The organism is Pseudomonas sp. 2FE (genome assembly GCF_005503735.1).
Classification (GTDB): Bacteria; Pseudomonadota; Gammaproteobacteria; order Pseudomonadales; family Pseudomonadaceae; genus Aquipseudomonas.
This window is the reverse complement of record NZ_SCMO01000001.1, coordinates 853097-910767: the sequence shown is the minus strand read 5'-3', so window position 1 is coordinate 910767 and position 57671 is coordinate 853097. Positions and strand designations below refer to the sequence as shown.

General features: G+C 57.6%; 40 protein-coding genes and 1 pseudogene (2 of these 41 running past the window's edge). 19 read left to right on the top strand and 22 right to left on the bottom strand.

Annotation, left to right across the window (positions count from 1 at the left end; genetic code table 11):
* The 13 genes and pseudogenes from FFS12_RS04255 to FFS12_RS04195 all read right to left on the bottom strand — a co-directional run.
* On the bottom strand, positions 1-961 hold the 5' portion of the coding sequence (locus FFS12_RS04255; protein WP_137885665.1) for a glycosyltransferase family 4 protein. 170 nt of this gene lie to the left of the window's left edge; 961 of the gene's 1131 nt are visible here — the first part of the coding sequence; the start codon lies at positions 959-961; its stop codon lies off the left edge, out of view.
* A 140-nt stretch (positions 962-1101) separates the two neighbouring features.
* Complete coding sequence (locus FFS12_RS04250; protein ID WP_137885664.1) at positions 1102-2250, bottom strand: acyltransferase; 1149 nt, start codon at positions 2248-2250, stop codon at positions 1102-1104.
* A 224-nt stretch (positions 2251-2474) separates the two neighbouring features.
* On the bottom strand, positions 2475-3602 hold the full coding sequence (gene wecB, locus FFS12_RS04245) for a non-hydrolyzing UDP-N-acetylglucosamine 2-epimerase (protein WP_137885663.1): 1128 nt from the start codon (positions 3600-3602) through the stop codon (positions 2475-2477).
* A complete protein-coding gene (locus FFS12_RS04240) occupies positions 3595-4605 on the bottom strand; it encodes a polysaccharide biosynthesis protein (RefSeq protein WP_137885662.1) in 1011 nt (336 codons plus the stop codon). Before FFS12_RS04240 ends, wecB begins: the two co-directional genes overlap by 8 nt.
* Before the next feature lie 29 nt (positions 4606-4634).
* On the bottom strand, positions 4635-5492 hold the full coding sequence (locus FFS12_RS04235) for an SDR family oxidoreductase (RefSeq protein ID WP_137885661.1): 858 nt from the start codon (positions 5490-5492) through the stop codon (positions 4635-4637).
* Between the two features lie 250 nt (positions 5493-5742).
* Positions 5743-7248 carry a murein biosynthesis integral membrane protein MurJ gene (gene murJ / locus FFS12_RS04230; protein ID WP_137885660.1) on the bottom strand — a complete coding sequence of 502 codons (1506 nt, stop codon included), beginning with the start codon at positions 7246-7248 and terminating at the stop codon, positions 5743-5745.
* 85 nt (positions 7249-7333) lie between these two features.
* A complete protein-coding gene (locus tag FFS12_RS04225) occupies positions 7334-8647 on the bottom strand; it encodes a hypothetical protein (RefSeq protein WP_137885659.1) in 1314 nt (437 codons plus the stop codon).
* Complete coding sequence (locus FFS12_RS04220) at positions 8644-9180, bottom strand: DapH/DapD/GlmU-related protein (protein WP_137885658.1); 537 nt, start codon at positions 9178-9180, stop codon at positions 8644-8646. Before FFS12_RS04220 ends, FFS12_RS04225 begins: the two co-directional genes overlap by 4 nt.
* Position 9181: 1 nt before the next feature.
* Complete coding sequence (locus FFS12_RS04215; protein WP_137885657.1) at positions 9182-10381, bottom strand: glycosyltransferase family 4 protein; 1200 nt, start codon at positions 10379-10381, stop codon at positions 9182-9184.
* Between the two features lie 362 nt (positions 10382-10743).
* Positions 10744-11766: an NAD-dependent epimerase/dehydratase family protein gene (locus FFS12_RS04210; protein ID WP_137885656.1), complete on the bottom strand. Its 1023-nt coding sequence runs from the start codon at positions 11764-11766 to the stop codon at positions 10744-10746.
* A 111-nt stretch (positions 11767-11877) separates the two neighbouring features.
* Positions 11878-13155 (bottom strand): Vi polysaccharide biosynthesis UDP-N-acetylglucosamine C-6 dehydrogenase TviB, encoded by a 1278-nt coding sequence (gene tviB, locus FFS12_RS04205; RefSeq protein ID WP_137885655.1) that lies wholly within the window; start codon positions 13153-13155, stop codon positions 11878-11880.
* Positions 13156-13360: 205 nt separating this feature from the next.
* A pseudogene (locus tag FFS12_RS20430) lies at positions 13361-13632 on the bottom strand (MBL fold metallo-hydrolase RNA specificity domain-containing protein); the annotation flags it as partial.
* Between the two features lie 157 nt (positions 13633-13789).
* Positions 13790-14239: a hypothetical protein gene (locus FFS12_RS04195; protein WP_137885654.1), complete on the bottom strand. Its 450-nt coding sequence runs from the start codon at positions 14237-14239 to the stop codon at positions 13790-13792.
* An 82-nt stretch (positions 14240-14321) separates the two neighbouring features.
* Here FFS12_RS04195 and FFS12_RS20355 point away from each other — a divergent pair, with 82 nt between their 5' ends.
* Complete coding sequence (locus FFS12_RS20355) at positions 14322-14795, top strand: hypothetical protein (RefSeq protein ID WP_137885653.1); 474 nt, start codon at positions 14322-14324, stop codon at positions 14793-14795.
* 172 nt (positions 14796-14967) lie between these two features.
* Here FFS12_RS20355 and FFS12_RS04185 read toward each other — a convergent pair whose 3' ends face one another.
* From FFS12_RS04185 to FFS12_RS04175, 3 genes are all read right to left on the bottom strand, one after another.
* Positions 14968-16254, bottom strand: coding sequence for a Wzz/FepE/Etk N-terminal domain-containing protein (locus FFS12_RS04185; protein WP_137885652.1), 1287 nt, complete (start codon positions 16252-16254; stop codon positions 14968-14970).
* A gap of 481 nt (positions 16255-16735) precedes the next feature.
* The gene (locus tag FFS12_RS04180) at positions 16736-18016 is read right to left on the bottom strand and encodes a Wzz/FepE/Etk N-terminal domain-containing protein (RefSeq protein ID WP_137885838.1); all 1281 of its coding nucleotides are present in this window, start codon (positions 18014-18016) and stop codon (positions 16736-16738) included.
* Between the two features lie 375 nt (positions 18017-18391).
* On the bottom strand, positions 18392-29248 hold the full coding sequence (locus FFS12_RS04175) for a peroxidase family protein (RefSeq protein ID WP_137885651.1): 10857 nt from the start codon (positions 29246-29248) through the stop codon (positions 18392-18394).
* 704 nt (positions 29249-29952) lie between these two features.
* Between FFS12_RS04175 and FFS12_RS04170 the strand changes: the two genes are divergently transcribed.
* From FFS12_RS04170 to FFS12_RS04160, 3 genes are read left to right on the top strand one after another with little or no spacing between them, the layout of a single operon-like run.
* A complete protein-coding gene (locus FFS12_RS04170; protein WP_137885837.1) occupies positions 29953-31689 on the top strand; it encodes a type I secretion system permease/ATPase in 1737 nt (578 codons plus the stop codon).
* A complete protein-coding gene (locus tag FFS12_RS04165) occupies positions 31690-33036 on the top strand; it encodes an HlyD family type I secretion periplasmic adaptor subunit (protein ID WP_137885650.1) in 1347 nt (448 codons plus the stop codon).
* Position 33037: 1 nt separating this feature from the next.
* Positions 33038-34372 carry a TolC family outer membrane protein gene (locus FFS12_RS04160; protein ID WP_137885649.1) on the top strand — a complete coding sequence of 445 codons (1335 nt, stop codon included), beginning with the start codon at positions 33038-33040 and terminating at the stop codon, positions 34370-34372.
* Positions 34373-34492: 120 nt separating this feature from the next.
* Here the strand turns inward: FFS12_RS04160 and FFS12_RS04155 are convergent, their stop codons facing one another.
* The gene (locus tag FFS12_RS04155; RefSeq protein ID WP_137885648.1) at positions 34493-35818 is read right to left on the bottom strand and encodes a sigma-54 dependent transcriptional regulator; all 1326 of its coding nucleotides are present in this window, start codon (positions 35816-35818) and stop codon (positions 34493-34495) included.
* 313 nt (positions 35819-36131) lie between these two features.
* On the opposite strand from FFS12_RS04155, the gene FFS12_RS04150 reads away from it, so the two are divergent.
* Positions 36132-38006 carry a di-heme-cytochrome C peroxidase gene (locus FFS12_RS04150; protein WP_137885647.1) on the top strand — a complete coding sequence of 625 codons (1875 nt, stop codon included), beginning with the start codon at positions 36132-36134 and terminating at the stop codon, positions 38004-38006.
* Between the two features lie 94 nt (positions 38007-38100).
* The gene (locus tag FFS12_RS04145; RefSeq protein ID WP_137885646.1) at positions 38101-39237 is read left to right on the top strand and encodes a catalase family protein; all 1137 of its coding nucleotides are present in this window, start codon (positions 38101-38103) and stop codon (positions 39235-39237) included.
* Positions 39238-39403: 166 nt separating this feature from the next.
* Here the strand turns inward: FFS12_RS04145 and FFS12_RS04140 are convergent, their stop codons facing one another.
* A complete protein-coding gene (locus FFS12_RS04140; RefSeq protein WP_137885645.1) occupies positions 39404-40072 on the bottom strand; it encodes a hypothetical protein in 669 nt (222 codons plus the stop codon).
* A gap of 338 nt (positions 40073-40410) precedes the next feature.
* Between FFS12_RS04140 and FFS12_RS19835 the strand changes: the two genes are divergently transcribed.
* From FFS12_RS19835 to FFS12_RS04115, 6 genes are all read left to right on the top strand, one after another.
* On the top strand, positions 40411-40578 hold the full coding sequence (locus FFS12_RS19835; protein ID WP_171011806.1) for a hypothetical protein: 168 nt from the start codon (positions 40411-40413) through the stop codon (positions 40576-40578).
* 300 nt (positions 40579-40878) lie between these two features.
* Positions 40879-41148: a hypothetical protein gene (locus tag FFS12_RS04135; RefSeq protein ID WP_137885644.1), complete on the top strand. Its 270-nt coding sequence runs from the start codon at positions 40879-40881 to the stop codon at positions 41146-41148.
* 257 nt (positions 41149-41405) lie between these two features.
* On the top strand, positions 41406-42401 hold the full coding sequence (locus FFS12_RS04130) for a GlxA family transcriptional regulator (protein ID WP_137885643.1): 996 nt from the start codon (positions 41406-41408) through the stop codon (positions 42399-42401).
* A gap of 21 nt (positions 42402-42422) precedes the next feature.
* On the top strand, positions 42423-42671 hold the full coding sequence (locus FFS12_RS04125; RefSeq protein ID WP_137885642.1) for a DUF1272 domain-containing protein: 249 nt from the start codon (positions 42423-42425) through the stop codon (positions 42669-42671).
* Between the two features lie 17 nt (positions 42672-42688).
* The gene (locus tag FFS12_RS04120; RefSeq protein WP_137885641.1) at positions 42689-43195 is read left to right on the top strand and encodes an HPP family protein; all 507 of its coding nucleotides are present in this window, start codon (positions 42689-42691) and stop codon (positions 43193-43195) included.
* Positions 43196-43225: 30 nt separating this feature from the next.
* Positions 43226-44389, top strand: a complete 1164-nt coding sequence (locus tag FFS12_RS04115; protein WP_256657277.1) for an MFS transporter — start codon at positions 43226-43228, stop codon at positions 44387-44389.
* Positions 44390-44455: 66 nt separating this feature from the next.
* Here the strand turns inward: FFS12_RS04115 and nfuA are convergent, their stop codons facing one another.
* Positions 44456-45040 (bottom strand): Fe-S biogenesis protein NfuA, encoded by a 585-nt coding sequence (gene nfuA / locus FFS12_RS04110; protein WP_137885639.1) that lies wholly within the window; start codon positions 45038-45040, stop codon positions 44456-44458.
* A 297-nt stretch (positions 45041-45337) separates the two neighbouring features.
* Between nfuA and metH the strand changes: the two genes are divergently transcribed.
* Positions 45338-49030 (top strand): methionine synthase, encoded by a 3693-nt coding sequence (gene metH / locus FFS12_RS04105; RefSeq protein WP_137885638.1) that lies wholly within the window; start codon positions 45338-45340, stop codon positions 49028-49030.
* A gap of 137 nt (positions 49031-49167) precedes the next feature.
* Here metH and FFS12_RS04100 read toward each other — a convergent pair whose 3' ends face one another.
* Positions 49168-49470: a DUF1883 domain-containing protein gene (locus tag FFS12_RS04100; protein WP_137885637.1), complete on the bottom strand. Its 303-nt coding sequence runs from the start codon at positions 49468-49470 to the stop codon at positions 49168-49170.
* 157 nt (positions 49471-49627) lie between these two features.
* Here FFS12_RS04100 and FFS12_RS04095 point away from each other — a divergent pair, with 157 nt between their 5' ends.
* Positions 49628-50668 carry an RNA methyltransferase gene (locus tag FFS12_RS04095; protein ID WP_137885636.1) on the top strand — a complete coding sequence of 347 codons (1041 nt, stop codon included), beginning with the start codon at positions 49628-49630 and terminating at the stop codon, positions 50666-50668.
* A 60-nt stretch (positions 50669-50728) separates the two neighbouring features.
* Here FFS12_RS04095 and FFS12_RS04090 read toward each other — a convergent pair whose 3' ends face one another.
* The gene (locus FFS12_RS04090) at positions 50729-51508 is read right to left on the bottom strand and encodes a helix-turn-helix domain-containing protein (protein ID WP_137885635.1); all 780 of its coding nucleotides are present in this window, start codon (positions 51506-51508) and stop codon (positions 50729-50731) included.
* A gap of 256 nt (positions 51509-51764) precedes the next feature.
* Between FFS12_RS04090 and FFS12_RS04085 the strand changes: the two genes are divergently transcribed.
* The 5 genes from FFS12_RS04085 (at position 51765) to FFS12_RS04065 (ending at position 57035) form a co-directional block, all read left to right on the top strand.
* Complete coding sequence (locus FFS12_RS04085) at positions 51765-52721, top strand: triacylglycerol lipase (protein WP_137885634.1); 957 nt, start codon at positions 51765-51767, stop codon at positions 52719-52721.
* A gap of 62 nt (positions 52722-52783) precedes the next feature.
* A complete protein-coding gene (locus tag FFS12_RS04080; protein ID WP_137885633.1) occupies positions 52784-53812 on the top strand; it encodes a lipase secretion chaperone in 1029 nt (342 codons plus the stop codon).
* 218 nt (positions 53813-54030) lie between these two features.
* Positions 54031-54249, top strand: coding sequence for a DUF2970 domain-containing protein (locus FFS12_RS04075; RefSeq protein WP_137885632.1), 219 nt, complete (start codon positions 54031-54033; stop codon positions 54247-54249).
* A 643-nt stretch (positions 54250-54892) separates the two neighbouring features.
* Positions 54893-56551, top strand: a complete 1659-nt coding sequence (locus tag FFS12_RS04070) for a nitrite/sulfite reductase (protein ID WP_137885631.1) — start codon at positions 54893-54895, stop codon at positions 56549-56551.
* The gene (locus FFS12_RS04065) at positions 56535-57035 is read left to right on the top strand and encodes a DUF934 domain-containing protein (protein WP_137885630.1); all 501 of its coding nucleotides are present in this window, start codon (positions 56535-56537) and stop codon (positions 57033-57035) included. Before FFS12_RS04070 ends, FFS12_RS04065 begins: the two co-directional genes overlap by 17 nt.
* 66 nt (positions 57036-57101) lie before the next feature.
* On the opposite strand, the gene FFS12_RS04060 is transcribed toward FFS12_RS04065, so the two are convergent.
* Positions 57102-57671: the 3' portion of a YhdH/YhfP family quinone oxidoreductase gene (locus FFS12_RS04060; RefSeq protein WP_137885629.1), read on the bottom strand. It continues 423 nt past the right edge of the window; 570 of the gene's 993 nt are visible here — the last part of the coding sequence; the start codon falls outside the window, past its right edge; the stop codon is at positions 57102-57104.

Sequence of the window (57671 nt, the reverse complement as noted above, 5' to 3'; positions counted from 1 at the left end):
CGGGTACAAGCAGCCCGGTAACGTCTGGCTCAATCGCATCACGACAACCGGGTACGTCTGTAGTGACCACCGCCCGGCCACAGGCCGCGGCCTCAACCAGCACCTTCGGCAACCCTTCCCGGTAGGAAGGCAGCACCACAACGTGAGCAGCCGCAAACAACTTGGCGATGTCTTTGCGATACCCTAGCAACTCAACCACGGCCTCCTGACTCCAACCTTTCAGCTCATCAGCCGTAACCGTCGCCGGATTACCTGGGTCGGCATCGCCAATCAAACGAAAGGTTGCCCTAACGCCGCGCTGACGCAGCAGACGTGCCGCCTCCACAAACTCCCGCACACCTTTGTCACGTAACAAACGCGCCGCTAGGCAGATCACCGGCAGTCCCTCAGGTTCCGGCAAAGCCGGGTAGTGTGCGAGGTCGACACCAGAACCACGGATCATTTCCACCTTGCCCGCATCGAGGGCGCCCATATTCAGCAAAACATCCCTGTCATCCGGATTCTGAAAAATCACGCGCAGATTTTGTTTACCAAGCGCAAAACGGTAAAGCAACTTGATAGGAAAGCGCATCAAGGTCGCCTTGAGCCCACTGGCCAAAAAAACAAACCCAAGCCCGGAAACAGCAGCCACAACACCTCGCACACCGACCAGGCGCGCGGCAATGCCGCCATACAAGACCGGCTTAATGGTAACTAAATGCACAAGGTCAGGCTGCAGAGCTCTGAAAAGTTGATAAATCGAAGCAATCGCGCGAAGTTCGGCTAACGGATTTTTACCGCTACGACTCAACGGTAACGCATGATGAAAAAAGCCATGCCTTTCAATCTCATCGACTACTGGACCTGGCATGGTCGCGATATGCACTTCATAACCAGAGCACTGCGCCCCAATGGCTAAAGGCAACCGGTGCGAAACGAAAAAAACCGGATCATTCACTACAAACAGCAAGCGTTTTTTCATTCTTACTCTTCCAGCTAAACCTGAAACATCAAGGTCCCCCCCCCAGCGCACCCATGCTGAGCATGCAGCAGGACGGCACTATCGAGGTCATATTGGCACGCTACCGCTAGGCGAAAGCCCCTCCTCTAAAAACAGGCAACTCAACCAGAAACAACAGACCTTCTCTCTTTCAACTCACGGGAAAGCAACTCTTGACCTTTAGCCATCGCAAGCCGCCGACCTTTATTCCGCAGCGGACACTCAATAAATCGATATGAAAATTCGCTAACAATGAGGATCAACACAAAAGCAAAAATCCCCAAATATATTGGCCACACTCCTGCCCCAGGCAATGCGCCATAAAATCTTACATATAGCTCCCTAGTCATAACCAAGCAAACCATATGGGTAAGGTACATTGAATAGGAGCGCTCACCAATATAAGCAATTCCTTTCAGAAGCCATCCTCTACCCATAAAATATCCATTATCAAAAGATGCCACATATACTAAAGCTCCCGCGACCAAAACAACCAACCCGTTAAAAAACCACACCACCTCAATTTTAGCCACCATAAAAATAAGCGCACACAGAACCACCGAAGAAAATCGGCGATAAATAGATGACTTTAAAAACAAGGGATCTATATATTCAACGTAGCCCTTAAAGTGCAACCAGGCAATCAACACCCCAATACAGATAGCATCCGTTCTGAAAAACCACAGAGGTGACGGCCAAGGTCTGTAGAGAAAAATCTGCACAACGGCCAGCAACACCGCCAAAATGGCCACCTTCTTATTCCCTAAAAAAAACAAGAAAATCGGAAACACAAAATAGAACTGTTCCTCAAGGGACAAGCTCCAGTAGATCCTGAGCGGGGACGCCACAGAGCACTCCGCGAACTCATAATGCAAGCACGATACCATTTTAAAATTAACAACCTGAACCCAAGACGCCACGGCCGTTATGAGGTTGCTTTCGAAGGACCCAAAAGACCCTGACTTATTAAAAAATATAGAAAGAATCAGAACAACCACAGACCAGAAAACTGCAGCAGGCCACAACCTAAAAAGACGCCTAATCAAAAAAGGCAAATAGAACGCCAAAAAACCATGTTCTCGCCTTTTAAAAAGACCTCTTGCGATAACAAATCCGGAAATACAAAAAAACAGATCAACCCCACCCCCAAGCCAGAAATACTCCAGATACGGCGCAAGAGGGAGAACCAAAAACCCAAAATGGGCGGCAACAGTTATCAATATCGCATAGCCACGCAACCCCTGAATTTCAATATTCTTACTCTTATTCATCACTCACCCTGCACCAACATCCAGACTTCGAAAAATCAAAAATTCACCTTCAAAATTTTCTGCATCTTCAGCGCGAAGTGCTACTCTAGTGCAGCCAAGCGCTAAACATCTCTTCCCTCTATTTTTTTTGCTGAACAATTTATAAAGTCAAACAACTACGGATTGGAGAGGGTCGCCACCAGCCCCCGGTACTCCAGAGCAGATAACCCTAATCACGCTATTTCTCAGGCTTTTGACCAAACAGTGCGGTTGATGTAGTCGGTGTAACTGAGCACCACCCTGACGACCTGCTTCGAAACAGGCCCCGCCTGATAGTCCTTCACCACGGGAATCACGCGTAGGGCACGATCATGCTGGCTGGTCACCACGCGCACCGCATCCAGTACACCCTCTACCTTCAAACCGCTCATGATCAGGGTGCCCTCATCCATCCCTTCCGGACGCTCGTGGGCATTCCGAATAGTGATCGCCGGCAGGTTCAGCAGCGATGCTTCCTCGGTGATGGTGCCGCTGTCAGAGAGCACACAGAACGCCGACATTTGCAGCTTGATGTAATCCAACAAACCGAACGGTTTGACGAAGCGAATCAACGGATGCTCAAGCGACTCGCCCAAGGCTTCAAGACGCTTACGAGTGCGCGGGTGAGTAGAAACGATGATCGGATACTGATAGGTCTCGGCCAGCGCTCGCAGGGTTTCCAACAAATCCCGCAGGTTATCCGGCGTATCGACGTTCTCTTCTCGATGAGCGCTGACGATGAAGAACTTATCCTCCTCTAGCCCTTCCCGCACCAGCACATCAGACGCCTGGATTCGTGGCATGTAGTAGTTCAGCACCTCCTCCATATGCGAGCCCGTCTTGATGATGGTTTCCGGACGGATACCCTCGGCGATCAGATAGCGGCGCGCATGCTCGGTCAGTACCATATTGATATCGCTCAAATGGTCGAGCACCTTCCGGTTCAGCTCTTCCGGCACGCGCTGATCGAAACACCGGTTACCGGCCTCCATGTGGAAAACAGGGATTTTTCGTCGTTTGGCCGCAATCACCGCTAAACAAGTGTTGGTGTCGCCATACAGTAACAGTGCATCGGGCTTTTCCAGCTCGAACACCTCGTCCGCCTTGGAAATCACCTCGGCAATGGTCTTCGCCGCGGTTTCGCCAGCCGCCCCCAGAAAATGATCTGGCTTGCGAATTTCCAGGTCATCGAAAAACACCTGATTCAGCTCGTAATCGTAGTTCTGGCCGGAATGCACCAGTACATGCTGCACCTGTTTGTCCAGCTCTGCGATTACGCGGCTCATCTTGATCAGTTCCGGGCGGGTGCCGACCAGTGTCATTACCTTAAGCATTGAGCTCCTCCCGGATGTAATCCAACTTCAACAGAACATCCTTGACGCCCTGAATATCCAGGCGTTCGGTATTGTGCGAGGTATAGTCATCCAGCTCGGAAATATGCTGTTCTCCCTCAACGAAGAACTTTTTGTAGTTGAGGTCCCGGTTATCCGCCGGAATCCGGTAATAACGCCCCATGTCTTCAGCCTTGGCCATTTCCTCGCGGGAAATCAGCGACTCATACAGTTTCTCGCCATGCCGAGTCCCAATAACTTTCACCGGGCTTTCGCTGGAAAACAACTCTCTAAGTGCTTGGGCCAAGTCTGCCACCGTTGAGGCGGGAGCCTTCTGTACAAAGATGTCGCCCTGCTCTGCATGCTCGAACGCATGCAGCACCAGATCGACCGAGTCTTCCAAGGACATTAGGAAGCGCGTCATATTCGGATCAGTGACGGTAAGGGGTTCACCACCTTTAAGTTGGCCGATAAACAGCGGAATCACCGAGCCACGCGAAGCCATAACGTTGCCGTAACGGGTCGCGCAAATAACCGGGCCCGACTCCGGAATCATCCGCGATTTAGCCACCATGAGCTTTTCCGCCATCGCCTTGGAAATACCCATGGCATTGATCGGATACACAGCTTTGTCCGTGCTGAGCACCACCACACGCTTGACGCCTGTGGCAATCGCCGCATTCAAAACATTGTCTGTACCGTTGACGTTGGTTTTCACTGCCTCCATCGGATAAAACTCGCAGGAAGGCACCTGCTTCAATGCCGCAGCGTGGAAGATATAATCGACACCGACCATGGCCTGCGACACGCTGTCATAGTCACGAACATCGCCGATGTAGAACTTGACCTTATCGTTCGCCAGGGCGATGCGCATATCTTCTTGTTTCTTCTCGTCCCGGCTGAACACCCGGATTTCCTTGACGTTGGTATCGAGGAAGCGCTTCAGCACCGTGTTACCGAATGAACCGGTACCACCAGTAATCATCAAGATTTTTTCATCAAACATAAGTAGTCACCGGACTCGAAAATAAGAAATTAGCGCTGGTCGTGCATCATCTTGACCAGTTCAGGCCAGGTTGGCGGCACATAACCGGTTACCTGGCGGAAGCACGACGAATCCAGTGAACGGTCGATATAGACTTGCTCATCAGGAATGATCTGGATCTTTTTCCCATAGACCTCCGCCACCAGCCTGAGCAGTGACAGCTTGTCGATAGGTTCAACCGACACATGATAAAGCCCATGCAATTCGGGAGTGGGGATAACATAGTCTCGCATTACCCGAGCCAGCTCGACGGTAGGTAGCCCTGAAAAAACGGCTTTGGCATAGCCCTTGACCGGGCCGCTCTGCGAAAGGAACCAGTCAATTAAGGCATAGTTGCTACCGAGCTCATGACCGATGATGGAAGTCCGTAGGGTAATGGCATGCGGCATCTCGTGAAGCTCACCAATAAACTTTGACTTCCCATAGAGATCTTCGGCATCGGAGAGGTCGGCCTCTGCATACATTCCCTTACGGCCAGAGAACACGCAGTCGGTGCTGACATGGATCAGTCGCGCACCCGCCAAGCCACACAATCGAGCCAGTCGATGCGGTAGCATCGCATTGATCGGCAAGGCAGTAAGCGGATCCTTGGCATCAGCCAGTTGCTTGATCAAACCAATGCAGTTGACCACTACATCAGGACGTACCCGCTCCAACGCGCGGATCAGAGCATCCTGATCGAGTGCGTCAACCCCCACCAAAAGACGCGAGTGCTGCTTATCCGCAAAATAGCGCAGCGATGCAGGACTGCGTAGCGTACCCCATACCTCATGCGCTGCATCTTGGTCAAACACCTTAAATACGGCGCCCCCCAACATACCGGTAACACCTAGTACCAATACCCGCATTATTTAAATCCTCTCAACATACTCAATGTGCGAATCAAGAAATACCACCAAGCCTCTCACCCGAAAGTCGGCACCGGAGTGCTCATTCATCTGGTCAGCGCACACACCTCGTCCTTGAACAGGAAAATCAGCACCTTCAAACCGACGAACCTCTCGCTATCCAAGGCACTTATCAATCGCCCGCCCTTGAACACCGTAGCCCTGACACGCAAGAACCCACAAGCTGGACATACTAGCTCTTTACGGCCAGTCAGGCTTTTCTAAAAAAACTCTTAGCAACACTCGTAATCAGCACTGCCTCCCTTACCCTAAAGAAATACAAAATAAGGAAGTACGCCAGAGAGAACGGACAGAACAAAATCAACCAGTACCTCGACAAATGCCCGTCAAGCCAGGTCAACAAGAAGTACGAGCAGCCTGCCGCAACGCCACACAGAGCAATTACCTTGAGCATGGGGAGAATCAGATTAAAGTTGATCTTACGCTGAACCAGAAAAACGATGAAAACACTATTGAACACTATGGAAGCTACCGTCGCGGCAGCCAGACCAGTTAGTGCATACTCACGATAGAGCGCATAGCTAAGTGAAACGTTTATCAGCAAAGCCGTTACCGACAGTAGCACGGGAATCAATGTATTATTATGAGAAAAATACACGCGATTCATGATATCGCGTACAAGACTGAACGGAAGCGCGAGCAGAACCACTGCAAAAACAGATGAAACCCGCAAGACATCTTCGTCCAGAAAGTTTCCTCTCTTAAAAAGTAAGCTCACAATTTCCCTCGAATAGAAAATCATGAACAAGACAACAGGAATCCCCAATATTATTACAGCCCTGACACAATCCAACACAAAACCAGCAAGCTCCTCCTTGTCCCCCTGCGATGCAATAGCAGCTATTTTTGGAAATAAAGATGCGGTCAAAAAAACCAAGAAGACCGAGAGAAAAATCATACTCAGCTTGTTTGAATAGCCAAAAACCGAGATAGCCCCAGCCCCAAGCTCAGTCGCAAAATAAACACCCACAAAACCGTTAGCCTGCTCTATATAAAAAGATATTGCAGCGGGCAGCAACAGCAAGAGAAAAGACTTATCCTTAAAGAAAGCAAAAAACGACTTAGGATAAAGCGAAAACCATGGCCTAACAGTGCGATAATTCATAAAAAGCAAGGCAAGCCATGCAAATATACCAAGCACCAAAATCTTATAAAAATCATTACCCGCACTAAACAGTACCAAGCCGATGCAGAAAAACGAATTATTGACAACCGGCACAACGTACGACGGCACAGCCGAATTATTAACCGTTTGTACCGAATTATAGAATGCCACCACAGTGGACAGGGCAAAGGTGACCGACATGATCGACAGATAGTCGATTGCCAGACCTCTAACGCCCCCCTCAACGGACCCTGCGAACAGATCCACCAAGTAAGGTGCGGCGCACAGCACGAACGCAGCGAGTGCCAGGGAGAACGCGAGGAAAAAAGACAAGGCTGCCGTCAAATTCTTATCGACAGCCACCCTCAACTCGGAAGTGCGAAGACGCGAATAAAGAGGGACGACCAGTACAGGGATTGATGAATAAACTGCCATATACAACAAAGAGGCAATTGATCCAGATAGAAAGTAAGCATCCGTTATCGGTGAGACTCCATGATAAAATGTGATCATCACATCTTTCAGAAACCCAGACAGCTTGCCTAGCACGATGAGGCCGACTATAAGAAACCACTTCCAATACTTACTCATCGCACTCTCACCATCGCATGATGCCTCATCAAGCACAGCGCTGAGAACACCAACATCCCTCGCCTAGCCGACAACAGATCAAAGTTCATCTTGGCTTATGCCACTTCATATGCAGGAGCCAGCCCAGCACAAGCACAAAAAGGACAAATACTCCAGCTAGTCCATGCATGATCTGATTATTCGCAAAGCTGAAAACCAAGCCCAGCGACAGGAATATAAAAAGCGGCCCAGAAAAAGCATTGTCAGCGCTAACTGCCCCCACCCAGAGGCGCCCATAAAAAAAGGAAAACAAGGGCGCGAGCAACAGCACTCCGACAAAGGTTATATCTGACGCCAGCCAGGCAAACAGGGAGTGCCACTTGTCAAACCCCCAGCCATACTCCTCACCGACTCTATATGGATAGGTTCGCTCAAGTACAAATCCATTCTCACCAATGACAATCTCGACAATCCGCCCCAAAGAGTAAGAATTACCGACCAAAAAACTCCACTCGAACGGCAAGGTCAGGCTTAGATAAAGGCCATACAAACCGTTTGTAAAATATCCAAGAAAAATGCCGAGCGCAAAACCATACTCGCCACCGAATATATCGAAGACGACAGAGCTTTCGTCCCACGAAATCAGCGGATGTGACTTCTCGTAAATATTGTCCAGACCAATACCTGCAGCGACGTAGCGCTGCCTGAGTATTTCAATAAACATGAAGAAGACCAGGAAGGCCACCCCCATTGAAACGAACACACTCGACAGGCGAAACCTGACCCCCCTTGCCGCGACATTGATCATCGCGCAATAAGCAAGAAATATAACAATATCACCGAGATACTTCTGCTTCCCAGTCCCAATCACATTAATCAGCAAGTAAGAAGAAATAATAAAAACAAGAGCTATGCGTGAGAACCGCCCCATGAACCTGTAGTAATAAATGGCAAACAGGAGCGTCAGGACCGAGAGCGCCTGGTCAAAAATCCCGAGAATATAGGTCAAGTCAACCTTAGCCTGTCCGCGCTCGTACCCTTCATAGCCCTTGACATAATTTCCACCAATCGACGACAGGCTAAGCTCACCGCCAGATGAAATAAAAAAATACCATTGCAAAACAGCGCTCACCAGACCGAACGCCAGCAAGAAAAACAATAGCCGACGAACTTTTAGATAGGAAAAATATCTAGCCGAGGCACCACCAGGTAAATCAGGATACGAATTACGAAGAGAGCCTCTTGCTCCAAAAATATACCCAATCGAAAATAAAATAACCAAACCCACCAAATAAGAGACGAGGATAGAGTAGTCAATATCCTTATACTCTATCGGCGCCAGAAGCAAACTCATCAAAACAAATAACGAGTAAGCAAAATACACATTCAGTGGAAGGTAACGATAGGAAAATATTTTCATTTTTTATTGAAAATTTTCTTGTAGGCCAGAACCTTTTCCCTTCCAGTCAAGTGCCCTATATTCAACGATTTCCGCTTGGCTTTTTCTAAAAAATCTGATGTATTACCTATAACTCTTGCCGGATTCCCCGCCACGATAGAGCCCTCCAGTACATCCTTAGTCACAACCGCATTGGCACCGACAATACAATTGCTTCCGATATTGACATTGGCAAGAACCAGGGCACCCATGCCAATGAACACATTGTCACCTACAGTAATTTCTCCTGCCAGTTCAAGGTCCGGAATGTCTTTTCTAAATGGCAAAGTCGAACCATCATGACAAACAAAGCTGGCACCAATACTGATATAGACATTTTGCCCCAGCGTCACCAGGTAGGGCTCCGAACTAAACATCGAGTAACTTGAGCCATAGATGGTCAAATCACTTTTACAATTAACCCCAATCTTCCGGGCGTAAGAGGCAGGATAAAGAGATGCGTGCAGCATATTAACAGGGGCAGTGAACAGTTTTAGCAAGCGGCGCAGTTTCATTTCAGATTCCAACTTGTTTAAAAAAAGACTCAAACCGCGCTTGAAACCTTCGATAGTCAAAAAACCTGGACTCAAAGGACATGGCTTTCAATTCATTGATTTCCTGCATTGACATACGCATCAATCCCTTGATCACTGAAAGTTCTTCGCCCTTTTCAGCCAGGAATAAGCTACCAAGACCTGCATAGTCTTCGATGCTTACCATTTTATTTGATAACACCGGCGTTCCACAGCTTATCGACTCAGCCAGCTTTGAAGGAAACCCTGCAAGCGTCACTCTTGTTTCGTCTCTGAAAAAAATGCTTACGTCACTATCAGCAATGCTGTCTAGCACAACCTTATTAGGTTGCCGGCCATTAAAATGCACGCAATCAGCCATTTTAATTAGCAGATCATGGTGTTCTGGAAATACAGTTAGGTACTCGTCTTTACTGACCCCGTAAATAACAAAATCAAACAGCTCTCCCTCCTCGTAAAGCTTGGAGAAAAGAAGAATGGAGAGATCAAGCCGCTCCTTCAAGTTTGTTCTATTCTTATTAATTCTACCAATATCAAAGGGAATACCAACATATATGAACTTCCTCCGCAACCTGTCCTTGATAATAGGTGGGGCCTGAAATTTATCCGCATCGAATAGTGTAGGAAGTTCAACAGTGCGCTTATTCCGCTTCGCGTAAAACGAGGTCATAAATTTACTAGTAGTAATTACCCCATCAGACCTAGCGTTAACAACATGTATCCGCAACGATGTATCAAGCCATTTAACTACTCGATACATAAGATTGCCGCCGCTGGCATCGTACCACTCAGTAGCATCGGCAAAATGCTTTATTCCCCTTTTCCTGCATAGCGAGTTTATGCGAAGCTGTGCAACTGCCGGATAGTTGTAGCAAATAACGCCCACGACCTTATTGGGGCGCTCTGCTGCGACAAAGTCCAGGATCTCGGGCAGCCCAAGAATATATTTTATCCAGGAAATAAAACCTGCTGGATACGGAATACTCCAGCACTCAAAGCCAAAAAAATCCTGATCGCAACGCACGAAATTTTCGCTCAGGCCGTTACTTTTGTTCATGCCAACAAAAACAACCTCGTAGCCGAGGTTTCGCATTATCTTTCCGTTTGCAACAACTCTGTGAGCGGCTGCGTTCTTATCCGGCAGCTCGAAGCCACCCATATAAATGATTGTGCCCTTGCTCATACGAGCTCCAGAAACATAATAAAATTAACTCTCTCGACCTGCAGCACAATTCAAAACTAATCTCGAACCGGTCACGCCAACCTAGCCATCACCTGGAATACTGTTTGCCATATGCGCGGAGTCATGACCGCCCCTGCCCACTTAACCAAGTATCGCGAGTATTTATTCGAATCGATCATTGCAGCGCTCTCTTCAAGATCACTCTCGCTGCCTTACATCTAACCAAAGTTTCCTATGCGCCGCCAGGATAAAAGCTTACTCACAAAGCCATTTGCCTACTCCGAATTTTCACGTCTATCCAGGCAGAACAAAAAGTAGGCGCATCCGCTGGCGGGCACCTACATCGAAAGCTTCACTGATTCTTATTTCAAGAACTGAAAATACCACGGCATAGCCTTTCTCAAGCCCGCCTCGATATCGAACGCCGGATTGTAACCCAACTTCTCTCTTGCTTTACTGATGTCGGCTTGAGAGTGGCGCACATCGCCCTCGCGAAAGTCACGGTAGATCGCATCCTTGTTGTAGCGCAGGCCATTGGCAGCCAGGGTTTCTTTCAAGGAAGCAAACAACATATTAAGGCTAGTCCGACCGCTGACTGCGACGTTATAGACCTGGTTACGCGCTTCGTCAGCCGCAGTGGCCGCAAGCAGGTTGGCTTGTACAGCGTTCTCAATGAAACAGAAATCGCGACTGGTTTCACCATCGCCGTTGATGAACAAGTCTTCGTCTTTGATCATCGCTGCAGTCCATTTGGGGATGACTGCAGCATAGGCGCCGTCCGGATCTTGACGTTTGCCGAAAACGTTGAAGTAGCGCAGGCCTATGGTTTTGAAGTCATAGCAGCGGGCGAATACGTCGGCATACAACTCGTTCACGTATTTGGTCACCGCATAGGGAGAAAGCGGTTTGCCGATGATGTCTTCGACTTTTGGTAGGCCAGGATGGTCGCCATAGGTTGAACTGGAGGCGGCGTAGGTAAAGCTTTTGACTTGCGCATTGCGGGCCGCAACGAGCATGTTGAGAAAGCCGTCGATATTCGTGCCGTTGGTGGTGATGGGGTCATTGATCGAGCGCGGCACGGAGCCAAGAGCCGCTTGATGAAGGACGTAGTCAACCTCACTGCATGCGCGGTGGCAGTCGTCGAGGTCGCGGATGTCACCCTTTATAAAGTTGAAACGCGCCCATCGCTCAGCGCTGACGAGGGATTGCACTTCATCGAGGTTGCGCTGGTGGCCGGTGGCAAAGTTGTCGAGGCCAACAACCTGCTGACCGAGCTTTAGCAGGGTCTCCAGCAGGTTGGAGCCGATGAAGCCGGCAACGCCGGTTATCAGCCATGTTTTAGGGTTCTGCTGCAGTTCGTTCTGGATTTGTTCGTAGCGGGTCATGGCAATTCCGTAGCAAGCGTCTAGCGAAGGGGGTAAAGGGGTTAATGCATCGAATAGAGCAATCCCTACCCCCTACCCCTCTTCCCGGTGGGAGAGGGGTAATAAGTTAGATCAGAGCCTTAAGTCCGCTTCATCTGCGGTTAGCACGTACTTGAGGTCATATAACACGTGTTCCGCTTTGCCCAGAGCACGAATGTCCTTTGCACCCATGGCTGCGAACTCCTTGTGGGCCACCGCGAGGATGATGCCGTCATAGGTATTTACTTTTGGCTCTGCCACCGGGGTGATGCCGTATTCGTGCAGCGCCTCCTCGGCTGACACCCAAGGGTCATAGACATCCACTGCAACGTTGTATTCAGCCAGCTCCTGAACGATGTCGATCACACGGGTATTGCGCAGGTCAGGGCAGTTTTCCTTGAAGGTCAACCCCATCACCAGCACGCGGGCACCATCCACATGAATGCGGCGCTTGAGCATGGCTTTCACAAGCTGAGAAACGACATAAGCACCCATGCTGTCATTCAGACGGCGGCCGGCAAGGATAATTTCCGGGTGGTAGCCAATGGCTTCAGCCTTGTGAGTGAGATAGTAGGGGTCAACACCAATACAATGCCCCCCCACTAAGCCAGGGCGAAACGGCAGGAAGTTCCACTTGGTGCCAGCTGCCTCTAGTACGGCTTGGGTGTCGATACCCATCTTGTTAAAAATCAGCGCCAGCTCATTGATCAAGGCGATGTTCAGATCCCGTTGGGTGTTTTCGATGACCTTGGCTGCTTCTGCCACCTTGATGCTGCTGGCTTTATGGGTGCCGGCAGTAATAATCTGCTTGTATAGCGCATCCACCAAATCGGCTACTTCTGGAGTAGAGCCCGAGGTGACTTTCTTGATGGTAGTAACGCGGTGTTCCTTGTCACCAGGGTTGATGCGCTCAGGGCTATAGCCTGCGAAGAATTCCTGGTTGAACTTCAGGCCTGACACACGCTCCAGCACCGGCACACAGTCTTCTTCGGTGGCGCCGGGGTAGACGGTAGATTCGAAGATGACTATATCGTCACGTTTGAGCACTTTGCCGATGGTTTCGCTAGCTTTAACCAACGGGGTCAGGTCGGGGCGCTTGTGCTCGTCAATCGGGGTGGGCACGGTGACGATGAACACATTGCAATCAGCCAGGCTGGTGGCATTGGAGTCATAGCGAAGCTGATTGGCACTGGCTAACTCTTCGTCACTGACTTCAAGCGTCGCGTCATGACCGGATTTAAGCGCCTGGATTCGTTGATCATTGATATCGAAACCCACAACAACGCGTTTCTTTCCGAACTCAACAGCAAGTGGTAGGCCTACATAACCAAGGCCGATGATGGCCAGTTTCACGTCTTCGAGCTTAAGCATCTTTATTCCTAATCATGCGAATCAGAATCATAACCAAATCCAGGCAGTAAAACTCCCAGAGCACTTACCTAGAGATCTCAGCTGGCAACGATTTGCTTCATACTAAAGTTGCTGAGTCGCTGGTTACCTAGGTCATATCAATCGAGCGCCAGAATCTGCACTATTTTCTGGGGCTGCCTGTATGCCGCTTACGAGACTCACCTCATCTTTGCTTGGCATGTCCCTCACCATAAACCAAACGCACCTCTGACGGCCACTCGCTCGTTCACGTAACAAAATTCACCAACCCCTTCTGATCTGCATGGGCCGAATAGCCGCCGATGCTGCTGATGCCAGCCCGGATATCGTGACGCGCGTTATCCAGATCGCGACATAGCCACCCTTCGGCTGGCGTGCCCGGGAGTGCCTTTGGCTTGATGGCCGCTGTGCCTTCATATCCCCGAGCATGACCTTGAGGTGGTTGACCATTCGACCGCCAACTGAATCATGATGAGCGGCGAGTCACTGCAGCGAAAAACCGGGGGAAGCCGAATCGTGACCGATGCGACTAAAATACCCCCACAACCGGGTGGAAACACCAATCAAGAGTTAGCGAAATGAGCTGTAAAAATTACTGAAATTCGCATGGGTGAACTTAAAATCGCCAAGAAACAGTAACGAAAGTCTTACTCTCAACCCCTTTCGGAGTGCTTGAGGAATACCGAAAAAGTACAGGAGTAGCGCCTTTTTTAAGATAACTAGCACTTAGCTGATTACGCCCAGGGGCATTGACTTTTCGAGCATATTCCTTAGCCTCCAAAACAGAGGCAACGGATTTATCCACTACATCGTAAAGCTCCTTAAACTCATACACTACAATTCTAATTTTACTGCTCTTGTCCTCTAAAATTTTATCGCTTACCGGCAGCCGCCCAAAATCAATACCAGCTCCGCCTGGCAGATAAAGAGCAGTGCTTTCAGCCTGCCGCTGCGCATTTTGCTGTGGTCCTTTATCAGTAGGTTCTCCCACCTGAATTTTGCTCGCGTCATCACAGCCCGCCAACAGCATTAAACAAAACCCACCAATAGCCACTCTCTTGAACATTAGACGCTCCTTAAGTCTTTTTAATTTATTGAAGCAAGCAATCTTCCGCTGACGTAGCATATCGGCCACTACACAGAGAAACATGCTTGCGAAGGTTGTCAGCACTAGAAGAAATACCAAAATTTTGAATCGCCCCCTTGAAACCGGTGACAAACAGGTAGGGTATGCCTCCGACGTGGTCTATGAGCAAGTGGATTACGATCAGTGCCTTGACCATATCCTGGGAAAATTCGATGAGCAGACGATCGGAGTCAACTTTGTCTTCAGCGGAGGTTTCCGCCCCCTGGAACAGGCCGCAGTCAATCAGCAGCCTGTGCTGGGCATCCATCAGGAGTTGACGGCAGGAGCCGGTCACGCCGTCCTTGACTCCACGGTGCAGGATGCCGGGATAGTGCATGGTGTTGGTCCGTTGACGATGGCCACCTTGGTGGAATACTGCCGGCCGCAGTCCATTGATTGCGGCCGAGGCTGTTTCTATTTTTTGATGCTGGCCAAGAACTCGTCCAACTTCCAGTCCGCAGGGTGCGCCTGTCATATCACCATACAAAAACGTTGAGCGGTCGGGCAATTACAGCGCTCAGGCACGTTACTGCCCCAGCATGCAATGCTCTTTGTAGGCGCGAAGCTCTTGTACCACCTTCATTCGCGAGTAAGCTCGCTCCTACAGGGCGTGCGGCCTGTTTACCAAGAAACCGCCGCCAACCAAGGGGCCGGAAACTCATATTTTTTCAGGCCGGAGCAATAGCGCTGGATTTACGGCGCAGAAGGTTGCGCAGCAGGGCGATGAACAAGCCCAGCATGCCGCCAAGCACCAGGCCCAATGCCAGGATCAGCGCCTTCTTAGGCTTGACTGGCTGCGATGGCTCCACGGCAGTCTGATCGATGGAAACCAGCTTGAGATCGGAAACGTCAACCTGGATGTTACGCAAGCGTGTGGCCTCCTCACGCCAGATAGCCTGGCCCTTGAGGAACAGGTCTTCATTTTCGCGCTGATTGAGCACTTCAATCTGCCGATTGTGCTCCAGCAACTGCAGTTCCTTGGCTATCTGCGCGATACGCGGCTCGGTGAAATCGTCGGAGCGGCGTTGCAACAAGGCATTACGCTCGGCTTCCAGCGCTTCGCTGCCCATGAAGTAGAGCGGTATCTGCTGATTATTGACCTCGGTGCGGATCACACTGCCTTGTGCCATCCGCTCCCCCTCCCCTAATGCGGAAGGGGTGGTGGGTTTGTTGATACCCAGCGCCTTGGCGATGCGGATCGCTTCATCCAGCTGGGTAATACGGTTGTCTCGGTGAGTCTTCAACTGCTGGCGCAAGGCCTTGAGTTCATCACGCAGCTTGGCACGCTTGAGACTGTCCGCCTCTATCAAGGTAGCAATCCTGGCTTCCTTGCTCGCCTCGTAGTTGGCGCGGGCCGCGGCTATTTTCAATTCGATTTGATTCAGGCGGTTCTGGATCACGGTTTCCAGGTCTGAAGAGATTCGCTTGCGCTCTGACTGAACCGCATGTTCAACCAAACCATTGACGAGCGCGACGCCATTGACATCCTTGGGGTAAGTCAACTGGATGCCCACATAGCCGCTCAGCTTTTCGGTCTTCTTCGGGTCGGGCTGGAGCATTTTGAACGCTTCCTGATTGAAACTTTCAAAGGTTTGCTCAAGGCTTCGACCGGGCTGGCGCAAGGCCTCGAACAGGCCTTGGTTGGCACGAAAGAACTCCTGTCGGCTGTCATATGACTCCATCGCAGCTCCTACGCGCTTTAGGGCTTGAGCCGGAGAAAGCTTATAAACATCGGTGCGATTCAAGGCATCGAGATCCTTGATCGCCGCCGGACGCAGAACGCTTTGTACCTGGTATTCGGGGGTGACCAGGAAGGCATACGCCGCCGCCGCCATGCCAACCAGCACGGTCACCAGGGCAATCAGTAGCTTCTGTTCCCAGAGCGAATGAAATAGTGCAGCCAGATCGATTTCATCGTTAAAGGTCTGCTGTACAGCCGGGGAGATTGCATTCACGACTAAGGTCCATCTTCAAAAAGGGGGGCACTGGCTCGCTAACAGGGGGACAACGATCCTTGAAATCTTGCTGTTGTCCTGTCGCTCACTCTGGAGCTACGTGGCGTTAAGGGCTATGCACCCTTCCCGCTAGCGGAGATTTCGCGGCATTGTGCCAGCGGCACATAACATTACAAGTCTTGACAAAGACTTGGCGTTCGCAGGCTGACGGACGGGAATCTTGTGGCATCCATCACGGCCTGCGGGCGATGCTTGCGAGCAGCTATTGATCTGAGCGCAATCGTTTCGGCCCGAGAATAATATGAACTTCCGTTATTCCCTCGAGGGCAGTTGTCTCGCTGCAAACAGAGTGCATGACCTGTAGCGAATGGCGGCGGCACAAGAGCTTCACGAGCAAGCTCGCTCCTACCAAAAGCCATGTAGGGTGCCAGTGCGCGCCCATCTGTGCAGGCCCACGGTGCGCATAGCGCACCTTACAGGTCTATTTATCGTCTGAGTCAATGGCTTCCACCCTAGGCCGCAGCAGATTGCGCAACAAAGCCACAAGAACACCGAGCATCAGGCCGGCAACCCCAGCCAAGCTAATGATCAGCGCCTTCTTCGGTTTAACTGCCGAGAGCGGCTCAAGCGCCAACTGATCCACTCTGACCAGCTGCAACCCGGCCGTATCGAACTTGATCCCTTTGAGTTGAGCCGCCTCCTGACGCCACTCCGCCAGATCTTTGAGGTACAGCTCCTCGTTCTGCCGCTGCTCGAGAATTTCCACCTGCCGATTACGCACCAGCAACGCCAGTTCCTTCTCAATCTCGGCAATCCGCGGCTCACTGAAGTCGTCCGAGCGGCGCTCACTCAAGGCCTGTCGCTCGGCTCCCAAGGCTTCGACGCCCATGAAATAGAGCGGAATTTCACGGCTGTTGACTTCGGTACGAACGACCTGCCCCTGGCGCTGTGCATCAGCCATGGCCGAGGGGGTGGTAGGTTTATGAATACCCAGCGACTCGGCTATCTGAATCGCTTCATCGAGCCGTTTAATGCGGTTCTCTCGACGCGTTTTCAATTCGGCGCGCAGGGCCTGCAACTCGTCCTGCAGCTGGGCACGCCGTAAGGCATCCTGCTCGAGCAGGTTGGCGATTTGTGCCTGTTTGCTCGCCTCGTAGTTGGCCCGTGCCGCCGCGATCTTTTGCTCCAGACTGAACAAACGGTTAGCTATCAACACCTTCAGGTCTGTGGCAATTCGATCCCGCTCAGCCTTCAGTACATAGGTGACCAAGCCATTGACCACCGCCACTCCATCCACTTCTTTGGGGTACGTCAACGAAACACCGACAAACTCACTCAGGTTATTGGGCTTTTTGGGGTCTGCCTGCAACATAGTGAAAGCCGACCGGTTGAACTCTTCGAATACTTGCTCCAGGGAGCGCCCAGGCTGGATCAGCCCGGTGAATAGCTCTTGGTGGTCACGAAAAAAAGCGAGGCGGTTTTCGTAGGATGAGAGCCCCGCCGCAACGCGGCTCAGCGCCTCGGTCGGGGTTAGTGCATAGACCCCCGTGCCATTCAACTCATCGAGGCTACCCAGATCCACCGGGCGAAGCACGCTCTGAGCCTGGTAGTAGGGGGTGGCCAGGAAGGCATAAGCAACAGCCATCAAGGTGACCAGGCCGGCCACCGCTAAAATCAGATATTTATGCCTGAGCAGTGATCGAAGCAGTTCGACCAGATCAATCTCATCGTCATAAGGGTGTTGCTGAGGTCGATCAGGCATACGTCGGGTAGGTTCCATCTGAACAATGGCATATCGCATGTCATGCGATCACGTCTCAATACCCCCTCCATGAGCGCGCTACCAGTCTTGTGACGGGGTAGCAGAAGGTACATCCCATGTGCCCAAAGAGTTGAGACAATAAGTCTCGCTGATTTGTTCACCCCAGACTGAGAATCAAGTCCTCCGGTTCCCGTAGTTTGAATCGCCCCTACATACTTTGCGGCCAGAACCAATGACCTATTTAGGCTGGTTCAACGGTACTCCCAGGCTCATCACCCTCCTCCGCTAGCCATTGGCGGATTAAAAATGCGGTGTAGAGCGACTAGTCGCCCCACACCGCAAAAGTTTATGCCTTGCTCCGCTTTGAAGGCCTCCTCATGCCAGGTTGAAGTCGGTTTGGGTCACGGTGGTCGCGTCGGCGATACCAACCAGGCGGATTGAGCCCACGCCGATCGTCACCAAGGTGTCCGCGCCGACATCGGCGATGGTTACGTTAGCGGCAAAGTTCGCCGCGGTGACTCCGAGCGCTGCGATGTTGAGCAAGTCCTGCCCTCCGGCAGGATCGACGTCAAAGCCCTGGATCGAGTCGTTGCCGAAACCCGCGGCAAAGACGAAAGCATCGTTGCCGAGGCCGCCGATAAGCAGGTCATTGCCAGCCGCGCCGGTGAGGGTGTCGTTGCCGGTACTCCCTGTGATCGTGTTATCCAGCGCGTTGCCGGTGCCAGTGAATGCGACAGAGCCGAAAAACCTGAGGTTCTCGACGTTGGCTCCCAGCGTGTAGCTCGCCATGGTGGTTTGCACCTCATCGGTTCCTTCGTTGAGTTGCTCGGTCACAGTGTCCAGGAGACTGCTGGCAACATAAATATCGTTACCGGTACCGCCAGCCATAGCATCGTTTCCGGCATCACCAAGGAGTGTGTCGTTGCCGTCACCACCGTTGAGCGTGTCGTTGCCAGCACCACCGTTGAGCATGTCGTTGCCGGCAACGCCGTTGAGCGTGTCGCTGCCGACATTCCCTGTGATCACGTTATTCAGCGCATTGCCGGTACCAGTGAACGCGACGGCGCCGAAGAACCTGAGGTTCTCAACGTTGGCTCCCAGCGTGTAGCTCGCCATGGTGGTTTGAACCTCATCGGTTCCTGCATTGAGCCCCTCGGTCACACTGTCCAGGGGACTGCTGGCAACATAGATATCGTTACCGGTACCGCCAGTCATTGCATCATTCCCCGCGCCACCATCGAGGATATCGTTGCCGGCACCACCGTTCAGAGCATCGTTGCCGGCAACGCCTCTGAGGATGTCATTGCCGACACTCCCGGTGATCGTGTTATCCAGCGCGTTGCCGGTGCCAGTGAATGCGACAGAGCCGAAAAACCTGAGGTTCTCGACGTTGGCTCCCAGCGTGTAGCTCGCCATGGTGGTTTGCACCTCATCGGTTCCTTCGTTGAGTTGCTCGGTCACAGTGTCCAGGGGACTGCTGGCAACATAGATATCGTTACCGGTACCTCCAGCCATCGCATCGTTCCCGGCATCACCAAAGAGCGTATCGTTGCCGGCACCACCGTTGAGCGTGTCGTTACCGACGCCGCCCCTGAGGCTGTCATTGCCGATCCCACCGGTTATCACGTTAGCCAGCACATTGCCGGTGCCAGCGAATGCCCCGACACCGACATATGTGAGGTTCTCGACGTTGGCACCCAGCGTGTAGCTTGCCAGCGTGGTCCGTACCAGGTCGGTACCCTCATCAACTAGCTCGGTTACAACGTCTCCAAGCTCGCTGACTTCATAGGTATCGTTGCCCGCCCCACCGGCCATAGTGTCGCTCCCTGCACCACCATTGAGCACGTCATCGCCCGCGCCACCACTCAGGATGTCATTGCCGGCCAAGCCGTTCAGGGTGTCATTACCGCCCAAGCCCTGGATCTCGTCGTCGAACGCTGTGCCGTTAAGCACATCGTCTCCTGCAGTGCCGATGATGAGAGCTCCCACCAGCTCAGTTGGCGCCGAGGTCACTGTCTCCAGCGTGCCGAGGTCGTCGGTGTAGGTGACGACGACGCGCAGCTGCTGGCCGATCTGCGCCAGGGTCGGCGTGAAGGTCGCGGTGGTAGCGCCGGCGATATTGGCGAAGGTGACGCCGTCGGCGCTTGCTTGCCACCGATACGCGAGTACCGGGTTGGCCGGGCCGTCGGGATCGGTGAACGCGCGGATGGCGGTCAACTGCCGACCGGTAAGGGGCGTCGTGTCGCTGATCAGCATGGTGCCAACCGGTGCGTCTTGGACCGAGACGGCCGCAGTCGCAGCGGTCGGTGCCGAGAACACGGTCTCCAGCACGCCGTGGGCGTCCTGGTAGATGGCTTTGACGCGCAGCACTAAATTGACGAGATCCGCCGTCACCCTGAAGGTTGGGCCGTTTGCGCGTTCATCGCCTAGCCCCGTCGCCACGATTATGTCTTCAAAGACGCCGTCGCCGCGCACATCGGCCTGCCACTGATAGCTCACAGCCCCAGTGATAATGCCGATACCCGGGTTGTCCGCATCGCTCACCCCGGCCACCGACGCCGCCAGTAGCGAGCCGACTTCCGGTGTAGCATCGTTGATCGTCACCAAGCCCAGCGGCTCGGCGTTCAAGCCGGCGACGAGAACCATCGACTGATCGTTGAACTGCAGCCGCTCGATATTGATGAGACGGTCGGTGCCGTCAATGCCGGTGGCAACACCGGTGACTGGGTCTGGCAGGTGTACGACTGTAATGCTGCCGTCGAGGTTTTCAATGACGGTGTAGTCCGCTAACAGACCGGCGTACCCGGCGGTGTCGAAGTTAAAGCCGACACTCCCAGGCAGGATCTCACGGACGATGACGAGCTGGCCGGGGTTGATGGTCCCCGCGAAGATGTCCGCCTGGAGTTCGGTCATGCTGTTGGCACTGCGGAACTCCGTGAGAGGATCGTCCGGGTTGGTGCGTACGCTGATGCGCACATTCAGCCAGCTGTCGCCGTCGATCAGGTCGTCACCGCCATTGCCTTGGATGATGTCGCTGCCGTTGCCGCCCAGGATGATATTGCCCGCGCTGAACGAGGTCACAGGGGTAACGCCATCCCCAATGGCGCCGTCGAGGAACGCCTGCAGACCATTGATCAGGCCCATATTGGTCAGCACGCTCCCCGTGAAGCCGGAGGCGGCGATCGCGGCCGCATCGGCATCATCGCCCTGCAGGATATCGCTGAACGCCGATCCCGACAGACCTTCCACCGACTCGTACCGAGCAAGGATCGATGCGGGTGACAGCGGCACCGGCGTTTCATCGAAGGCGCGCAGGCGCAGGTCGACGCTCGCGCCGGCTGGCGCGTCCTTAAAGACGGCCCAGTCGAAACCGGAGCTGCCCATGTAACGATCCACCTGACCACCGTTGCCGACCATGATGTCGTCGCCGCCTTCACCCAGCATCCTGTCGGCCACAGTGTCGCCGATGAAGACGTCGTTACCGATAATCGAGTCCAGCCCGCGGGTGTCGAAGTTCTCGCCGGCACTGCCATCGGCCATGCCGTGCTCGATCCAGTCGTCGCCTTCGTTGCCGAACAGCATTTCGACCGGTTTAACGCCGAAGATGAAGTCGTTGCCGGTGCCGCCGAAGGCCTCCGACTCGTCCTCGCCGGTGACGATGAAATCGTTGCCGAAGCCACCGAGGATCAGGTTGACGCCGTTGCCGCCTTGGATGGCGTCGTTGCCGTCGCCGCCCTGCAGGTTATCGTCGCCGCCCAGGTCGGTGATGATGTCGTCGCCGGCACCGCCGAGGATCATATCGTTGCCGTAGCCGCCCTCGAGCCTGTCGTTGCCAGCGTCGCCATAGAGCGTGTCATCGCCCTCGCTGGAGATGATGGTGTCATTCCCCGCAGTGCCGCCGAGGACGACATGTTGGTCGCCGGTGTATTGGAGGAAGCCCGGGGCGCGGCTCACCAGCGGCGTCAGAGCGCCGAGGGCGACGGGATCGGCACGGCCGTCAAGGCCCAGTCCGGTGAACTGCGACGCCTGATCGACCTCGAGGGTAAAGCCTGGCGTCGAGAACACGTCGCCCGGCAGGTGCGTCGTGTTGGTGTTGGCCATGATCAGCTTGGCGAACGAGTTGTTCTCCAGCTCGGTGAGGAAGTTCAGCCCCGCGGTGCGCTCCAGGTAGTAGAAGCGGTCGCCGTTCTGCAGCTTCTCCATCTGGTTTTCGAACACGTAATTGAAGGTCGAGCCGAGCAGGCCGCCGAACGGCATCTGCTTCTCGGCGAGGCCGCCGATCCAGAGGTCGACGTTGTTGAGGCCGCCACGGCTGTCTTCGTTCGGGCCTACGCCATCCGGCGCGAAGGCACCGGTCGCGTTCAGGAAGTCGAGACGGTCGGCCGGCACAGGCACGGTCGGATTGTCTGCGAGCGTGAGCACGTCTCCATCCATACCACCGTCCCCGTAAACCAGGGCGTAGGCGGCCGCGCGCTTGGCAAGAGTCGTCGTCGCAAGCGTGACCGAATCATGCGTGCCGTAGGCGGCGATGAAGTTGACGAGCGAGGCTTCGTGCTTCAGGTGGCCGGCAAAATCGGCCCAGCTCTCGTACGGCTTGAGCTGGCTGTCGCCGGTCCAGGTGTAGAACTGGGCCCGCGCCTGGTTGAGTGCCGGCACCCCGGTATCGCGGCCGCGCGCCAGGTTGATCGCCGGCAGATCGAGCGGCAGGCCGAGCAAGTTGTTGCGCACCGCATCGGTGACGAACTCGTCGATCTCGTTGCCGATCTGGCGGGTGACGCCACGAATGATGGCGCCGGCTGCGTCCCCGGGCGTCGCGCCGCTGGCGGTGAACTCGAGCGGATTGAGGAAGGCCTCGATCAGACCGATCTGCGCGGTATCCGCGCCGACCAGGCTGAAGTCCGCGTCGAAGCGATCGATGGTGTCAGGCAGCAACGAGTGGCCGAAGCGATACACGACGTGCGCGAACTCGGCGACGATCGCCGGATTGATCGTCGAATCGTAGCCCTGGCCTTCAGCCAGGAATACGTCGACCTGCGGCTGGACCTTGCGCGCGAACTCCTCGAACACCAGGTGCTGATACTGCATCTCGGTGCCGAAGCGGGCGGCCTGGAACAGGCGCTCGCCGTTCCACACTCCGGGGGAGATCTGCCACTGCGCGATAAACGCCGGATCATTGCTGGCGAGGACCACGTCCTGGATGTGTTGGACCAGGCGGTTGTGCTCGGCGTGGAACACGAAGTGGACCGCGGTCAGGCCGATGTTCTCGTTGCCGCGGCCGTCGCCGGTGATTAAGTGCGCATCGAGCAGCTCGTCGTCATACGCGACCTTGCGGCCGGCAAAGTCGATCGCGATCGTGTTGCCCGCGATGCTATCGGCGTCCGCTTGAACGACGCTGGTGCCCGGCGTGGCCGGATCGCCATCTGTATCGAAAACTGTTCCTGGCACGGCGTTGTGCGCGATGTCATTGAGGAAGGCGTGGCCAGAGCGGAGCGCGTTGGCAGGCACCAGGGTGCCCAAGCCGCCGTTGTCCGCCGGGTTAGCCTCGACGAGACCTCCTGGCGCTCCAGGCACCACGAACTGGGCAAAGCCGTTCGGGCCGGGGATGAATCTGCCGTAGGCGTCGGTGGCCAGCAGCGGCACGTCGTGGATGTCGAAATCGCTCAGCTGGATGCCGAGCAGATCCGCGGCCTGGGCCTTGACCTCGGCCCAGTTGCCGATGCCACCGTTGACGCCATCGATCAGCCGGCCGGTGGCGACTGTGCGACCGAGCGCATCGGTCGCGTACTCGCGCAGGAACACCTGGTGCGAGGCATGCGAGGTGTAGGTCTGGTTCTGGTCGACGAACGGAGTCGTCTCGTTGTTGTGGAAGTGGACGTCGTCGGCCGTGCCGAGGACGCCATCGACGCCGGGGCTCACGGCGCTGTTGGTGGCGCGTGTCAGCACCATGAAGTTGGTCGGACTGCCCGCAACGAACAGCGGATCATCCGGCTGCAGCGGCATGAAGACCGTGCCGCTGCCGCCCTTGTCGACCAGATCGAGGCCGTGGTCGAAGAACTGGCCGAAGAACGTGAACCAGGTGTTGAAGCTCGCGGACAGGCCCTCGTCCGGCGCCGTGTTGGGGAGGGTCAGGGTCACGCCTGCTGGTACGGCAGCCCCGGTGGTCCCGTCGGCGTTCAGGTCATGCAGAACCCCGGCGACCAGGATGCCAAAGCCTGCATCGACGTAAGCCTGCACGGCGACCGGATTGGTGATGGTCTGGTCGACTATCAGGTTGGAGATGATGCGCGGATCGGCATCGGCGACGCTGATGGTGCTGGCGTAGTTGGTGTTGATCACCGGCCCGAACGTGTCGCCGTCCAGGTCATTGCGGAACTGCTGATCCAACAGCAGCGGGAAGTTCTGGTCCGAGGCGCCGAAGTCGGTCTGGCCCCGGACCAGGTTGTTGAACGTGCCGTCGACCGTGCGCAGGCCGAAAGGCAGGCGTGAGTTCGAGATAACGTCGAGGACATTACCGTCCGGACGGCTTTCCGCGAACAATATCTGGTCGAGAATGAATTGCAGGTCTGCTCGGATCAGATGGATGCCGTTGCCAGGGCTGGTGGTTGGACTCTCGGCCGGAATGGGGGGTGCGACCGGAGGGGCGACGAAGATCGCCGCGGTGGACGCAGAGAACACGTTCTCCAGCACGCCATGGGCGTCCTCGTAGACGATTCTGGCGCGCACCAACAGGCCATCGAGGTCGGACGTGACGCGGAAGGTATTGCCGTGCGCGGTCGCGGGGTTGCCGCCGCCGAGGGCCACTATGTCCGTGAAGACGCCCGAGGTGGGGACCAACTCGACCTGCCAGACGAAGCCGACCGGTCTCCCGGTGATCGTTCCTGTTGGATTGCTCAGGGGAACAATATTGTCCGCGTCCGTGACGCCATCCGCCGACGCGGTCAACACGCCTGCGGCCTGGCTGATGGTCAGCGCGCCCACAGGCTCGTTGTTGCCGGCTGCCAGGACGAACGCCTGATCAGCGAACTGCAGCCGCTCGACATTGGTGAGGCGGTCTATGCCGTCGATGCCGGCGCCGACTGCCGCGATGGTTCCATTTGCGTTGAGGACGTTGTGCGTGACGGTGACGATGTCAGTGGCGCCGATAGTGATCGGCCCAGTGAGAACTTCGATCCCGTTGACGGCGATGGTGTAGGCCGCCCGGTTGCCGGAGAACATCGCCGTATCGAAGGAGGAGTCATCTGGGACAAGGGGGTCAGGAATCGCCGTCAGAATCTCACGGACGATGCGGAGCTGACTGGGTTTGATGGTGCCCGCGAGCATGTCTGGCACGAGTTCGGTCAGGCTATTGACGCTGCGGATCTCCAAATTGGGGTCGTTCGCGTCGCGCACGCTAACACGCACGTTCAACCAGCGGTCGCCGTCGATCAGGTCGTTGCCGCCGCGGCCCTCGATGATGTCGCTGCCGCCGCCACCGAGGATGATGTTGCCGGCGCCGAACTGGTTGTCGGCGGACTCATCAACGGCCGTCGCAGGGTTGTCAAGCAGTATGCCGTCCGGGCCCGCAAAAGCGGTGCCGAGGAACTCCCGCAGGCCGCTAATGACGTCGATGTCGGCATTGCTGATTGCGCTGTTCTGCGGGCCGACGACGCTGATCTCGGCCGCGTCGGCATCATCGCCGCGCAGCACGTCGCCGAATGCCGATCCCGTCAGGCCTTCCACCTGGGCGAAGCGATCGAGGATGCCCTGGTTCGACGCCGCCACCGGCGGTTCGACGAAGTCGTTGACCAGCAGGTCTGCAGTTACGCCGAGCCGATCGGCGGCATAGCTGGCCCAGTCGAAACCGCCGCCGCCGCCGAAATGGTCCTCGCCGTCGGAGAAGACCGTGATGTCGACGCCGCCCTCGCCGTCGACTTCGTCGAAGCCGCCGCCGGTGATGAAGACGTCGTGGCCGATCACCGTGCCCGCCTCTTGCGGGTCGAAATTGTCACCGCCGGCGCCGTCCGAGGTGCCGATCTCGATCCAGTCGTCGCCTTCGTTGCCGAAGGTTGGCAAGTTCATTTGCGCGCCGAGGATGAAGTCGTTGCCCTGGCCGCCGAAGGTCTCGGAAACGTCCTCGCCGGTGATGATGAAGTCGCTGCCGTCGCCGCCGAGGATCAGGTTGAAGCCATTGCCGCCGTGGATGACGTCGTCGCCGGCGTTGCCCTTGAGGATGTCGTCGCCACCCCAGTCCGTGATGATGTCGTCGCCGTCGCCGCCTTCGATGTTGTCGTTGCCGTCGCCACCTTCGAGCCTGTCGTTGCCGGCGTCGCCCCAAAGCGTGTCGTCACCGATGCTGGCGATGATTATGTCATCACCGGCGGTACCCCCGAGGACCACATGGTCTACGCCGGTGTAGCGCAGGTAGTTGGTGTCGAGGCCCGCGGTGGCGGGGTTGTCGCGAATCACCAACGGAATGAGGGCGCTGCCGCCGAGCGGGTCGGAATTGCCGGCAATGCCGTCCGCGCCGACAACATCGTCGAGGGTGCCCTGAGTTAGGTCCACACCGGGTTCATTCAGACCGGTGAACTGCTTGGTCGGGTCGACCTCGAGGATAAAGCCCGGCGTCGAGAAGATATCGGCCGGCAGGTGCGTCGCGTCGGTGTTGAGCATCACCAGCTTGGCGAACGAGTTGTTCTCCATCTCGTTAAGGAAGTTCAGCCCCGCCAGACGAGACAGATAGTAGAAGCGGTCGCCGTTTTGCAGCGACTCCATCTGCGTCTCGAACACAAAGTTGAAGGTCGAACCGAGCATGCCACCGAAGGGCATCTGTTCCTCGGCCAGGCCGCCAACCCAGAAGTCGATGGTGCCGAGACCGGTGGTCGTGACACCGTCCAAGTCCTTGGGACGAAGCGGATCGGCAGGCAGATTGCTCGCCCAGGCACCGGTGCTGTTGAGGAAGTCGAGACGATCCGCCGCTACGATTCCATCTCCGTTCTCATCGATGCCGAAGACGAGTTCCATGGCCGCCGCGCGCTTGGCCGCCAGCGTCGTCGCGCCGGTGATGGTCCCGTGCGTGCCATAGGCGGCGATGAAGTTGACGACCGACAGCTCGTGCTTCAGGTGTTGCGTGAGGTCGAGCCAGCTGGTGTAAGGTTTGAGCTGGCTGTCGCTGGTCATTTCATAGAATTCACGGCGCGCCGCGTTCAAGGACGGAATGCCGGTATCGCGGCCACGCGTGATATTGATGGTGGGAAGGTCGAGCGGCAGACCCAGGAGGTTGTTGCGCAGCGCCTCGGTGACGAACTCATCGATCTCGTTGCCGGCCTGGCGGGTCATGCCGCGCACGATGGCGCCGGCTGCCGCTTCAGCACTGACGGTTACGCCGCCGAGCTGATTGAACGCGAGTGGGTTGAGGAAGGCCTCGATCAGGCCCATCTCGCTCGAGGCGAAGTTGGGGTCGAGGCGGTCGACCGTCTCGGTCAGCATCGTGTGGCCGAAACGATAGACCGTATGCGCGAACTCGGCGACGATCGATGGATCGATCGTCGCATCGAACCCTTCTGGGGCCAGGAAGGCATCGACCATCGGCTGGACTTTGCGGGCGAATTCTTCGAACACCAGGTGCTGGTACTGCATCTCGGTGCCGAATTTCGCTGCCTGGAACAGGCGCTCGCCATCCCATACGAGGGCGGCGATGTCTGCGGGCAAGACCGGGAAGGTCAGCGGCGCGGTGCCGGGAACGAGCCAATTGCTCAGGAACGCGAGGTCGCCCGACTGCAGGATTACATCCTTCGTATGATCGACCAGCCGGTTGTGCTCGGAGTGGAACACGTGGTGGACGGCGGTCAGGCCGATGTTCTCATTGACGCGGCCGTCGCCGGCGATGAAGTGCGCGTCGAGCAGCTCGTTGTCGTAGGTGCCAGCCTGGGACAAGCCGACCGCGGTGTCGCCGTCCGGCGCCAAAACACCGTTGACGAAGACAGGTACCGCCGCATGCGCGATGTCATTGAGGAAGGCATGACCTGTGCGCACGGCGTTGGTCAGATCGACCGGCGCCAGCGGATTGCCCTCGACGCAGATAGTTGTGTCGTCCGCGGTTCCCGCGATCCCGTCAACGCCGTTACCGGTGCGTATCACCACCTGCACGAAGCCATTCGCGCCGGGAATGAAGTTGCCATAGGCGTCGGTCGCGAGCAGCGGCACGTTGTTGAAATCGGCATCGGTCAGGTTGATGCCAAGGATGTCGCGCGCCTGCGCTTTCACAACGGCCCAGGTGGCCATGCCGCCCGTACCCGGACCCGTGACAACGTCGTCCGCGTTACCGAAGATGCCATCGCCGAGGATACGATTGACGATCAGCTTGCCGGTCGCAACCGGGTCACCGGCGGCGTTAAACTCGTAGGCACGCAGGAACACCTGGTGCGAGGGATGCGAGCTGTAGGTCTGGTTCTGATCGACGAACGGCGTGGTGGTATTGGTGTGCTCGTGGATGTCGTCGGCGGTGCCCAGAACGCCGTCCGGACCGGGTTGATTGGTGGCCCGCGTCAGCACCATGAAGTTGGTCGGGCTGCCTGCAACGAAGAGCGGATCATCCGGCTGCAGCGGGATGAATATCGTGCCGCTGCCGCCCTTGGTCACCAGATCGAGGCCGTGGTCGAAGAACTGGCCGAAGAAGGTGAACCAGCCGTTGAACGGCGCCGACAGGCCCGCGTCCGGCGCAGTGTTGGGGATGAACAGAGTCTGGCCGGCAGGGATGGCGGCACCGCTGAGGTCGAGAAGAGTGCCGACAGCGAAAGCAAGTCCAGTAGCAGGGTTCACTTGAGTGCCATCAGCCAGGATGCCTTGCCCCGCATCGACGAAAGCCTGCACCGCCGACGGGTTAGTGATGGTCTGATCGACGACCAGGTTGCTGATCGTGCGCGGCTGCGAGTCGAACACGAAGCCGCTGGTCTGTGTGTAGGAGGTTGAGTCCCCCACTGCCTGCCCCCCAGGCCCGTCCAAATCAATCGACACATTCTCCGCCGAGCGGAACACCGGGGTGGTCAGGCGCGGAAACAGCGTGTCGGCTGCACCGAACAAGCTCTGCCCCGGAAATATGTTGTTAAACGATCCGTCAACCGTGCGCAGGCCGAAAGGCACGAATGAGTTCGGCAGCAGATCAGAAAGGCTTGGGCCGTCCGGGTCAGCGTCGGCTTCGGCGATGAAGATTTGCTGAAGAATGAACTCGAGATCGGACTTGATGAAGTTGGCCATGACTGTTTCCTCGATGCTTAATAAGTCAGGAATCCACATGCATAAAACACGGCTACAAACACGTGGTTTAGCGTTGGACTCAATGAACAAAAACGACAGGACCTGGTATCACGGCCACGCCGAGTCCGTGCTGAATCGCATGCGCTCAGCAGTGCTCGACTACGGGGAATTCAGTCCCATAACAACTCCGCACCGACTGGGTCGGTGGTGTTGCTCAGGTCATAGGTGGCCCATGAAACTCGGGGGCTAAGACGGGTTTCGGGAAAAGTACCTTCACTCTTTGCAAGTGCAAGGCAGTACTCATGATGCTCTCCCTCACGTGGGACGCTGACATCAGCTCCAGCACCCCTAGTCAGTGCCGCTCACTATGTCAACCGTTGCCCTGAGTTAGACTTAAGTTGCATCGATGATGAGTGTCAAGCAACCGTCAATCTCCACGACAAGCGGCAAAGATAATCATAACTAGCTGTTTATAAACATAAATATATTTATCTAAAGAACAGAGAACTCCGAAAAGCAGACAAGGTGTTTCGCCAAAGAGACAAACCTCACCTACTCTGGATTTGGAAACAGCTAGGGCGGTTGTGATCGGAACAAGATCCTTGAGGATCGGACGGTAAGCAGAATGGAACAGCTCTGTACTCCGTCAGCTGGTTCTTGCCGCACGGGATTTCCCAGAAAGTCTGCAGCAAGGGATGACCACGATGGATAAGCAGTCGAACCCACGTTCTGAGCTGGCGGATGCCTTGTTTCGTGTGCGCCGCACCTTTTACTCATTGGCCGCTTTCAGTGGCGTAATTAATCTATTAATGCTTACGCCTGCGGTTTATATGCTGCAGATCTACGACCGTGCATTGGTCAGCAGCAATGTCACCACCTTGCTGATGCTGACGGTTCTGGTATTGGGGCTGTATATGTTGATGGCGCTGCTGGAGGTGGTGCGCTCGAAGGTACTGATCCGCGTCGGCAATCGGCTCGATATGACGCTCAATCGCCGGATCTTTACCGCCGCCTTTGAGCGCAACTTAGGCCGAGCGGGCGGCAACCCCGCACAGGCATTGCAGGATCTGGCCCAGGTGCGCCAGTTTCTCACCGGCAACGGTCTGTTCGCCTTCTTCGACGCCCCCTGGACGCCGATCTATCTATTGGTCGCCTACCTGATTCACCCCTTGCTCGGGCTGCTGACACTGATCGGCTCGCTGATTCTCATAACGCTGACCTATCTGACGGAGATCGCCACCAAAAAGCCGCTGGCTGAAGCGAATCAGGCCGCGCAAATTTCTGGCACGTTCGCCAATAACAATCTGCGCAACGCTGAAGTCATTGAGGCCATGGGGATGCTCCCGGCCATCAGCAAGCGCTGGTTTACCAGTCACCTGCGCATTCTGGAAATGCAGACCTTGGCCTCTGATCGGGCGGCCTATATCAGTGGTATCGGCCGCTTCGTGCGGATAACTTTGCAGTCACTGATTCTCGGGGTTGGGGCACTGCTGGCGATCGAAGGCAAGATCACCCCTGGGATGATGATCGCCTGCTCGATCCTAACTGGGCGCGCACTGGGTCCGGTCGAACAGGCGATCGGTTCCTGGAAGCAGTTGCTCGCCTCCCGCGGGGCATGGGCGCGGTTGAATCAACTGCTGAATGACTTCCCTGCCCGCCCGCCCGCGATGCCATTGCAGCGACCACTGGGAATGCTGGCCGTGGAGAATGTCTACGCCGGCGCACCCGGTACCTCTCAGACAATCATTCGTGGAGCGAACTTCAACCTCGCACCCGGTGAGGCACTTGGCATCATTGGCCCCTCCGCCGCAGGTAAATCAACCCTCGCCCGCCTGCTGGTGGGTGTGTGGCCAACCCAAGGAGGCAAGGTGCGGCTCGACGGCGTCGATGTATTTATCTGGAACAAGGAAGAGCTCGGCCCTTGGCTAGGCTACCTGCCACAGGACGTCGAACTGTTTGAGGGAAGCATCGCCGAAAACATCGCGCGCTTCGGCGAGATCGACAGCGAAGCGGCGATCCTCGCGGCGAAGCGCGCGGGCGTCCATGACATGATCCTGCACTTTGCCCAGGGCTACGACACGCGTCTGGGCGTCGATGGCAGCCCACTTTCCGGTGGCCAGAAACAGCGCATAGGGCTGGCACGAGCACTCTACGGCGAGCCCGCCATAATCGTGCTCGACGAGCCAAACGCCAATCTCGACGACGCCGGCGAGAAAGCACTGGTTGAGGTGCTCGAAGACCTCAAGCGGCGCGGCACCACCACCATACTTATCTCGCATCGACCGAACGTGCTGGGCACCGTGGATAAGGTGTTGATGCTGCGCGATGGCAACATGCAGATATTCGGCCCTCGCGAAGAGGTGTTCGCGGCACTCCGGCAAGCCAGCGTGCTCCCGGCTGGGGGCGCCCCGACATTGGCTGCGGTCAGGGGGAGAGAATAAATGGCCACGTTAAATATTGAGCACAAGAATCTGGTCCTGGCCAATGCAGCACTAGGCATCGACGTCGATGATCGCAAACCTGCGCGCTGGGGTGTGTTGCTGGTGTTACTGGGCTTCGGTGGCTTCTTGTTATGGTCATGGCTGGCGCCACTGGATGCCGGGGTGGTCGCTACGGCCACCGTCAAGGTGACGAGCAACCGCAAGACCATCCAGCATCTTACCGGCGGCACCATCGACGCCATTCTGGTGCGCGAGGGCGACAGCGTTAAGAAGGATCAGGAGCTGGTGCGACTCGATTCGACCCAGGCGATCTCCGAGCAAGGCGTGGTCAGCGCCCAATACATTGTCAGCAAGACCGTTGAGAATCGGCTGGAAGCTGAACGCGACGGCTTGAGCGACGTAACCTTCGACCCGGCGCTGATCGATCGTTTCAAGGTCGACCCACGCCTCGTCGCCTCGCTCACCCTACAGCGACGCCTATTCGCAACCCGCCTCACGGGGCTCGCCGGCGAAGTCAGCATCCTGCAAGAGACGCTCAAGTCCGCTGAAGGGCAAATCAAGGGTTTGCAGCAAATTTATGCCGCGCGCGCAGGCCAGCTCAAATTCCTTCAGCAGGAGCTAGATGGTGCTCGCAGCCTCGCTGCCGAGGGCTACATCCCACGCAACCGGATGCTCGAACTCGAGCGAAACGCCGCCGAGCTGAACGCCTCTCAAGCGGAGAACCTCAACAACATTGCTCGCACCCGTAGCCAGATCGCCGAACTCAAACTGCGCATCCTCCAGCGTGAGTACGACTACCGTAAAGAGGTGCAGTCGCTGTTGACTGACGTACAAAAGGAAAACACCGCGCTTGCCGACCGGTTACAAGCGCTTGACTACCAGGTCAAGCACACTGTAATCCGCTCGCCGATTGAGGGCATGGTGCAAGGGCTCAGTATCTCGACCATCGGCGGCGTGATTCAGCCAGGTTTCAAAATCATGGACATTGTGCCGGCCAATGAACCCTTACAGGTCGATGCCATGATCCCGGTTCAGGCGATCGACAAAATGGTGCCAGGGCTGCAGGTAGACATTGCCTTCCCCGCCTTCAACCATGCGCAGACCCCTAACATTCCAGGCACGGTGCTGACCGTCTCGGCCGACCGGCTGATCGACGAGGAAAACAAGCAGCCCTTCTACCTCGCACAGATCGAAGTGACCCCCGCCGGCATGTCCATGCTCGGGGCCAACCGAATCCGCGCAGGCATGCCAGCTACCGTCACCATCAAGACGGGGGAGCGCAGCCTGATGAGTTATCTGATGAAGCCCCTGCTCGCCCGGGTCGACAGTTCCTTCAAGGAGCAGTGAGATGGCTCCTCGTCTCATCTGTGCTTACCTCGCCTGTATTGCCCTCCCGGTGCAGGCACTGGACCTCCGAGAAGCCTGGCACCTTCTGCAGTATCAGGGACCAACCTACCTGGCTGCCGTGCATGAAAAGGAAGCGGGTGAAGAAAACCGCGCACTTGGCCAGGCCGGCCTGCTGCCGCAGATCAACGCCAGCGCATACGATCACCACGTCAACGGCACCCAGGAAGAACCAAATGCCTTAGGGCGCACTGTCGAGAACGATCTCCACTACGAGTCCAAGGGTGGAACGGTGCAACTGCGCCAAGCCCTCTTCAACAAGCAAAAGATGGCCGAGTATCGCCAAGGTAAGCAACAGGCTGACTACAGCGTGGCGGTGTTCGATGCCAAGACCCAGGATGCCGCTGTGCGTCTTGCTGGACGTTATTTCGACGTTTTGTTAGCGCACAAGACCATTGAATTGGCTAAAGCCAAGCTCAAGGCCTTCGAGCAGCAGGTAGCCTCGGCACAACGGCGCTTTGACCTCGGCGACGGCACCATCACCGATGTCGATGAAGCGACTGCGCGGCGAGACCTGGCACTGGCCGAGCTGATCGAGGCGCAGGACAGCCTGCTGGTGGCTAGACGCCTATTGCAGGAGTACCTCGGTGAGGTGCCCGAGCAGCTCGCCACTCTGCGCGAAGGTTTCCCGACCCCCCCACTGGAGCCCGGCAGCCTGCCGGATTGGATTATCAAGGCACAGAGCGATAACCCGGTGCTACAAGCTCGGCGTTACAGCGTTAATGCCGCAGAAGAAGAAGTGAACAAAGCCAAAGCCGGGCACTGGCCCACACTGGATTTCGTGCTGGGTTACACCTCTGGGGAAAGCGAGTCGGTGTCCACCCTGAACCAACGCAACCGCTACGGCTCGGTCGGGGTAGAGATGAATATCCCGCTGTTCAGCGGTGGCTACGTCAGTGCACGGGCTCGTCAGACGGTGGCGAGCAGAGACCAGGCTGAAGAAGAATTGAACGCCGCTCGCGAAGAGATCATCTCCGGCACAACGCGTGAATTTCGCGGTGTGCAAAGTGGTGAGGCCCGAGTCAGGGCGCTGGAAAAAGCGGTGAGCTCCAGTGAAAAGTCACTCGACTCATCGAAAAAGGGCTTTCTCGCAGGTAGTAGCACCAACGTCGATATTCTCAACGCCGAGGAGCTGGTGTTCACCGCTCGGCGTAACCTGTTCGAAGCGAAACTGAAGTATCTGCTCTCCAAGTTGCGATTAGCCTCCGCCATCGGCGCGCTGGGCGATGACGACATCGATCAGGCCAATGCCTATCTCGGCCCGGAACTGTTGTTTTAAAGACTAAATATCTTAAAAAAAACAAGACCGTAAAGAACGCGATAGGTAAACGAATCAACCGCTCAGGCCAGTTCATTTCATACCGCCAGGCTAAACCGAGCCGCAATTAGTTGTGTTGGCTTAACGTATCTGGTGTTTGTGCAACAAGCGGTAGAACGTTGGACGGGATATTCCTAGCACGCGCGCCGCTTCGCTCATATTGCCCGAATAGCGGGTTAACACATCGTTAAGCGCCAGGCGCTCAGCCCGGAAGATGTATTCGTTCAGGGTGCCGATGGCAGGTTCCAGGTTCTGCTCTTTTCCCAGCCCGAGATCTACCGCCTCAATCTGCCGCCCTTCGGCCAGCATCAAAGCACGACGTACTCGGTTGGACAGTTCGCGAACATTCCCCGGCCAGGGATGCTTAAGCATCGCCTCGAGTGCCGCCTCACTGAAGTGTCGCAGACAACGGCCGACTTCTACCGAATAGAGCGAGGCTAAGTGATCCGCCAGAAACGGGATATCCATCCTCCGTTCACGCAATGGAGCGGTTTGCACATGCAACACATTGAATTGGTAGTAAAGATCCTCACGGAAACGCTTCTGCCGAATGGCGTGTTCCAGATCGAAGTCGGTCGCCGCAAGCAGCCGAACATTGACAGAAAAGGACTGAGTAGCGCCGATACCTCCGCTTTGCATCCCCTGCAAAAAGCGCAATAGATTGGCCTGTAATTTCAAAGAAAGGCTATCGATCTCGTCAAGAAACAAAGTCCCGCCATCCGCAGACTCGATGCCGCCGATTGTGCGTCGAAAACCCTCCGTAAAGGCGCCCTCCTCGTGACCAAATAACTTGGACTGCAGCAGAGGCTCGGAGATCGCGGCACAGTTGAGCCCTACAAATGGCCCCGATGGGCGTCGCGAGTGAGCATGCAGGGTGCGGGCCACTAGCTCTTTACCGGTTCCACTTTCGCCGCGGATAAGCACCGGTAAGGCGATTGGCCCCAGCTTCGTCAACAGCTTGCGCAGTTCCTTCATGCGCCGGCTGTTACCCAGTAATTCGTATTCATAAGCCGGATTTCTGCTGCTACCCAACTCATGTAGGCGCGCCATGCAGGCGCGTCCAAGGGCAACCTTCAGACGAGCAACGTCAAAGGGCAAGGTGTGAACGTCAAAAAACCACTCACCGACAAAATCACCAATGCCGTGCAGGTTCAGTTCATTGGGGGTCAACGCGATGATCCATGCTGCAGCACTGCTGCGAATCAACTCCTTGATCTGCTGCGGACGAAAACTGAGTGCTTGCAGGCGCAGTAGACCAACATCGCAGTCCCTCTCAGCGGCTTTTTCCAGGGCACAGCTTTCCACCCTCCAGCCTCCTGCACGCAGGTACGAAAGAAGGCGCTCACATTCATGGCAGGGATCCACCACCAAGAGGCGGCGAGACGCTGGTATGACGTCCTCAAGCATGATCAATCCTTGGCGCCATTTTTTGTAAACTTATTAAAAACAATAGTTTGGCGCGCGTACCTGTAACGCTAGCAACATCTTTGACGCAGTTTGGATCGTTTCTCTATAAAGCCTATTCCGCTTAGCGCACATGAGGATCTTCGCACCGGACTGGCCCAGATCGATGTCGAGTCGCGAGCAAAGCGCGATGCCTCAGCGAGCTACTAGGCCGGTACTTCTCCGACAATCTGCCCAGACAGTAATAGCATCTTGCCAATAGCCGGATTGCTTGGCATAACGTCAGACAAATAAGAAAGCTACAAGGAAGTATCCGATGAAAATCCTCCGCCGCTCCTTGCTTGTGCTGCTGTTTGCCCTATTGGCGGGCTTGGCCGTGGTGCTCTATTACATTGCCAACCCTAACCTTCCGAGCTATCAGCAACCTGAAAAACTCCACTACCTTGAACAGTGGAGCCCAGCAGCGCGGCAGACTTACTACTACACCCCGCAAGGCACACAAGTGAAAGGTCTGCGCTACGACTGGTTCGGCGCGCTGGAACAACCTTTCGGCCAAGACAAATTCGCCAGCCCCGATTACCTCGCGCGCTTCGGCTTCCTGACGGAGCCGCAGCAGCAAGCCACGCCACTTAATCCCGGTAACCTGCCGGTCGGTTTCGCCCGCCATCAGGATGCCGAATCCGGCGCTCAATACCTGGACATCAGCTGCGCCGCCTGCCACACCGGCGAGTTGCGTTATAAGGGTCATGCGGTGCGCATCGATGGTGGCGCCGCCCTGCACTCCCTGGCCTCCACGGTCCCGACCCTGCGCGGTGGCAGCTTTGGGCAAGCGCTCGGCATGAGCATGGCGTTTACCTACTACAACCCGTTGAAGTTCAAACGTTTCGCCAAAACGGTGCTCGGTCATCAGTACCCGAAAGGTCGCGAGCAATTGCGCAACGACTTCAAAGTCGTACTGAACCGCCTCCTCGGCCAGGCCTGGAACGACACTCATCGCGGCATCTACCCCACCGAAGAAGGCTTCGGTCGCACCGATGCCTTCGGCCGCATCGCCAACAGCGTGTTCGGTGATGCGATTGACCCCAGCAACTACCGCGTCGGCAATGCCCCGGTCAGCTACCCGCAAGTCTGGGACATCTGGAAGTTCGACTGGGTCCAGTGGAACGGCTCGGCCATGCAGCCAATGGCGCGCAATATCGGCGAAGCCCTTGGCGTCGGCGCCACCCTGCGCCTATTCGAAGCTAACGGCCATGCCGTGCCGGAAGCCGAACGCTATGCCTCCAGCGTGCGCCTGCGCGACCTCTACACCCTGGAGGAAACCCTCAAGCAACTGAAACCCCCGGCCTGGCCAGAAGACGTACTCGGCAAGGTCGACCTCGAACTGGCCAGTCGAGGTCGCGCACTGTTCACTGAAAATTGCGCCTATTGCCACGCCGCAAACCCTAAGGCGCCGGACGAACGCCTGGCGCCAGCCCGCGATCCAGAATGGCGGATGCGCATTGTGCCGACGCGCATCGTGGGTACCGACCCCACCGCCGCCGACAACATCGCCGATCACCGTTTCGATATCAGCAAGCTCGGCTGGAACAAGACCGAACTGGGTAAGCTCGGGGTCAAATTGCTCGACGGCAACCTGGATGACCTCGACTTTGCCCGCATCTCCAGCGCTAAAGGCCTGGCCTATGTCACCGCCTACGTGGAAAACCGCGCCTATCGGGAGGCCGGCATCAAAGCCCAGGAGCGCTGGAACATGGACGGCTACGGCCTGCCCATCGGCGTACAGGAAAAGCGTGGCTACAAGGCTCGCCCGCTCGATGGCATCTGGGCCACCCCGCCATTCCTGCACAACGGCTCGGTGCCTACGCTGTTCCAACTGCTCTCGCCCGTCTCCGAACGCAAGAAGCAGTTCTGGGTCGGCAACCACGACTACGACCCACAACACGTCGGCTATAACAGCGAGAAGTTCGACGGCGGTTTCCTCTTCAAAACCACCGTCACCGGTAACAGTAATCGCGGTCACGAATTCCGCGCTGGCTGCCGTCAGGATGGCGTTATCGGCCGCGCCCTACAACCCGAAGAACGCTGGGCGCTGATCGAGTACCTGAAGACCCTGGGCGATGCCGAGCTGGAGGGCCAACTAAAACCCATCACAGCCAAACCCTGGACTCCTGGCCCCAATTGCCAGGGCTAGGCCCACTTATTCCCCTCTCCCTGCCGGGGAGAGGACTCGGGTGAGGGGAAAACATCCCTCCACGGATAACCCATAACCAACAAGGACTCGCCCCATGCTCAAACGCTGCTGGCTTTGGCTTGGCCACTTGCTCGGTAAACTCATAGTGCTTCTGCTGGTCGTCGGTCTCGGCGGCTGGGGCATTGGCTCCCTCTATTACGCCTGGAAATTTTCCGGCCCGGTGTCTGCCGAAGAACGGATCCCGCCGGGTGAAGCCGCCCTCACCCAAGGCATCATCGAAGATGCCATCCGCGTCGTCGAACAGCACCGCGACAACACCCGCGTGCTGCGTGACGCTCATGCCAAAGCCCACGGCTGCGTGAAAGCCGAATTCACCGTGCTAGCGGAACTCGACCCAGCCTTGCGTCAAGGGGTGTTCAGCGAACCGGGCAAAACCTGGCAAGCCTGGATGCGCCTGTCCAACGGCAACGCCTATCCACAATTCGACCGCGCCCGCGACGCCCGTGGCATGGCGATCAAACTGCTCGATGTGCCCGGCGCGAAGCTGATGACCAGTCAGAGCACCGCCGGCGACCAAGACTTCGTGATGTTCAACCATCCCTCGTTCTTCGTCCGCAACGTCGCCGAGTACAAAAGCAACTTCGCCGCCCAAGCCAGCGGCAAAAAAGCCTTGGCCTTCTTTCCCAGCTGGGACCCACGCAGTTGGGAATTGCGCCACCTGATCATCGCTCTGAAAACCCTGGCCCCCGCGCCGGAAAGCCCAGTGGCGACGACTTACAACTCCATCGCCCCGTTCAAGCTCGGGCCAAACAACATCAAATACCGCGTCATCCCGGCCCCGGAGAATTGCCCAAGCTACGAGTTATCCAAGCAAAACCATGACTTACCCAACTTCCTACGCAACGCGCTTTATCAACAACTCTCCCTCGACCGCGTTCCGGCCTGCTTTGCCTTGCAAGTACAACGGCAAAACCCCGAACACTACATGCCCATTGAGGACACCAGCGTCGAGTGGGATGAGTCGGTAGCAGCGTTCGAGACAGTCGCGACCATTAAACTGCCCGCCCAGGACTTCGATAGCACCGAGCAGAATCTATTTTGCGACAATCTATCGTTTAATCCCTGGCATTCGCTGCCGGAACATCGACCGATCGGGGGGATAAACCGCTTGCGCAAAGCGGTTTATGAAGCGGTGAGTGTTTATCGACATGAGCGCAACAGCTCAAACTGAAAATACAAAGCCCAGCCTAACAGCACCTAAAGCAAACATGGCGGCCTCCAGCTCCTAGCAGCACCTTGTTCAGGTGTTGCATTTAAAGCTCGAGACCGCCATGTCATATAACGCCTGACAGTAGGAGGTTATTTGCTAAGACTAAACCTCCTTACTCAACCCAGCCTCACCATGCAGCAAGAGCTGTGTTTCTTGCTACCGAGGTGCCGTGTTCCATACGTTCGCTGGCGCTCCGGTTTTTTGCCCAGTTGGTGAGTAGTACCATCATCAGGAATCCACCGACGATGAGAACCGGATAAGCCGCCAGCAACTCCACCAGCGAGTATTTCCAAGCCAGCGGGCGGCCAACACCCATCAGGGTGGCATAGAACCACGACACGCCCGACAACGCTCCAGAGAAAAGTGCCAGCATGCGCAGGTTGAAGGAGAGCTTCAGCAACGAACCCGCTTTTTGCAGAGCCGGCAATACAGCCCGATGCAACAGGACGCCGTTAAAGGTCAGCAGCATAACTATAGTAACTTTGGCTTGTAACTTTGGGTTGAGGAAATACTCCATCCCCTTGCCGGCGTAATCTATCCCGACTATAGCGATGCCCGTAATCCAAAGCGCTACAAGGGCATACACTACTGTTTTTTGCAGGCTTTCCATATGCGCATCATCGTGTTGACCTGACGCATCCCCCTTAAGGAGTTGTTTGACCATTGCAATATCACTGGTCAAAACAAGTCCAATCGCCACACAACAGGCAATCAGGTGAAAATAGACAACACCTAAGCGTAAAAACTCCACGGTTGCTTTTTGCTCTAACAGCGAAGCAATTATATTGAGTTCCATGGCTACCTCTTTATTCTAATAATGAATCAACAAGCGATTCAGTATGATTTAACTGGGATTTTTAATTACTGACTGCAATTAAAATCCAGCAATTTATATTAATTAATCCTGCGGCATTACACTATCGAGATAAAAGTGAGCCTAGCGAATGAACTTTTAATCATCCGATCATCTCCATTTTCAGGTAATAAAAATCCCCATTCGCACTTCGTGCATATGAGGTTTCACTTCCGCTTTTGGGGGTAGGTGAGGATCTGGGCCCGTGTCACCTACTGGCTATTCTGAACGGAAAAATCCGAATCCGTTCATTTTCTGAGCAGTTTTGCCGACCAACGGCAGTGACTAAAACCCGCCACGAGCAGTCGCTCAAAGCCAGCAGCGACAGCCGAACCGGCACCATTACTGGCTCTTCGGCCATTCGCGTGCCGATGAAAGCCCTGTCGAATTTTTTGTCTTTTTTCCTGAATCACATGGGTCAACTGGAGTGTGCAGAAGCCGCTCAGTGACAAAAATGGCCTCAATCAGGTTCAAAAATCAGGTCAGAGCATTGCCATTTGCTGCTCAGAAAGCACGTTCGCTGCGTGGCCATAGAGGTCATCCTCAGCTCAAAAATGCCGCCAAACGCCCTAAATCATCCTCAATACCCTGAAAACCTATCGTTTTCGCGACAAACGTCATCAATTCCGCGACCCAATGTGACTTATAGGTCAGCTCTGATCATCAACACCCATGACAGGCCACAGCAGCGTATGTCTAGCGCCGGCGGCCGCTTACTGTATTGGGATCTACTCGGAGAAACCGACCCCATGAACACCCCGCTCCGTTTTAACGAAGCACTGTTGATCGCCAGCCGCGCGTTTCAACCATTCCAATGCGTCGCCTGGGCTCCACAAGACGGCACTGGTGAGCTGAGCCTTAGCGTCATCGACCGTACCAGTACTCGTCTGCTTGGCCGTACACAGCTGTCTCGCAGCATCTATACCGATCCAGAACAACTGGCCAGCGTACTGAAAAAGTCCCGCGATGAAATCAGCCAACAGGGTTACCACCTACAGCCCTGGAACATGCCGGAATAAAGCGGCTCAGCGCTCGATAGCCTCTTTAACAGCGGCGAGCAGGATCGAAAACCTGCTCACCGCGGTAATAACGACTCAAACCCTGCCCGCCCCCTACCTTCCCCTCTCTTCCTATTCAAACAGTGAAACTGGGCACCCTGAATCGCCCTTTCTCTGCGCCCTGCAACACCCCAATTTGGCAATATCTGTGCGATCAATGACATTGTCGCCACTGCTGCGCCGCTGCACACTGACGACCTCGAATAGCGAGGTGCGCCATGGAAGCCCTACGCCGGATTGCCTGTCTGATCTACCCGAATGTCATGAGCCTGGACGTCACGGGCCCCATGCAGGTATTCGCCTCGGCGAATGTCGAGCGTCAGCGCCAGGGGCTCCCTGCGACCTATGAGTTGAGCCTGATCGGTAATACAGAAGACCCAGTTGCCACATCGGCCGGCCTGCGAATCTGTGTCGATCAGACCTGGCGACAGCTCGACCCGACCCACCTGGATACCCTGCTGGTGCCTGGCGGCCTGGGCGTTGGCGCGCAATGCCAGGATGCCGCCTTACTGGAGTGGTTGCGCAACGCCGAACCCAAGGTGCGCCGGCTCGGTTCGGTCTGCTCCGGCGCACTGATTCTCGCGGCGGCCGGCGTGCTGGATGGACGGCTGGCGACCACCCATTGGGCGGACGTCGATGAGCTTCGCGACAGCCATCCGGCGGTGCACGTCCAAGGCGATCGTCTGCACACCTACGACCCGCGCAATCAGGATGGCGATGCCCATGTATTCACCTCCGCCGGGGTAACCGCGGGCATAGATCTGGCGTTGGCGCTGGTGGAGGCCGATCTCGGGCGGGCGACAGCCTTGGCCGTGGCTCGCCGGCTGGTGATGTTTCTGCGCCGCCCCGGCGGGCAGACGCAGTTCAGTGCGCTGCTGACGCCAGAACCAAGCCGCGTCCCGCGGCTGGCAGCCCTGCTCGACTGGCTTCCCGCGCATCTCGGCGACGATCTATCGCTGGAAGTACTGGCTGCACAGGCGCGGCTGGCGCCGCGCACGCTGTCGCGGGTGTTCGTGCAGGAACTGGGAATGGGGCCGGGCCGTTATGTCGAGCGTCTGCGCCTGGAAGCTGCCCGCGCACTCCTGCAGGACGCCCAGGCATCGATCAGCACGGTGGCGCGCTTGACCGGCTTTGGCCACCCCGAGAACCTGCGCCGCACCTTTCACAAACACCTGTCCGTCAGCCCACAGGAATATGCCGAGCGCTTCGGCTGAAACCTCGAGAAGGAGCACCCAATGCTGCAACTACGCCCGAATTGCGAATGCTGCGACCGCGACTTGCCGCCGGAGTCCGCCGCGGCATTGATCTGTTCATTCGAATGCACCTTTTGCCGCGACTGCAGCGACCAGGTTCTGCACGGTAGCTGTCCAAACTGCGGCGGCGAACTGCTAACCCGGCCGCGCCGGCCGGTCGCCGCGCTCGCTAAATTCCCGGCCTCGACCGAACGGGTGCTCAAGCCCGCCGGTTGTGCCGCTAACCGCTGAACTTGGGGGTAGCCACGATGCTTTTGTTCAAGAAACTCCAAGGCGCCGGCGCCGCAGTGCCGCCGCGCGCGCCCAGCAAAGACGTTGCCCTCGCCTGGCTGGGCGGCGTGCTGGCCATTGCAGCGGTCGCCCAACTGGGCGACATGCTGTCCATGGCCCTGCTGCTGGGTTCGTTCGGCGCGTCCTGCGTGCTGATCTTCGGTTTCCCCGAGGCACCCTTTTCCCAGCCGCGCAGCGTGCTGGCCGGGCATCTGCTCAGTTCGCTGATCGGGCTGATCTTTCTCCACCTGTGCGGGCCACACTGGTGGGCCTTGGCGCTGGCCGTCGGCACGGCCATCGCGGTGATGATGCTGACCCGCACCGTACATCCGCCGGCCGGTTCCAACCCGGTGATCATTTTCCTGACCCTACCGGGCTGGGACTTCCTGCTCTATCCCACGCTGATTGGCGCACTGCTGCTGGTGGTGGTCGCGCTGATTTTTAACAACACAGTGCGTAGTGCCCACTACCCCAAGTACTGGTAGCCGACTGTCGCTCTGCCGGAGAATCCCATGCTGCTACTGCGTAACCCGTCGATCCGCCTGCTATTTGCCGGCCAGGCGCTGTATTGGTCCTGCTCGATGATCGGCATCACCCTCACCGCGCTGGTAGGTCTGCAGCTAGCACCGTTGAATGCGCTGGCAACCCTGCCGCTGGCCTTGCTGGTACTCGGCAATTTGCTTGCCGTGCAGCCGCTATCGCTATTTATGCAGCGCCACGGCCGCCGCCCTGGGTTGATGCTCGGCGCCGGCTGTGGCGTGGTTGGTGGGCTGATCAGTGCGCTCGGTGTGGGGCTCGGCGACTTCGCCATCTTCTGCCTCGGCGCATTGCCGATTGGTGCCTATCAGGCTTCGGCTATGTATTACCGGTTTGCCGCACTGGAAGCCGTCGATGAGCCGCAAAAAGGTCGTGCCACCGCTTATGTGATCGGCGGTGGCGTGTTGGCTGCGCTGATTGCGCCGAGCCTGGCGCTCTGGTCACGCAATGCCCTGGCAACGCCCTTTGTCGGCGCTTACCTGCTGATTGCGCTGCTGGCCCTGCTTGGTCTGCTGCTGATGACACAACTGCGCGAAGGTGCCGCGCCAAAACCAGGCAAAGCCGGGTTAGCGGCTATGCGCGAACTGTTGGCGCGCCCGTTGGTGCGCGCGGCTATCGCCACCACTGCGATTGGCCACGGGCTGATGATTTTCGTCATGAATGCCACGCCGCTGGCGATGAGTTTCTGCGGGCTGGGCTTGGAGGCCAGCTCGCAGGTGATTCAATGGCATATGCTCGGCATGTTCCTGCCGGCATTCATTGCCGGGCCACTGGTGGACAGACTCGGCAGCCGGCGCATTGCGCTGCTGGGCAGCAGCATTCTGCTGATCAGCGCCAGCGTGGCTCTCACTGGTCTGGATCAGACGCACTTCCTAATCAGCTCCTTCCTGCTCGGGCTAGGCTGGAACCTGATGCTGGTCGCCGGCACTACACTCTTGGCTGAAGGCCACAGCAGCGATGAACGCGGTCATGCCCAGGGCTTGATGGAACTGGCTAACGGTTCGGTGGCGGCCTGCGCCTCCTTCGCATCCGGCGCGCTGATCAGCGGGATCGGCTGGGTCGCGATCAACCTCGGTATCTTGCCGTTGATCGTGATTGCCCTGCTGATGCTGATTCCCCCGCGTCAGCCACTCGCGGCGTAAAACGCGCGACAGGCGCACATAAAAAAGGCGGCCCGCAGGCCGCCTTTTTGTCGGAGCACGCCTTACTTAGTAGTAGGCGTTTTCCTTGTTGGTGTGATCCGTCACGTCACGCACGCCTTTCAGCTCGGGGATGCGTTCCAGCAAGGTTCTCTCGATACCTTCTTTGAGCGTCAGATCGACTTGGCCACAACCCTGGCAACCACCGCCGAACTTCAGTACCGCGATGCCGTCTTCGACCACATCGATCAGACTAACCTCGCCGCCATGGCTGGCCAGACCGGGGTTGATCTCAGTCTGCAGGTAGTAGCTGATGCGCTCGTTGATCGGACTGTCGGCATTGACCATCGGCACTTTGGCGTTCGGGGCTTTGATGGTCAGTTGGCCACCCATACGGTCGGTCGCGTAGTCGACTACCGCATCTTCCAGAAACGCTTCGCTGAAGGCGTCGATATAGGCCGTGAAGCTTTTCAGCGCCAGAGCGGTGTCTTCAGGTTTCTCTTCACCCGGCTTGCAGTAAGCGATGCAGGTTTCCGCATACTGCGTGCCCGGCTGGGTAATAAAAACGCGAATGCCGATGCCCGTGGTGTTCTGCTTGCTCAGCAGATCAGCCAGGTAGTCGTGGGCAGCTTCGGTAATGGTAATGGCGCTCATGGTAACTCCTCGCAAACTTGGGCGCAGTGTACGCCACTCAGCCCTGCCGGGCAAAGTCCCAGTAATTTAGTCGGACAAATGTAACGACCGCAGCCCGATCATCATTCCGGGCTGCAGGCGCGCGGCTTATCGAGCGGCGCGTGGCAATGGCCGTGAGTTTAGCCGGCCCAGCTGCGGCAAAGCGAACCTCACCAACATGAGCGCCGCTCATGCAAAAAGGCATAACGCTCCAAAGCCGTACAGCTTTGGTATCATCCGCCCACCCTTTTTCTCCGTGCTTTATCAGGTAATTCACCCATGTCCGATCGTAGCGCTCGCCTCCAAGCTCTCCAGCAAGCCCTCAAAGAGCGCATCCTGATCCTCGACGGCGGCATGGGCACCATGATCCAGAGCTACAAGCTGGAGGAACAGGACTATCGCGGCAGCCGCTTTGCCGACTGGCCGAGCGATGTGAAGGGTAACAACGACCTGCTGATCCTCAGCCGCCCGGACGTGATCGGCGCGATCGAGAAGGCCTACCTGGATGCCGGCGCCGACATCCTCGAAACCAACACCTTCAACGCCACCCAAGTGTCCCAGGCCGACTACGGCATGGAGAGCCTGGTCTATGAGCTGAACGTCGAAGGCGCGCGCCTGGCCCGCCAAGTGGCGGATGCCAAGACCCTGGAAACCCCCGATCGCCCACGCTTCGTGGCCGGCGTGCTGGGCCCGACCAGCCGCACCTGCTCGCTGTCGCCGGATGTGAACAACCCCGGCTACCGCAACGTCAGCTTCGACGAACTGGTGGAGAACTACACCGAAGCCACCCGCGGCCTGATCGAGGGCGGCGCGGACCTGATCCTGATCGAAACCATCTTCGACACCCTGAATGCCAAGGCGGCGATCTTCGCCGTGCAAGGGGTGTATGAAGAACTGGGCTTCGAATTGCCGATCATGATTTCCGGCACCATCACCGACGCCTCCGGGCGCACGCTGTCGGGGCAGACTACCGAGGCGTTCTGGAACTCGATCAGCCACGCCCAGCCGATTTCGGTCGGCCTGAACTGCGCCCTCGGCGCCAAAGAGCTGCGCCCGTACCTGGAAGAGCTGTCGACCAAGGCCGATACCCGCGTCTCCGCGCACCCCAACGCCGGCCTGCCGAACGCCTTCGGTGAGTACGACGAAAGCCCGGCGGAAATGGCCGTGGTGGTCGAAGAGTTCGCGGCGTCGGGCTTCCTCAATATCGTCGGCGGCTGCTGCGGCACCACGCCTGCACATATCAAGGCGATTGCCGAGGCGGTCAGCAAATATCCGCCGCGAGTGATTCTGGACATCCCCAAGGCCTGCCGCCTGTCCGGGCTCGAGCCGTTCACCATCGACCGCCAGTCGCTGTTCGTCAACGTCGGTGAGCGCACCAATATCACCGGCTCGGCCAAATTCGCCCGGCTGATCCGCGAGGACAATTACACCGAGGCCCTGGAAGTGGCGCTGCAACAGGTGGAAGCCGGCGCCCAGGTGATCGACATCAACATGGACGAGGGCATGCTGGATTCGAAGAAGGCCATGGTCACCTTCCTCAATCTGATCGCCTCCGAGCCGGACATCTCCCGCGTGCCGATCATGATCGACTCCTCCAAGTGGGAGGTGATCGAGGCCGGCCTGAAATGCATCCAGGGCAAGGGCATCGTCAACTCGATCAGCATGAAGGAAGGCGTCGAGCAGTTCATTCACCACGCCAAGCTGTGCAAGCGCTACGGCGCCGCCGTGGTGGTGATGGCCTTCGACGAAGACGGCCAGGCCGACACCGAGAAGCGCAAGATCGAAATCTGCGCGCGCTCCTACGATATTTTGGTCAATCAGGTCGGTTTCCCGCCGCAGGACATCATTTTCGACCCGAACATCTTCGCCGTCGCCACCGGCATCGAAGAGCACAACAACTATGCCGTCGACTTCATCCACGCCTGCGCCTACATCCGCGACAACCTGCCCTACGCCCTGACCTCCGGCGGCGTATCCAACGTGTCGTTCTCCTTCCGCGGCAACAACCCGGTGCGCGAAGCTATCCACTCGGTGTTCTTGTACTACGCGATCAAGAACGGCCTCTCCATGGGCATAGTCAACGCCGGCCAGCTGGAGATCTACGACCAGATTCCAAACGAGTTGCGGGAAAAGGTCGAAGACGTGGTGCTCAACCGCACCCCGCACGGCACCGATGCGCTGCTGGCCATCGCCGACCAGTACAAGGGCGACGGCAGCGTCAAGGAGGCGGAAACCGAGGAGTGGCGCACCTGGGACGTGAACAAGCGTCTCGAGCATGCGCTGGTCAAAGGCATCACCACGAATATCGTCGACGACACCGAAGAGGCCCGCCAGCAGTGCACACGCCCGATCGAAGTGATCGAGGGGCCCTTGATGGCCGGGATGAACGTGGTCGGCGACCTGTTCGGCGCCGGCAAGATGTTCCTGCCGCAGGTGGTCAAGTCCGCCCGCGTGATGAAACAGGCGGTGGCGCACCTGATCCCCTTCATCGAGCTGGAAAAAGGCGACAAACCGGAAGCCAAGGGCAAGATCCTCATGGCCACGGTCAAGGGCGACGTGCATGACATCGGCAAGAACATCGTCGGCGTGGTGCTGGGCTGCAACGGTTACGACATCGTCGACCTGGGGGTGATGGTGCCGGCGGAGAAGATCCTGCAAACCGCCATCGCCGAGAAGTGCGACATCATCGGCTTGTCCGGCTTGATCACGCCGTCGCTGGATGAAATGGTCCACGTCGCCCGTGAGATGCAGCGCCAGGGCTTCACTCTGCCGCTGATGATCGGTGGTGCGACGACCTCGAAAGCCCACACCGCGGTGAAGATCGAGCCCAAGTATCAGAACGATGCCGTGGTCTACGTCACCGACGCTTCGCGCGCCGTTGGCGTGGCCACGCAATTGCTGTCCAAGGAACTGAAAGCCGGTTTCGTCGAGAAAACCCGTCTCGACTACATCGAAGTGCGCGAGCGCACCGCCAACCGCAGCGCCCGTACCGAGCGCCTGAGCTATGCGGCCTCGGTCGCCCATAAGCCGAAGTTCGACTGGGCGACTTATCAGCCGACAGTGCCGACCTTCACCGGCGCCAAGGTGCTGGACGATATCGACCTCAACGTTCTGGCCGAGTACATCGACTGGACGCCGTTCTTTATTGCCTGGGACCTGGCCGGCAAATACCCGCGCATCCTCACCGATGAAGTGGTCGGCGAGGCGGCGACCGCACTGTTCGCCGACGCCCAGGATATCCTCAAGAAGCTGATCGACGGCAAGCTGATCAAGGCCCGCGCGGTGTTCGGTTTCTGGCCGGCCAATCAGGTGCAGGATGACGACCTGGAAGTCTATGGCGATGACGGCCAACCGCTGGCCAAGCTGCATCACCTGCGTCAACAGACGATCAAGCCGGACGGCAAACCGAACTTCTCCCTGGCCGACTTCGTGGCGCCGAAAGAGAGCGGCATCACCGACTACGTCGGCGGCTTTATCACCACCGCCGGGATTGGCGCCGAAGAAGTCGCCAAGGCCTACCAGAACCAAGGCGACGACTACAACTCGATCATGGTCAAGGCCCTGGCCGACCGACTTGCCGAGGCCTGCGCGGAATGGCTGCACCAGCAGGTGCGCAAGCACTACTGGGGTTATGCCAGCGATGAGCAACTGGATAACGAAGCGCTGATCAAAGAACAGTACACCGGTATCCGCCCCGCTCCCGGCTACCCGGCCTGCCCAGATCACACCGAGAAAGGCACCCTGTTCGAGCTGCTGGATAAGGACGGCCAGAGCGGCGTATTCCTCACCGAGCATTACGCCATGTTCCCGGCGGCGGCTGTCAGCGGCTGGTACTTCGCCCACCCACAGGCGCAGTACTTCGCCGTCGGCAAGATCGATAAGGATCAGGTGGAGAGTTATACCGCGCGCAAAGGGCAGGATTTGGCGGTGAGCGAAAGGTGGTTGGCGCCAAACTTGGGCTATGACAACTGAGCACTAGACTGCACGGATTGCAAAACACTCTGCACAAGCGATTGGGTGAAATCGAATAGCCCGAGCTGAACGGGTGGAAAACGCTTCGCGGTTTTCCACCTGTACGGAACGCCTGGCGATACCCAGCGACGCCGTACTCAGCTCAACCCCGAGCCCGACCGGCGAATAAACTTGATGGAATGCTTCAGGTTCGGCTTGCGGGTCACACTGATCGCCCTGCGGGTGACTGTGTCGATGGTGATGTTCCAGAAACCCGTGCTGGGTACGGTGATTTTCACCGGGAACTTGTCGAATGCGCCGCCGTGATAGACATGGCGGCCGCCATTCTTGAAGCTGCGAAAATTCGCATCGTTCATCAGGCGGATGTTGCAGGTCTGCGAGCATTCGATGACGACAATATCGTCTTCATGCAGATGTTCGCGCTGGTGTATGAATTTCATCTACGGCTCCACGCAGCTTTTTCAGCCAAATCAAAACGATAGCATGAGCGCAAGGCCAGGGTGCTGGACCGCCTGTTAGCCAGTGGCCTGGATATCCACCGTACCAAGTCCCGCCACCCTACGTCTCGGCGCTCTCCAGTGGTAGCATGCGCGCCCCATGCAAATCCATGATCTCCACCAACGCCTCGCCGACCTAGGCGCCAAGCCCCAGCATATCGGGCGGATCACCCGTGCCTGGCTGCAAGGTAAGCCACTCGACAGCGGCACTCGCCATCAGCGCACCGAGAATTTCCTGCCGCTCAGCGTGCGCGAGGAGCTGCCGGCGCTGACTGAGGAGATCACCGGCCTGGCGCGGCTGCGCTCGGAACACCCGGCCGCCGACGGTTCGGCGCGGTTGTTGGTCGAGTTGCACGATGGGCAGATGGTGGAAAGCGTGCTGCTGCCACGCGACGGGCTCTGCGTCTCGAGCCAGGTCGGCTGTGCGGTGGGGTGCGTGTTCTGCATGACCGGCAAGAGCGGCCTGCTGCGTCAGTTGAGCAGCGCGGAAATCGTCGCCCAGGTGGCCCTGGCTCGGCGCTTCCGCCCGGTGAAGAAGGTGGTATTCATGGGCATGGGCGAGCCGGCGCACAACCTGGATAACGTGCTGGAGGCCATCGACCTGCTCGGCACGGACGGCGGCATCGGTCACAAGAACCTGGTGTTCTCCACGGTGGGCGACCCGCGGGTGTTCGAGCGCCTGCCGCTACAACGGGTCAAGCCGGCCCTGGCCCTGTCCCTGCACACCACCCATGCCGACCTGCGCCAGCAACTGCTGCCGCGCGCACCGCGCATCGACCCCGAGGAGCTGGTCGAGCTGGGCGAAGCCTATGCACGCCGGGTCGACTATCCCATCCAGTACCAGTGGACGCTGCTCAAGGGCATCAACGACAGCCAGGAGGAAATGGACGGCATCCTGCGGCTGCTCAAGGGCAAGTTCGCGGTGATGAACCTGATCCCCTACAACAGCCTGGAAGCCGACGACTACCAGCGGCCAGAGGGCGAGCGGATCGTGCAGATGGTGCACTACCTGCACAGCCGCGGCGTGCTGACCAAGGTGCGCAACTCGGCGGGCCAGGATATCGACGGTGGCTGCGGGCAGTTGCGGGCGCGGGCGGTCGATCTGGTGAACACCCGGCATCTGCACAAGCGCGTGTGCTGAGCCCTTTGCGGCTCGGGCTTTCCCGCCTGAGGGCGTCACGTCGTGCCGAAGCCGTCGCCCCTACTCAGCAAACAACCGAATCCGCTGCGGATGGGCCAGCACTGTCGAGGGCTTCATGCCGACTATGCTGCGGAAAGTGTGGCTGAAGTGTGCCGAGTCGGTGAAGCCGGCCGCCGCGGCCGCCTCGGTCAGGGTCAGGCCGCGGGCCACGCCGGCGGTGGTGACGAACAGGCGATGCCACTGGCGGTAGCGGCGGATCGGAATGCCGACCTTCTGGCGGAACAGCTGGATCAGGCGCGGTACCGAGAGGCCGATCTGCGCGGCCAGGTAGTCGATGGACTGGTTGCAGGACACGTCGTCCTTGATCAGGCTCACCGCCCTAACGATGCGCGGGTCGAGGGAGAACCCGGCCGCGGGGATCTGCTGCGGATTGATCAGACTGTCCAGCCAGGCATAGACCTGTGCCGGCGCGGCGCTGCTGCGGTGCAGTTCGTCGAAGTGCCGGGCGCACGCCGCCTCGTTGTCCAGCCCGAACAGCACACCCGCCTGCTCCTCGGCCATGCGCGTGGCCAGCCGGGCGAAGTCCTCGCCGAACACATCCAGATAGCAGACCGCGACCCTCGACAGACCAGTGTCGACGGACAGCTCCAGCCCCGCCGGCAGCAAGGCGCTGCGGCAAACCACTGCACTTCGTTGGCTGTAGATGCGCAGCGGGCCGTCCAGGCTGACCACCAGCATGGCGGCGGCCTGGGAGAGCTGCAGCGGCTCCTCCAGGGGACCGAGGTAGAAGGTGCGTTTGTCCCACAGATAGAGCAGGACGGGGACGTCAATCGGCAGCATAGGCATTTCCGCGTGGCAGCCAGCCCGGAGCGGCTGCTCTGTTTGTTCTTGTAGCCGGAGGGTTAGCACAAGCCCGAAGCAGCGGCGCACCCAGCAAGGCGCTTATGTGACATGCATCACAGTTATTTGCCTGCCATTCGCACGCTTTCATCAGTTCATACAAGCCCAGCCAAGGCACAAGTGTTCAGATAGTTGCCATCTCCGCTGCAGTGTGCGGGGCGACAAAAACAAAAACAGAACACACAGGTTGCCCACCATGAAAAAGCTGCTCGTCTCGGCATTGGCTGCACTCAGCCTTTGCACCGCTCTGCCCAGCCAGGCCGGCTGGTTCTTCACCAGCAACACCCAGTCGCAAACCAAGAACCCCATCGTCCTGGTGCCGGGCATCTTTGCCTTCGACACCATTGCCAGCATCGACTACTGGCATCAGATCCCCAGCGCCCTGGAGAACCAGGGGGCCAAGGTCTACGTACCGAAGATCAATGCTTTCGACAGCTCGGCCAAGCGTGGCGAGGACCTGATCGAGCAACTGGAGGAAATCCGCGCGGCCTCCGGCGGCAGCATCATGAAATTCAACTTAGTCGGCCACAGCCAAGGCGGGGTGACCGCGCGCTATGTGATGAACGTGCGCCCGGATCTGGTCGCCTCGGTGACCACCCTGCACTCCCCGCACAAAGGCTCGCCGCTGGCCGATGTGGTGACCGGCGTCGCACCGCCCGGCACCCTGCAGGGCATTGCCTTCGATGTGTTTGCCAATACCGTGGGTAATCTGGTCAACCTGCTGTCGAACAACCGCAAGAGCGACTCGGATATCCGCGCCATGCTCGCCGAGTTCAACAAGAACGGCGCTGCGGCCAACAACCAGGCCTTCCCGATCGGCATACCGACCAACTCCTGCGGTGAAGGTCCGGAAACCGTGAGCATCGCTGGCAACGCCATCCGCCTGTACTCCTGGAGCGGCACCTCGCAGATCACCACCGGCATCGACCCGTCCGACCCGCTGTTCGCCATTACCGCCCTCGCCCACAGCGAGCCCAACGATGGCGTTACCGGCCGCTGCTCCAGCCACTTCGGCAAGGTGCTCAAGGACAACTACAGCATGAACCACCTGGACGCGACCAACCAGGTACTGGGGCTGGTGTCGCTATTCGAAAGCAATCCGCAGACCCTGCTCAAGAACCACGCCAACCGCCTGAAAAACCTCGGTCTGTAAGCACCTGAGTGGCGCGGGCCGGCGCTTGCCCGCGTCACTCAGCCAGAGGCAGGAGAACACCCATGCTCAAGAAACTCGGACTCGGCCTGGCGGCTATCGCGGGCTTGGCAGGGCTGACTCTATGGTCGGCGCTCAGCCTGCAGGCACCGGCTGCAGCACAGCCCCCTCGCGACCAGGCGAGCACCACTGCCCCCATAGCGGATCAGCGCGGCGCCGAAGCCCTGAGTGTCAACGCCCGCTTGCACCAGCGTCCGCCGGCCCAACTGGCCGCTCCCGGTCCATTGCCACGCGCTCTGCAAGGGGCTCAGCATGACGTCAGGCTGCGCCTGGATGAGCACGGCCACCTGCTGATCGAGGATGGCATCCTGCACCTGTTCGACTTTTATCTGTCGGCACTGGGGGATGAGCCGGTCGAGCAAGTGCTGGCGCGCATCCATTGGGAGCTGACCACGCAGTTGCAGGGCATGGCGCTGGACGAGGCCCGCGATCTATTGCGCCGCTACGTGGATTACCGGATCGCCTTGATGGACCTACCCCCTTCCAGCCGGGACTTGTCCGCTGCGGCCTTACGCGAGCGGCTGGAGACTGTCCTTAGCTTGCGCGGCCAATACTTCTCGGCCGAGGAAAACCAGGCGTTCTTTGCCCTGGAGGCCGTGCAGGACAACTACATGCTGCAGCGCCTGGAGATAGTGCAACAACAGGGCTTGTCCGAACAGCAGCGCCAGCAGGCCCTGGCCGCACTGGATGCCCAGTTGCCCCCCGAGATGCGCGAGGCCCGCGCGCGAGTGACCCGTCACGCTGAGCTCTACGCCACCACCCAGAGCCTGCGCCAGGCCGGGGCCAGCGCCGAGGACATCTATCGCCTGCGGGCACAGGCATTGGGTGCGGATGCCGCGGCCAAGCTGGCCGAGCTGGACCAGCAGCGACTGGCCTGGAAACAGCGACTGGCCAGCTATGCCGAGGAACGCGAGCAGATTCGCCGTTCAGGACTCAGCGACACGGATCAGCAAACCGCGATCGCTAGCATGCTCGAGCAACGCTTCGATCCGCAGGAGCGGCTGCGTGTACGGGCGCTCGACAGCAGCTTGTGATCAATCATTTGAGCCAAAAGGCCAAGCCCTCACCAGCTAGAACTCCAGGGCATCCAGCAGCTCATCGCCATCGCCCAACGCCCCCCTGCTCGGCCGCTGGGGTTATTCCCCGGCCTAAACTGATAAAACTCGGTAGGCCGACTTCGCGCTGAGAGGGCAGAAACACAGTTGGACGCAAATCGAGCGTTAGCGGCTAAGCTGCTGGCAAGGAGGTGTCTATGGACAAGTATGACGACGACAAGCCGCCAAGCTTCTGGCAGATGCTCCACAGCGTGCTGGCAGCCGCGTTCGGCGTGCAGAGCGGGAAGAATCGCGCCCGCGACTTCACCCGCGGCAAGCCCAGCCAGTTCATCATTCTGGGCGTGCTCTTTACGACGCTGTTCGTGCTGGTGATCTTCGGCGTGGTCAAGCTAGTGCTGCATTTCGCTGGGCTTTAACCCTCAGTCGAGCAGCGGCTGCAGCGAGAACTTGTAATCGCGCCTAGTCGGCCGATTGACTGCGCTGCAGCGGCGAAAATCCAGCGCGCAAGCTTTTCTCTGAATCCGCAGCCAGATCCAGCTGACCGCTGGGTAGCGCGGTAACAGCACTCGAACCTGATCATAGGCGCACTACCCATCCCACTCGCTGGAGACCAGTTGCCGTAGGCGCACTTCCGGATGCGCCAAAACAAAGGCGCCGCCTCTGCTTTAGAGCCAGGGGCGGCGCCGGTGAAGCTCGAAGGGAGAGTTGCTTACTGGTGGCTGACCCAGAACACTGCGGTGGCCACTACCAGCAGGATCAAGACGAAGATAGCGCGTGCATCCACCACGCTGTCGCGGTTATCGGGTTCGGAATGGTCGGTCATGGCTTCCCCTGTTGTTGTGGTTATAGGTGGTTCGCCTTTGCAGTTAAGACCAGGTAGGCCGCTCGCTCAAGCTGTGCAGTTATGCTCTCGCCCTCTCTTATCGCTCTAAGTTCTGTTCATATACTAAAACATCACTTTTGCGCATAACTCTGAGCTGGTATCTTCCCCCGGCTCCGCCAGGAGTGCGCGGTCGTGCGCGCTGATTAGCTGTAAGCAGCCTGAAAACAGGACACTTCATGTACGTATACGATAAATACGATCAACACATCATCGAGAGCCGCGTTAAGCAGTTCCGTGATCAGACCCGCCGTTATCTGGCTGGCGAGCTGTCAGGCGAAGAGTTCCGCCCGCTGCGCTTGCAGAACGGCCTTTACATCCAGCGCTATGCGCCGATGCTGCGCGTTGCCGTGCCCTATGGCCTGCTGTCCTCGACTCAAGTTCGCAAGATGGCGCAAATCGCCCGCGACTTCGACAAAGGCTACGCGCACATCAGTACCCGGCAGAACGTCCAGTTCAACTGGCCAGAGCTGGAAGACGTACCCGATATCCTTGCCGAGCTGGCGACCGTGCAAATGCACGCGATCCAGACCAGCGGCAACTGCATCCGCAACACCACCACCGACCAGTTCGCCGGGGTCGCCAAGGACGAGCTGATCGACCCGCGCCCCTGGTGCGAAATCATCCGTCAGTGGTCGACCTTCCACCCCGAGTTCGCTTATCTGCCGCGCAAATTCAAGATCGCCATGAATGGTGCGGTCAGCGACCGCGCGGCGATCGAAGTGCACGACATCGGCCTGGAAGCCGTACACAACGCTGCCGGCGAACTGGGCTTCCGGGTTTCCGTGGGGGGCGGCCTCGGTCGTACGCCCGTCGTCGGCTCCTTTATCAATGAATTCCTGCCCTGGCAGCACCTGCTGACTTATCTGGACGCCATTCTGCGGGTGTACAACCGCTATGGCCGCCGCGATAACAAGTTCAAGGCGCGGATCAAGATTCTGGTCAAAGCACTCGGCCCGGAAGTCTTCGCCGAGAAGGTCGAGGTGGAATGGGCGTTCCTCAAGGACGGCCCGAGCACCTTGACCGACGCAGAAGTCGAACGGGTGAGCCAACACTTCGTCGACCCCGGCTACCAAGCCCTAACGGACGAAGACGCCGCCCTCGCCCAACTGGATGCCGAACACCCGGGGTTTGCCCGCTGGCGCGCACGCAACGTGGTCGCCCACAAGAAGCCGGGCTATGCCGCCGTCACCCTGTCGCTGAAACCTACTGGCGTCGCGCCGGGAGATGTCACCGACAAGCAGTTGGATGTCATCGCCGACCTGGCCGATCGCTTCAGTTTCGGTGAGGTGCGTAATTCTCACGAACAGAACATCATTCTCGCCGACGTCGAACAGGCCAAGCTGTTCCAGCTCTGGGGCGAACTGCGTGAGAATGGTTTCGCCACGCCGAATATCGGCTTGCTGACCGACATCATCTGCTGCCCGGGTGGCGATTTCTGCTCGTTGGCCAACGCCAAGTCGATTCCGATCGCCGAGGCCATTCAGCGCCGCTTCGAGGATCTGGACTACCTGTTCGACATCGGTGAAATCGACCTGAACATCTCCGGCTGCATGAATGCCTGCGGCCACCACCACGTGGGCCATATCGGCATCCTTGGCGTGGACAAAAAAGGCGAAGAGTTCTACCAGGTATCCCTCGGCGGCAGCGCCAGCCGTGACGCCAGCCTCGGCAAGATCCTCGGTCCCTCCTTCGCTCAGGACATAATGCCGGACGTGATCGAGAAACTGATCAATGTGTACGTTGAGAAGCGCACTGAAGATGAGCGCTTTATCGACACTTTCCGCCGTATCGGCATCGACCCCTTCAAGGAACGTGTTTATGCAGCGAATAATTAAGAACGACCAAGTCATCGACGAAACCTGGCACCTGCTGCCCAAGGACGCGTCGCTTGAGGGCCTGTCCAACTGCGACGACCTGCTCGTGCCGCTGACCCTGTGGCACGATCACAGCCACGCCCTCAAGGCCCGCGATGGCGGCCTGGGCGTGTGGCTGGACAGTGATGAAGAGGTGGAAGAGATCGCTGACGACCTCGCCCACTTCCAAGTGGTCGCCCTGAACTTCCCAGCATTCACTGACGGTCGCCACTTCTCCAGTGCGCGCCTGCTGCGCGAGCGTTACGGCTACAAAGGCGAAGTGCGCGCGATCGGCGACGTCTTGCGCGATCAACTGTTCTTTATGCGCCGCTGTGGCTTCGATGCCTTCGCCGTGCGCCCGGATCGCGACCCCTATGACGCCCTGGAAGGCCTCAAGGACTTCTCCGAGTTCTACCAGACCGCCGCCGACCAACCGCTCCCGTTGTTCCGCCGCCGGCAGGTCTGAACATCGAGCGACAATAAGAAGCCCCGCAGTGCGGGGCTTCTTATTGGGTTCAACAACGCTAGAAGTTCAGCCGAGATTCACCAGCACGCGGCCTACCAGCTTACCCGCGAGAATCTGCTGAATCGCTTCCGGCAGTTGCTCAAGACCCACTTCATGCACCAGGGCGTCGAGATTACCCAGCTTCCACTGCACGGACAGCCTGTCCCACATGGCGGCCTTCACCAGCAGCGGCAACTCGACCGAGTCAACACCCAGCAGATTGACCCCGCGCAGGATAAACGGCAACACGCTGCCCTTGAAGGCGACGCCGGCGGTCAGTCCGCAACACGCCACACTGGCGCCGTACCGCAGGGACTTGACCACGTTGAACAGGATATCGCCGCCGACCGTATCCACCGCCCCGGCCCACTGCTCTTTGAGAATGGGTTTGTCCGTGCCTGCCTGCAGCTCGCTGCGCTCGACGATCTGCTGGGCGCCAAGGCCTCTGAGAAACTCGCCCTGCTCGGCCTTGCCGGTGGAGGCAGCGACCTGGTAGCCGAGGTTCGACAGCAGCGCGACGGCCAGGCTACCCACGCCACCCGTGGCGCCGGTGACCAGAACCGGACCGGCATCGGGGGTCAGCCCCGCCTGCTCCAG

Coding starts and splice junctions, on each gene's coding strand:
- FFS12_RS04250 (WP_137885664.1), bottom strand. CDS start 2,250: ATGAATAAGAGTAAGAATATTGAAATTCAGGGGTTGCGTGGCTATGCG.
- wecB (WP_137885663.1), bottom strand. CDS start 3,602: ATGCTTAAGGTAATGACACTGGTCGGCACCCGCCCGGAACTGATCAAG.
- FFS12_RS04240 (WP_137885662.1), bottom strand. CDS start 4,605: ATGTTTGATGAAAAAATCTTGATGATTACTGGTGGTACCGGTTCATTC.
- FFS12_RS04235 (WP_137885661.1), bottom strand. CDS start 5,492: ATGCGGGTATTGGTACTAGGTGTTACCGGTATGTTGGGGGGCGCCGTA.
- murJ (WP_137885660.1), bottom strand. CDS start 7,248: ATGAGTAAGTATTGGAAGTGGTTTCTTATAGTCGGCCTCATCGTGCTA.
- FFS12_RS04225 (WP_137885659.1), bottom strand. CDS start 8,647: ATGAAAATATTTTCCTATCGTTACCTTCCACTGAATGTGTATTTTGCT.
- FFS12_RS04220 (WP_137885658.1), bottom strand. CDS start 9,180: ATGAAACTGCGCCGCTTGCTAAAACTGTTCACTGCCCCTGTTAATATG.
- FFS12_RS04215 (WP_137885657.1), bottom strand. CDS start 10,381: ATGAGCAAGGGCACAATCATTTATATGGGTGGCTTCGAGCTGCCGGAT.
- FFS12_RS04210 (WP_137885656.1), bottom strand. CDS start 11,766: ATGACCCGCTACGAACAAATCCAGAACGAACTGCAGCAGAACCCTAAA.
- tviB (WP_137885655.1), bottom strand. CDS start 13,155: ATGCTTAAGCTCGAAGACGTGAAACTGGCCATCATCGGCCTTGGTTAT.
- FFS12_RS04195 (WP_137885654.1), bottom strand. CDS start 14,239: ATGTTCAAGAGAGTGGCTATTGGTGGGTTTTGTTTAATGCTGTTGGCG.
- FFS12_RS20355 (WP_137885653.1), top strand. CDS start 14,322: ATGCTTGCGAAGGTTGTCAGCACTAGAAGAAATACCAAAATTTTGAAT.
- FFS12_RS04180 (WP_137885838.1), bottom strand. CDS start 18,016: ATGCCTGATCGACCTCAGCAACACCCTTATGACGATGAGATTGATCTG.
- FFS12_RS04175 (WP_137885651.1), bottom strand. CDS start 29,248: ATGGCCAACTTCATCAAGTCCGATCTCGAGTTCATTCTTCAGCAAATC.
- FFS12_RS04170 (WP_137885837.1), top strand. CDS start 29,953: ATGGATAAGCAGTCGAACCCACGTTCTGAGCTGGCGGATGCCTTGTTT.
- FFS12_RS04165 (WP_137885650.1), top strand. CDS start 31,690: ATGGCCACGTTAAATATTGAGCACAAGAATCTGGTCCTGGCCAATGCA.
- FFS12_RS04160 (WP_137885649.1), top strand. CDS start 33,038: ATGGCTCCTCGTCTCATCTGTGCTTACCTCGCCTGTATTGCCCTCCCG.
- FFS12_RS04155 (WP_137885648.1), bottom strand. CDS start 35,818: ATGCTTGAGGACGTCATACCAGCGTCTCGCCGCCTCTTGGTGGTGGAT.
- FFS12_RS04150 (WP_137885647.1), top strand. CDS start 36,132: ATGAAAATCCTCCGCCGCTCCTTGCTTGTGCTGCTGTTTGCCCTATTG.
- FFS12_RS04145 (WP_137885646.1), top strand. CDS start 38,101: ATGCTCAAACGCTGCTGGCTTTGGCTTGGCCACTTGCTCGGTAAACTC.
- FFS12_RS04140 (WP_137885645.1), bottom strand. CDS start 40,072: ATGGAACTCAATATAATTGCTTCGCTGTTAGAGCAAAAAGCAACCGTG.
- FFS12_RS04135 (WP_137885644.1), top strand. CDS start 40,879: ATGAACACCCCGCTCCGTTTTAACGAAGCACTGTTGATCGCCAGCCGC.
- FFS12_RS04130 (WP_137885643.1), top strand. CDS start 41,406: ATGGAAGCCCTACGCCGGATTGCCTGTCTGATCTACCCGAATGTCATG.
- FFS12_RS04125 (WP_137885642.1), top strand. CDS start 42,423: ATGCTGCAACTACGCCCGAATTGCGAATGCTGCGACCGCGACTTGCCG.
- FFS12_RS04120 (WP_137885641.1), top strand. CDS start 42,689: ATGCTTTTGTTCAAGAAACTCCAAGGCGCCGGCGCCGCAGTGCCGCCG.
- nfuA (WP_137885639.1), bottom strand. CDS start 45,040: ATGAGCGCCATTACCATTACCGAAGCTGCCCACGACTACCTGGCTGAT.
- metH (WP_137885638.1), top strand. CDS start 45,338: ATGTCCGATCGTAGCGCTCGCCTCCAAGCTCTCCAGCAAGCCCTCAAA.
- FFS12_RS04100 (WP_137885637.1), bottom strand. CDS start 49,470: ATGAAATTCATACACCAGCGCGAACATCTGCATGAAGACGATATTGTC.
- FFS12_RS04095 (WP_137885636.1), top strand. CDS start 49,628: ATGCAAATCCATGATCTCCACCAACGCCTCGCCGACCTAGGCGCCAAG.
- FFS12_RS04090 (WP_137885635.1), bottom strand. CDS start 51,508: ATGCTGCCGATTGACGTCCCCGTCCTGCTCTATCTGTGGGACAAACGC.
- FFS12_RS04085 (WP_137885634.1), top strand. CDS start 51,765: ATGAAAAAGCTGCTCGTCTCGGCATTGGCTGCACTCAGCCTTTGCACC.
- FFS12_RS04080 (WP_137885633.1), top strand. CDS start 52,784: ATGCTCAAGAAACTCGGACTCGGCCTGGCGGCTATCGCGGGCTTGGCA.
- FFS12_RS04075 (WP_137885632.1), top strand. CDS start 54,031: ATGGACAAGTATGACGACGACAAGCCGCCAAGCTTCTGGCAGATGCTC.
- FFS12_RS04070 (WP_137885631.1), top strand. CDS start 54,893: ATGTACGTATACGATAAATACGATCAACACATCATCGAGAGCCGCGTT.
- FFS12_RS04065 (WP_137885630.1), top strand. CDS start 56,535: ATGCAGCGAATAATTAAGAACGACCAAGTCATCGACGAAACCTGGCAC.